This window comes from Labrys miyagiensis, from assembly GCF_030160835.1.
GTDB classification, from domain to species: domain Bacteria; phylum Pseudomonadota; class Alphaproteobacteria; order Rhizobiales; family Labraceae; genus Labrys; species Labrys miyagiensis.
Genome location: NZ_BSPC01000022.1, coordinates 55,338 through 113,008 on the forward strand (window position 1 = coordinate 55,338; position 57,671 = coordinate 113,008).

General features: G+C 62.6%; 46 protein-coding genes (2 of these 46 cut by a window edge). 19 read left to right on the forward strand and 27 right to left on the reverse strand.

Annotation, left to right across the window (positions count from 1 at the left end):
* From QQL24_RS11660 to QQL24_RS11675, 4 genes are all read left to right on the forward strand, one after another.
* On the forward strand, window positions 1–100 hold the final stretch of the coding sequence (locus QQL24_RS11660; RefSeq protein ID WP_284312200.1) for a LacI family DNA-binding transcriptional regulator. The gene continues 932 nt to the left of window position 1, outside the view; only the last 100 of its 1,032 coding nucleotides appear in the window; its start codon lies off the left edge, out of view; it ends in the stop codon at window positions 98–100.
* Between the two features lie 251 nt (window positions 101–351).
* Window positions 352–1,356 carry an ornithine cyclodeaminase family protein gene (locus QQL24_RS11665; RefSeq protein ID WP_284312201.1) on the forward strand — a complete coding sequence of 335 codons (1,005 nt, stop codon included), beginning with the start codon at window positions 352–354 and terminating at the stop codon, window positions 1,354–1,356.
* 113 nt (window positions 1,357–1,469) lie between these two features.
* Window positions 1,470–2,990 carry an HAL/PAL/TAL family ammonia-lyase gene (locus tag QQL24_RS11670; protein ID WP_284312202.1) on the forward strand — a complete coding sequence of 507 codons (1,521 nt, stop codon included), beginning with the start codon at window positions 1,470–1,472 and terminating at the stop codon, window positions 2,988–2,990.
* Window positions 2,991–2,994: 4 nt separating this feature from the next.
* The gene (locus QQL24_RS11675; protein WP_284312203.1) at window positions 2,995–3,144 is read left to right on the forward strand and encodes a hypothetical protein; all 150 of its coding nucleotides are present in this window, start codon (window positions 2,995–2,997) and stop codon (window positions 3,142–3,144) included.
* A 128-nt stretch (window positions 3,145–3,272) separates the two neighbouring features.
* On the opposite strand, the gene QQL24_RS11680 is transcribed toward QQL24_RS11675, so the two are convergent.
* Window positions 3,273–3,551, reverse strand: a complete 279-nt coding sequence (locus tag QQL24_RS11680; RefSeq protein WP_284312204.1) for a BufA1 family periplasmic bufferin-type metallophore — start codon at window positions 3,549–3,551, stop codon at window positions 3,273–3,275.
* A 121-nt stretch (window positions 3,552–3,672) separates the two neighbouring features.
* Between QQL24_RS11680 and QQL24_RS11685 the strand changes: the two genes are divergently transcribed.
* Window positions 3,673–4,230, forward strand: a complete 558-nt coding sequence (locus tag QQL24_RS11685) for a sigma-70 family RNA polymerase sigma factor (RefSeq protein ID WP_284312205.1) — start codon at window positions 3,673–3,675, stop codon at window positions 4,228–4,230.
* Entirely contained in the window at window positions 4,227–4,862 is a 636-nt protein-coding gene (locus QQL24_RS11690) for an NrsF family protein (protein WP_284312206.1), read from the forward strand. Before QQL24_RS11685 ends, QQL24_RS11690 begins: the two co-directional genes overlap by 4 nt.
* 242 nt (window positions 4,863–5,104) lie before the next feature.
* On the opposite strand, the gene QQL24_RS11695 is transcribed toward QQL24_RS11690, so the two are convergent.
* The 9 genes from QQL24_RS11695 to QQL24_RS11735 all read right to left on the reverse strand — a co-directional run bounded on the left by QQL24_RS11695 (window position 5,105) and on the right by QQL24_RS11735 (window position 15,533).
* Window positions 5,105–5,329 carry a hypothetical protein gene (locus QQL24_RS11695; RefSeq protein ID WP_284312208.1) on the reverse strand — a complete coding sequence of 75 codons (225 nt, stop codon included), beginning with the start codon at window positions 5,327–5,329 and terminating at the stop codon, window positions 5,105–5,107.
* Between the two features lie 131 nt (window positions 5,330–5,460).
* Window positions 5,461–6,450 carry an aldo/keto reductase gene (locus tag QQL24_RS11700; RefSeq protein WP_284312210.1) on the reverse strand — a complete coding sequence of 330 codons (990 nt, stop codon included), beginning with the start codon at window positions 6,448–6,450 and terminating at the stop codon, window positions 5,461–5,463.
* 89 nt (window positions 6,451–6,539) lie between these two features.
* A complete protein-coding gene (locus tag QQL24_RS11705; protein ID WP_284312211.1) occupies window positions 6,540–7,586 on the reverse strand; it encodes a helix-turn-helix transcriptional regulator in 1,047 nt (348 codons plus the stop codon).
* A 153-nt stretch (window positions 7,587–7,739) separates the two neighbouring features.
* Window positions 7,740–8,567: an SDR family NAD(P)-dependent oxidoreductase gene (locus tag QQL24_RS11710; protein ID WP_284312213.1), complete on the reverse strand. Its 828-nt coding sequence runs from the start codon at window positions 8,565–8,567 to the stop codon at window positions 7,740–7,742.
* 139 nt (window positions 8,568–8,706) lie between these two features.
* The gene (locus QQL24_RS11715; protein ID WP_284312214.1) at window positions 8,707–9,204 is read right to left on the reverse strand and encodes an acetone carboxylase subunit gamma; all 498 of its coding nucleotides are present in this window, start codon (window positions 9,202–9,204) and stop codon (window positions 8,707–8,709) included.
* Between the two features lie 9 nt (window positions 9,205–9,213).
* Complete coding sequence (locus tag QQL24_RS11720) at window positions 9,214–11,409, reverse strand: hydantoinase B/oxoprolinase family protein (protein ID WP_284312215.1); 2,196 nt, start codon at window positions 11,407–11,409, stop codon at window positions 9,214–9,216.
* A gap of 18 nt (window positions 11,410–11,427) precedes the next feature.
* Window positions 11,428–13,578 carry a hydantoinase/oxoprolinase family protein gene (locus QQL24_RS11725; protein WP_284312216.1) on the reverse strand — a complete coding sequence of 717 codons (2,151 nt, stop codon included), beginning with the start codon at window positions 13,576–13,578 and terminating at the stop codon, window positions 11,428–11,430.
* Between the two features lie 192 nt (window positions 13,579–13,770).
* Window positions 13,771–14,244 (reverse strand): DUF2269 family protein, encoded by a 474-nt coding sequence (locus tag QQL24_RS11730; protein WP_284312217.1) that lies wholly within the window; start codon window positions 14,242–14,244, stop codon window positions 13,771–13,773.
* A complete protein-coding gene (locus tag QQL24_RS11735; RefSeq protein ID WP_284312218.1) occupies window positions 14,241–15,533 on the reverse strand; it encodes an SDR family oxidoreductase in 1,293 nt (430 codons plus the stop codon). Before QQL24_RS11735 ends, QQL24_RS11730 begins: the two co-directional genes overlap by 4 nt.
* Window positions 15,534–15,836: 303 nt before the next feature.
* Here QQL24_RS11735 and QQL24_RS11740 point away from each other — a divergent pair, with 303 nt between their 5' ends.
* The gene (locus QQL24_RS11740) at window positions 15,837–16,586 is read left to right on the forward strand and encodes a class I SAM-dependent methyltransferase (RefSeq protein ID WP_284312220.1); all 750 of its coding nucleotides are present in this window, start codon (window positions 15,837–15,839) and stop codon (window positions 16,584–16,586) included.
* Here QQL24_RS11740 and QQL24_RS11745 read toward each other — a convergent pair.
* From QQL24_RS11745 to QQL24_RS11755, 3 genes are all read right to left on the reverse strand, one after another.
* Window positions 16,576–17,286, reverse strand: coding sequence for a helix-turn-helix transcriptional regulator (locus QQL24_RS11745; RefSeq protein WP_284312221.1), 711 nt, complete (start codon window positions 17,284–17,286; stop codon window positions 16,576–16,578). The genes QQL24_RS11740 and QQL24_RS11745 overlap by 11 nt on opposite strands.
* A gap of 109 nt (window positions 17,287–17,395) precedes the next feature.
* The gene (locus QQL24_RS11750) at window positions 17,396–18,295 is read right to left on the reverse strand and encodes a hypothetical protein (protein WP_284312222.1); all 900 of its coding nucleotides are present in this window, start codon (window positions 18,293–18,295) and stop codon (window positions 17,396–17,398) included.
* A 109-nt stretch (window positions 18,296–18,404) separates the two neighbouring features.
* Window positions 18,405–19,559 carry a DNA topoisomerase IB gene (locus QQL24_RS11755; RefSeq protein WP_284312223.1) on the reverse strand — a complete coding sequence of 385 codons (1,155 nt, stop codon included), beginning with the start codon at window positions 19,557–19,559 and terminating at the stop codon, window positions 18,405–18,407.
* Between the two features lie 121 nt (window positions 19,560–19,680).
* Between QQL24_RS11755 and QQL24_RS11760 the strand changes: the two genes are divergently transcribed.
* Complete coding sequence (locus QQL24_RS11760; protein WP_284312225.1) at window positions 19,681–19,866, forward strand: hypothetical protein; 186 nt, start codon at window positions 19,681–19,683, stop codon at window positions 19,864–19,866.
* Between the two features lie 10 nt (window positions 19,867–19,876).
* Here QQL24_RS11760 and QQL24_RS11765 read toward each other — a convergent pair whose 3' ends face one another.
* From QQL24_RS11765 to QQL24_RS11785, 5 genes are all read right to left on the reverse strand, one after another.
* Entirely contained in the window at window positions 19,877–20,299 is a 423-nt protein-coding gene (locus tag QQL24_RS11765) for a secondary thiamine-phosphate synthase enzyme YjbQ (RefSeq protein WP_284312227.1), read from the reverse strand.
* Window positions 20,300–20,345: 46 nt separating this feature from the next.
* The gene (locus QQL24_RS11770) at window positions 20,346–21,959 is read right to left on the reverse strand and encodes an MFS transporter (protein WP_284312228.1); all 1,614 of its coding nucleotides are present in this window, start codon (window positions 21,957–21,959) and stop codon (window positions 20,346–20,348) included.
* The gene (locus QQL24_RS11775; protein ID WP_284312230.1) at window positions 21,956–23,095 is read right to left on the reverse strand and encodes an HlyD family secretion protein; all 1,140 of its coding nucleotides are present in this window, start codon (window positions 23,093–23,095) and stop codon (window positions 21,956–21,958) included. Before QQL24_RS11775 ends, QQL24_RS11770 begins: the two co-directional genes overlap by 4 nt.
* Before the next feature lie 298 nt (window positions 23,096–23,393).
* Window positions 23,394–24,233, reverse strand: a complete 840-nt coding sequence (locus tag QQL24_RS11780) for a LuxR C-terminal-related transcriptional regulator (protein WP_284312231.1) — start codon at window positions 24,231–24,233, stop codon at window positions 23,394–23,396.
* Between the two features lie 737 nt (window positions 24,234–24,970).
* Entirely contained in the window at window positions 24,971–25,195 is a 225-nt protein-coding gene (locus tag QQL24_RS11785; protein WP_284312233.1) for a hypothetical protein, read from the reverse strand.
* A gap of 288 nt (window positions 25,196–25,483) precedes the next feature.
* On the opposite strand from QQL24_RS11785, the gene QQL24_RS11790 reads away from it, so the two are divergent.
* Both QQL24_RS11790 and QQL24_RS11795 read left to right on the forward strand, forming a co-directional pair.
* Entirely contained in the window at window positions 25,484–26,218 is a 735-nt protein-coding gene (locus QQL24_RS11790) for a LuxR family transcriptional regulator (RefSeq protein ID WP_284312234.1), read from the forward strand.
* Window positions 26,219–26,295: 77 nt separating this feature from the next.
* Window positions 26,296–26,934 (forward strand): acyl-homoserine-lactone synthase, encoded by a 639-nt coding sequence (locus QQL24_RS11795; RefSeq protein ID WP_284312246.1) that lies wholly within the window; start codon window positions 26,296–26,298, stop codon window positions 26,932–26,934.
* A 112-nt stretch (window positions 26,935–27,046) separates the two neighbouring features.
* On the opposite strand, the gene QQL24_RS11800 is transcribed toward QQL24_RS11795, so the two are convergent.
* Complete coding sequence (locus QQL24_RS11800) at window positions 27,047–27,898, reverse strand: 4'-phosphopantetheinyl transferase family protein (RefSeq protein WP_284312247.1); 852 nt, start codon at window positions 27,896–27,898, stop codon at window positions 27,047–27,049.
* A 662-nt stretch (window positions 27,899–28,560) separates the two neighbouring features.
* On the opposite strand from QQL24_RS11800, the gene QQL24_RS11805 reads away from it, so the two are divergent.
* The 6 genes from QQL24_RS11805 (at window position 28,561) to QQL24_RS11830 (ending at window position 44,847) form a co-directional block, all read left to right on the forward strand.
* Window positions 28,561–29,367 carry a methyltransferase, TIGR04325 family gene (locus QQL24_RS11805; RefSeq protein WP_284312249.1) on the forward strand — a complete coding sequence of 269 codons (807 nt, stop codon included), beginning with the start codon at window positions 28,561–28,563 and terminating at the stop codon, window positions 29,365–29,367.
* Between the two features lie 203 nt (window positions 29,368–29,570).
* Window positions 29,571–31,472: an amino acid adenylation domain-containing protein gene (locus QQL24_RS11810; protein ID WP_284312250.1), complete on the forward strand. Its 1,902-nt coding sequence runs from the start codon at window positions 29,571–29,573 to the stop codon at window positions 31,470–31,472.
* Window positions 31,469–39,574, forward strand: coding sequence for a non-ribosomal peptide synthetase/type I polyketide synthase (locus QQL24_RS11815; RefSeq protein ID WP_284312251.1), 8,106 nt, complete (start codon window positions 31,469–31,471; stop codon window positions 39,572–39,574). The genes QQL24_RS11810 and QQL24_RS11815 overlap by 4 nt, the downstream gene beginning before the upstream one ends.
* Before the next feature lie 5 nt (window positions 39,575–39,579).
* Window positions 39,580–42,048, forward strand: a complete 2,469-nt coding sequence (locus QQL24_RS11820) for a condensation domain-containing protein (RefSeq protein ID WP_284312252.1) — start codon at window positions 39,580–39,582, stop codon at window positions 42,046–42,048.
* Between the two features lie 56 nt (window positions 42,049–42,104).
* The gene (locus tag QQL24_RS11825) at window positions 42,105–43,157 is read left to right on the forward strand and encodes an alpha/beta hydrolase family protein (RefSeq protein ID WP_284312253.1); all 1,053 of its coding nucleotides are present in this window, start codon (window positions 42,105–42,107) and stop codon (window positions 43,155–43,157) included.
* Between the two features lie 835 nt (window positions 43,158–43,992).
* On the forward strand, window positions 43,993–44,847 hold the full coding sequence (locus QQL24_RS11830; protein ID WP_284312254.1) for a LuxR C-terminal-related transcriptional regulator: 855 nt from the start codon (window positions 43,993–43,995) through the stop codon (window positions 44,845–44,847).
* A 354-nt stretch (window positions 44,848–45,201) separates the two neighbouring features.
* Here QQL24_RS11830 and QQL24_RS11835 read toward each other — a convergent pair whose 3' ends face one another.
* The 5 genes from QQL24_RS11835 to QQL24_RS11855 form a co-directional block, all read right to left on the reverse strand.
* Window positions 45,202–46,137 (reverse strand): response regulator transcription factor, encoded by a 936-nt coding sequence (locus QQL24_RS11835; protein ID WP_284312255.1) that lies wholly within the window; start codon window positions 46,135–46,137, stop codon window positions 45,202–45,204.
* Between the two features lie 362 nt (window positions 46,138–46,499).
* Window positions 46,500–48,179, reverse strand: coding sequence for a tyrosine-protein kinase domain-containing protein (locus tag QQL24_RS11840; RefSeq protein WP_284312256.1), 1,680 nt, complete (start codon window positions 48,177–48,179; stop codon window positions 46,500–46,502).
* A gap of 305 nt (window positions 48,180–48,484) precedes the next feature.
* Window positions 48,485–49,921: a hypothetical protein gene (locus QQL24_RS11845; protein WP_284312257.1), complete on the reverse strand. Its 1,437-nt coding sequence runs from the start codon at window positions 49,919–49,921 to the stop codon at window positions 48,485–48,487.
* Window positions 49,922–50,208: 287 nt separating this feature from the next.
* Window positions 50,209–51,360 carry a glycosyltransferase family 4 protein gene (locus QQL24_RS11850; protein ID WP_284312258.1) on the reverse strand — a complete coding sequence of 384 codons (1,152 nt, stop codon included), beginning with the start codon at window positions 51,358–51,360 and terminating at the stop codon, window positions 50,209–50,211.
* Between the two features lie 194 nt (window positions 51,361–51,554).
* Window positions 51,555–52,268 carry a sugar transferase gene (locus tag QQL24_RS11855; protein ID WP_348536446.1) on the reverse strand — a complete coding sequence of 238 codons (714 nt, stop codon included), beginning with the start codon at window positions 52,266–52,268 and terminating at the stop codon, window positions 51,555–51,557.
* Window positions 52,269–53,111: 843 nt separating this feature from the next.
* Between QQL24_RS11855 and QQL24_RS11860 the strand changes: the two genes are divergently transcribed.
* Window positions 53,112–54,215: a glycosyltransferase gene (locus QQL24_RS11860; RefSeq protein ID WP_284312259.1), complete on the forward strand. Its 1,104-nt coding sequence runs from the start codon at window positions 53,112–53,114 to the stop codon at window positions 54,213–54,215.
* Window positions 54,216–54,305: 90 nt separating this feature from the next.
* Entirely contained in the window at window positions 54,306–55,685 is a 1,380-nt protein-coding gene (locus QQL24_RS11865; RefSeq protein WP_284312260.1) for a polysaccharide biosynthesis/export family protein, read from the forward strand.
* Window positions 55,686–55,793: 108 nt separating this feature from the next.
* On the opposite strand, the gene QQL24_RS11870 is transcribed toward QQL24_RS11865, so the two are convergent.
* Complete coding sequence (locus QQL24_RS11870) at window positions 55,794–56,555, reverse strand: 2OG-Fe(II) oxygenase (protein ID WP_284312261.1); 762 nt, start codon at window positions 56,553–56,555, stop codon at window positions 55,794–55,796.
* 179 nt (window positions 56,556–56,734) lie between these two features.
* Here QQL24_RS11870 and QQL24_RS11875 point away from each other — a divergent pair, with 179 nt between their 5' ends.
* Window positions 56,735–57,001: a hypothetical protein gene (locus QQL24_RS11875; protein ID WP_284312262.1), complete on the forward strand. Its 267-nt coding sequence runs from the start codon at window positions 56,735–56,737 to the stop codon at window positions 56,999–57,001.
* Window positions 57,002–57,020: 19 nt separating this feature from the next.
* On the opposite strand, the gene QQL24_RS11880 is transcribed toward QQL24_RS11875, so the two are convergent.
* Window positions 57,021–57,281, reverse strand: a complete 261-nt coding sequence (locus tag QQL24_RS11880) for a DUF3072 domain-containing protein (RefSeq protein ID WP_284312263.1) — start codon at window positions 57,279–57,281, stop codon at window positions 57,021–57,023.
* 53 nt (window positions 57,282–57,334) lie between these two features.
* Window positions 57,335–57,671: the 3' portion of a PRC-barrel domain-containing protein gene (locus QQL24_RS11885; protein ID WP_284312265.1), read on the reverse strand. It continues 17 nt past the right edge of the window; only the last 337 of its 354 coding nucleotides appear in the window; its start codon lies beyond the right edge, outside the window; the stop codon is at window positions 57,335–57,337.

Genomic DNA, 57,671 nt, shown 5'->3' on the forward strand with positions numbered 1-57,671 from the left:
CGAGACCTTGCTGGCGAAGGTCGAGGGGGCGGGGACGACGCCCGGCGCCCCGCAGCAATTCCGCCTCGAGGCGCAGCTGATGATGCGCGCCTCGGCCTGACTGCGAACAAGAACGAAATCACGGAGAAGCCCGTGTTCATGTTGACGGATCTTGCGCCGGCAAGCCGCGCGGCATTGCCTCGGTCTGTGGACCCGTCGATATGGCGACAGGCCTGTCGCTTCCGGTGCGCGAGGTGCTCGACGATTATGCGGCCGCGATAAAGCCTGCGTGAGAGGCAAGGGCGATCGTTGACAGCGGCAGCCGAGGTCCCGACAGTGCGTCGCTTATTTCACTCCGGGAATCTTCTTTTCATGCAGCCAATCCATATTACCTATCTCAACCGCATCGACATCGAAGCGGCTGCCTTGACCGACCAGGAGATCCTCGCCGCCATCGAGCAAAGCCTGGGCATGCAGGGTCGCGGCGAGACGTCGATCGAGCCGCGCGTGCATCTCGAGCCGCGGGCAGGGGTGGAGGGCCATTTCAACGTGCTGCGCGGCTGGATCGGCGGCGAGATCGATGCCGCCGGCGTGAAGGTGGTCGGCGACTTCGTCGATAATTACAAGCAAGGCCTGCCGTCCGAGTTCGGCGTGCTCACCCTGTTCGACCCTCGCATCGGGGCGCCCAGGGCGATCATGGATGCGAGCGGCATCACCGACATGCGCACCGGCGCGGTCACGGCGATCGGCGCCAAGTATCTCGCCCGCAAGAACTCCAAGATACTCGGCCATATCGGCGCCCGCGGCACTGCCTATTGGAATGTGCGGCTGCTCGACAGCCTGTTCGACTTCGACGAGATCCGTGTGCATTCCCGCCGCCCCGAAAGCCGCAATGCCTTCGCCGAGCGGCTTGGCAAGGACTTGGGCAAGAAGATCGAGGTGACAGAAGACTGGCGCACCTGCGTCGAGGGTGCCGACATCGTGGTAGAGGCTTCGCGCCTCTCGAAGCCCGAGCCGATGCTGAAGACCGATTGGATCAAGCCTGGCGCCTTCGTGGTGCCCTATGGCACGATGAGCGCGGTGGAACTCAGCCTCACCGACATCATGTCCAAGCTGGTGGTCGACGACTGGGGCCAGTGCAAGGGTGGCAAGTTCGGTTCCCTCCGCGCCCATGTCGAGGCCGGCAAGCTGTCGGAACAGACGCTCCATGCCGAGCTGGGCCAGATCGTCGCCGGTCTGAAGCCGGGCCGTCAGAGCGAAGAGGAGACCATCCTGTTCTGGCATCGCGGCCTGTCGCTATCCGACATCGCCCTCGGCCACGCCTTCCTGAAGAAGGCGAAAGGCAAGGGGCTCGGGCAGACGCTTCGTTATGCGTGAGGCGCACGAAACGCGGAGTGGCAGTCTCCGACTGCCATCTTCCTCACCTGCAAACGCGTCGTTTCCAAGATTGTCGATCGGAGATCGACACTCCATTCCTCCTTCGGATGGCTATGAACGAATTCACTCTACAGGCGGATAGACGCCTGACCCTCGCCGATGTCGTGGCCGCCTCCAAGGGGCCGCTGCGTGTCATTTTCGCTCCCAAAGTCGTCGAACGCATACAAAGGGCGCGGGCCGTCGTGGACGCGCATATCGCAGGCGACATCCCGGTCTACGGCCTCAACACCGGCCTCGGCGGCAATGTCGGTCATCGCATCAAGCCGGAAGAGATCCCGGCTTTCCAGGAGCAGATGGTGCGCGGCCGCATTGCCGGCGTCGGCGAGCAGTTGCCGGTCGAGACCTGCCGCGCCGCCCTGTTTTGCCGCATCGCGGCGCTGGCCAAGGGCGGCGGGGGCATCTCGCCGCATGTGCTGGAGCAGATGGTCGAGATGCTGGCGCGAGATGTCATCCCGGCCATTCCCTCGCGCGGCTCGCTCGGCACCGGCGATCTCATCATCCTGATGAGCGTGGCGGCAGTCGCGATCGGTCGCGGGCGGGCCTGGGTCGGCGGCCGGCTCTTGCCCGGCGCCGAGGCGCTGGCGAGTGCCGGGCTGAAGCCGGCGACGCTCGGCGCCAAGGACGGGCTCGCCATCGCCAACGCCTCCTCGGTCACGGTGGCGATGGCGGCGCTGTCGCTGGAGGCCGTCAGGGATATCCTCGACGTGCACGTCGCCGCCGCGACTCTGGCCTGCGAAGGCTACGGCGCCAATCCGCGCATCTTCGACGAGCGCCTGGCGCTGGCCCGGCCGGCGAGGGGGCAGGTCGAGGCGGCGGCCCTGTTCCGAAAAGGGCTCGAGGGCAGCGACCTGCACGGCAATGCCCGGCTGGTCCAGGATGCCATCAGCTTCCGCGCTCTGTCGCAGGTCACCGGCAGCACCTTCGCGGCCTACGAGGCGGCGAAGGAAGCAGTCGAGATCGAGCTCAACGCCGCCGCCGACAATCCGCTGGTGATCGCGGAGACGGGTGAGATCCACTCCTCGGCCAATTTCCACACGCCGGCCATCGCGCTCGCTTTCGATAGCCTCGCCATTGCCATGACCCATCTCGCCACGGCTTCGGCCAACCGCTCGATCAAGCTGATGACGGGCCGGCTCTCGGGTGTGCCGAACTATCTTTCGCCCGTCGGCGGTGCCTCGGCTGGCTTCGTGCCGATGCAGAAGGCGATCTCCGCCCTGCAGGCCGAGGTGCGCCTCAAGGCCGCCCCGGCGAGCCTCGACGGCCTCGCGGTCTCCGACACGGTGGAAGACCTGACGCCGCACTCGGCCCTTACCATCCGCAAGCTCGACGAGCAGAACGAGCTGACGCGCTGGCTAGTCACGATCGAGACGATGCTGGCGGCGCAGGCCTGCGATCTCCGCGCCGCCGGCAAGCCTCGCACCCTCGGCAAGGTCGGCACAAAGCTGCAGGCGCTGGTGCGGGCTGTGATCCCGGCGCTCGACACCGATCGCGAGACCGGGCCGGACGCGGAGGCCCTGCATGAAGTGCTATGGCAGGCGCCGACAGTGGCAGCGATCCACGAATTGGTTGGTTGAGCCTATGAGCACCCATGATAAGGAAGACCTCGCCCGCTTCTTCCTGAGCGTGCTACTCGGTCTGCGCGTGCTAGCGCGCACCACTGCGCGCCATGACCAACCTGGGGGAGCCTTGCGGCCCGTCCTCACCTCGCTGGGCTCGAAGGGTTCTTAGCCGATGGAAACAACGCGATGATCGATCTGGCTTTTCGGTAAAAGCTCATGTTACAGATCAACGCAATTGGAGGGATGGGGCGGCCTCCCGGCTTCGGCCCTGACCGGAGCAGAGGCCGCCCCGCCGCCTCAGGCCCTGCCGGGCTTCAGCGTCCCCTTGATCGTGTGGCAGGTGCCCTTGGGGACCAGCTTGAAGGACGCCTTGTCGAAGTCGACGGTCGAATGACCGGCGCAGTCATGCGCGCCGGCGGCGCAATCGTTCTGGCCCTTCAGTGCGACGCCGTAGCACTTCTCCTTGCCGATGGCCTGCTCGGGGCTCACCGGGCCGGCGAAGGCGGGCACTGCGATGGCGGCGATGGCCGAAGCGAGCGAGCCGGCAAGAGCGAGCGTTACGATACGACGATCCATTATGGTATCTCCATGAAAAGCAGCGAGCCGTCATCGGCTTGCAACGGCTCCTACGCCGGGGGCCTGGCGATCATTACGGCCTGTAACAAAGACGTGAACCCACGCGAAGAAGGGGTAGGACGTGCATAATTCCTTGCGCGAAAAGGAGTGGGCGACATGGTTGCGCGCAGCGATCGCGGGCGATGGGGTGGCTTATCAGCGCTTCCTGCAGGCGGTGACGCCGTTCCTGCGCGCCATGGCCCGCAGGCGTTGCGAAAGCTTTGGCGCACCGGCGAGCGAGGCGGAAGACGTGGTGCAGGAAGTGCTGCTTGCCATCCATCTCAAGCGCGGCACCTGGGATCCGGCCCGCCCGCTTGGCCCCTGGCTCTCCACCATCGTGCGCAACAAGATGATCGACACCATGCGCCGCCGCGGCCGCCTGGTGGCGGTGCCGATCGAGGACGTGATCGAGACCCTGGAAGCGGACGAGCAGGCCGACGATCTCGACCACCTCGACGTCGAGCGCCTGCTGGCCCGCCTCAAGGACCCGCAGCGCGACATCGTGCAATCCATCTCGGTGCGCGGCACCAGCATCCGCGACACCGCGAGCCGGCTCAACATGTCGGAGGGAGCCGTACGCGTGGCCCTGCACCGCGCCCTCAAGACGCTGGCCGCGCTCTACCGGAGTGACAATTCGTGAAGACCGATGATTTCATCAAGGCGCTGGCCGAGGACAATGCCGCCGGATGGCGGATTGGCAAAGCCTTCGCCGTGGCGCTGGCAGGAGGGGCGGTGATCACCGCAGTCCTGTTCTTCTCCAGCATCGGCATGCGGCCCGATGTCGACAATGCCATGCATACCGGGCGCTTCATGTTCAAGTTCCTGGTGACGCTCACCTTGGCGACCACCGCGACCGGGCTGATCCTGCGCATGGCCCAGCCGGGCGTTCCGCTCGGCGCCTGGGGCAAGGCGATTGCTGCAGCGCCGGCGCTGCTGGCCGCGGCCGTGATCATCGAGCTCGTGGTGATGCCATCTTCCACCTGGGAGGCGCGCTGGATCGGGTCCAACGCGCCCTATTGCATGACGCTGATCCCGTTGATGGCGGTGGGCCCGCTCGCCTGCATCCTCTACGTGATGCGCCAGGGCGCGCCGGAAAATCCGGGCCTGATGGGGGCGATCGCCGGCCTTGTCGCCAGCGGCATCGGCGCCACCTTCTATGCCTCGCATTGCCCGGACGACAGCCCGCTGTTCGTTGCGACCTGGTATCCGCTTGCGACGGGGATCGTGGTGCTTGCGGGCTATTTCGCTGGGAAGAAGTGGTTGAAGTGGTAGGGGGCGGGGGGCGGGTCTTCAGACCCGGCTCTTGAAAGCGCTCCGTTTGCGGACAAAGGAAGAGCCGGGTCTGAAGACCCGCCCCCCAATGTGGCGTTCTTCTTCCAATGCGCCGCGCTTCAAGCCTTCAAAAAGAAATGCCGACCCGAAGGTCGGCGCCATTCGCCTCAATGCGCAGTTGGTAGCGGCGCGGGCGCAGGCACCGGCGCAGGCTGCACCGAGGCGGGCGAGGGAGCCCGCATCTACTGCTCTTCCTCGAGCTTCTTCTTCTTGGCCTGCACGGCGAGATGGTGCCCGACAGCGCAGCCGCCGATGGCGCCAAGCACGGCGTGATGGCCGGCATAATGTCCGGCGACGCCACCTGCGACGGCGCCCGACAGGCAGCCCACGGCCTGGGCTTGTGGCGTCATGGAAAGGGAACCGGCCGCCAGGGCGGCGACGGTCCCGGCGATGAGGTGAAGGCGCATCCTGCTCTCCTGCGCGACTGCCCCCAACCGCACCGATGGCACGGCAATGCTGGCGCATTCAGGCGAAAATGCGGCCTAGCGAGTTACGTGACACACATAGTGAGGAACGGATATTCCGTTGCGTTATTTTATCATCTCGGCGCGTCGCCGAAACGGTATTCATGCGTGAGTTCATCGAGTTTCTTCTTGAGGTCCGGCGCGATGGCGTAGCCCGTCGCGGCGAGAGAATCATCGAGCTGCTCCGGCCGGCTCGCGCCGACGATCGGGGCGGTGATGATGGGATTGGCCAGCACCCAGGCCATTGCCAGGGTCACCGGAGAGACGCCGGCCTCGGCGGCCAGGGCGACATACCCTTCGACGGTATCGAAGGCGCGGTCGTTCCAGTAGCGCTTCTGGTAGCGCGCACCGGCCGTGCCGAGGGTGAAGCGTGTGCCTTCCGTTGGCGTGCCCCTTCTATGCTTGCCGGTCAGAAAACCGCCAGCGAGGGGATTGTAGGGGATGACGCCGAGACCTTCCTCGGCGCAAAGCGGCAGCAATTCACGCTCGATCTCGCGGAAGAGTAGGCTGTAGCGCGGCTGCACGCAGACGAAACGGGCGGTGTTTCTGAGATCGGCGCGGCCCAACGCCCGTGCCAGGCGATAGGCCAGGAAGTTGGAAACGCCGACATAGCGCGCCCGGCCGGATCGTACGATCACGTCGAGGGCTTCCAGCGTTTCGTCGATCGGTGTCGACGCATCGTCGGAATGGAGCTGGTAGAGATCGACATAGTCGGTGCCGAGCCGCTGCAGCGAGGTGTCGATGGCATCGAGCAGGTGCTTGCGCGAAGCGCCTTGCTCCCAGGAATTCGGGCCCATGGCGCCGCAGGCCTTGGTGGCAAGGATAAAGCTGCCGCGCCTGCCCTTGAGCCAGCGGCCGACGATTTCTTCCGTGCGTCCGACCGTGTCGAACCCGCCGCCGAGAGGGTAGACATCAGCGGTGTCGATGAAGTTGATGCCGCCCGCGGCCGCCTTGTCGAGGATCTGGCGCGAAAGGTCTTCTTCGATCTGCAGGCCGAAGGTCATGGTGCCCAGGCAGAGTTCGGAAACCTGCAGGCCTGTCTTGCCGAGGGATTTGATGCGCATGGGACGATTCGTTGGTGATTGGGAAATGAAGGTGAGGGAATGCGCAGGTTATCGGCCCTGCGGGTCGGCTTCGCCAAGCCCGAGCGGCATCACTTTTCGGTGTGGCCCTGTCCCTGCAGCGCCTGGATATAGGTGATGAAGAGTTCGCGCTCGGAGGTGATGTCGAGCTTCTCGTAGATGCGCAGGCGATGGTTCTTCACCGTACCGCGCTGCAGGTTGAGGCGCTGGGCAATGGCCGCGGTGGGATGTCCCTCGAGAATCAGCTTGACGATGTCGACCTCGCGAGGGGTCAGTGCCGGGTTGAGGCGGGAGATGATGATCTGGTCGTAATCGGCTGATGTAGAAGGGGCTTTTTCTACCATGAACAGCCAGCCCTGCGGCGCTAAGGCGTGGGCCGCCGACATGCGCGTGCGATGGAGGATATTGCCCTCGCCGAGCACCGCCTGACCGGCGTCCTCGGCTGCCAGGCGCTCGACCGCTCGCCTCAGGCCGGCATCGGCCTGTTCGAGCTTGCGCCAGGCCTCGCTCACATGCACGGCATTGCCGTCGCGGTCGCGGATCATCACCGCGCGCGGCAGCGAGGGGCCACTGCCGCCCTCGACCGCCAGGATCGCATTGACATGGGCGATATCGAGTCCGGCGAAGAGCGGGTAGAACACCTCGATGGACGTGCGTTCCGCACTTACGAAGCGTCCGACCTTGCGCTCGAGGAACATCGCCACGCTGGCCCGGCCGAGCGCCGGCAGGAAGATGCCGAGTTCGTCCGTGATGCTCGATTCCTCCAGGAACTCGCGGACATAGCGGCTGTGCCGGGTGGCGGTGGCCGGGAACATATCGAGCGAGACGACACCGGGCTGCTCGGTCCGCGTCCAGTAGCGGTAGAAGGGGTCGAAGACGAAGAAGGTCGTCTCGTATTGGCGGGCGAGGCTGTCGGAAAAGCCGTGATGCAGCAGGAAAGTCGGCTCGCCGACGGCCGAATAGCGCACGACGGTCGCGATGTCATGCGGCACCAGCGCCCGGAAGGCTGCCAGCAGCGCCGGATAGAAGCCCGAGATGCCTGCCAGCCGCGCGGCCTCGCCGAGGGCCGTGTTGATCGAGGCCAGCGGAAGGCCGGAGGCGAGGGCAGGCGATTTCATCCGACGCAAATCCAAAACGGGCAGGGCTCAGGCTAAAGCGTTTTGCGATTTGACGGAATCGGCAAGAATCGCAAAGACGCTTCGAACCAAAGAGTTGGAGCGAAGCAGCGTTTACGCTCAAACGCGTTTTGCTCTAGCGTGCCTTTGCGCCCTCTACCAGAGCGCCCCGCCGGTGATCTGGATATTCTCCGCGGTGATGCCCTTGGCCGCCTCGCTGCACAGGAACACCGCAAGGCCCGCCACCTCGTCCGGCTGGATGATGCGCTGCTGCGGGTTCTGGGCGGCGGTGCGGGCCATGGCGGCCTCCAGGCTCTCGCCCTTGCCCGCGCGCTCGACGACCTGCGCGACGTTGCGGCGCATCAGCTCGGTCTCGACCCAGGTCGGCGAGATCATCACGGCCGTCACGCCATGCGGCGCACCTTCCAGCGCCACGCAGCGCGTGAGGCCGAGCAGGCCGGATTTCGAGGCGCAGTAGGCCGGATTGTCCTTCCAGCCGACGCTCGCCGCCGTGGAGCCGATATTGATGATGCGGCCCCAGCCGCGCGCCATCATTTTGGGCAGCAGCGAACGGGTGGTGCGGAAGGCGCCGGTGAGATTGGTGTCGACGATCTTCTCCCACAGCGCGTCCGAATGTCCGCTCACGGGCTGTTCGGCCGTGGTGCCGGCGGCATTGACCAGGATGTCGATCGGGCCGCAAATCGCCTCGGCATCCGCAATGAAGGCGTCGATGACAGCGCTGGAACGCACATCGAGATGGCCGGCATGGACCTGGATGCCCAGCGCCGTGAGGGTAGCGCGCACCTGGTCGAGCTGCGCTTTCTCTGGATAGGCGGCGGCATCCCCGAGCCTTGCACCTTCGCCGATATAGGAGCCGACGGCGACATTGGCGCCCGCGGCGGCGAGCGCCTGGGCGATGGCAAAGCCCTGGCCGGTGAGGCCGCCGGTGACCAGGGCAGCATGGCCGTGGAGGGAGGGGGACATGAGGTTCTCTGCCTTCGTAATTTCGCGAGGATACCGCTGTGGCTGGGACCGCGGACGTCCTCGTCCGCCTCTTCCTTTCCCCCAACCGCAGCGCATCCAAGAGTGCGGGCGAGGACGCCCGCGGTCCCAGCCACAACGCCTATTTCTCCGCCGGCAGCGGCTGCTTCAGCCACTCGCGATAGAAGCCCTCCAGGTCCGGATCGAAGTCGTGCACGATCGGATAGCCGGGCGCCGCGGCCTCCACCTCGTGTAGCGTGCCACAGGACTGGCAAAGAAATTCGCGGATCTCCATCCATTCCGGATCGGGAATATCGGAATTGGGATAGATCTCGCGCAGCGCTTCCTTGCTCTTGCGCACGCGGATATGGGCGCCGAGCTTCCAGTTCTGCTTGTAATAGCCGAATTCCTGGCCGCATTCGCATTTGGTGACACGTCCACCAGGCGTTTCGGCGATGAAGAGGTGGTCGCTGACCGGCAGGAGTATCCGGTCTTTCCAGGGCACGCGCTCCTGCAGCACGTCGATATAGGTGTGGAAGCGATCATCGTCCTTGTAGGCGCTCATGATCTGCTTGGTCTGGTGCCAGGGCAGGGCGCCGGCGACGAGCTCGCGGATGGTTTCCTTGGGATAGCTGCTCATGGCGCGTCCTCAATATTTGACCGTGAACGAGGCATCGAGGCCCCAGAATTTGCGGAAGTCCGATGCAAAGCGCGGCGAGAGCTTCATCGCATTGGCGTGCATCTTGCCGACCTCGGGGGCGAAGTCGGAAGCCGCGACTCGCTTGGCTTCCGTGGCGATCCATTCCGAGACGGGGATCGAAGCCGCGATGCGATCCTTGCGCATCTGCTTGCGCAGGGCGACGGTGGCCCCGAGATCCGGTTCCAGGCGATCCACCTCGGCCGCTTCGCGCAGCACGATGCCGAACACGGCTCTCGCCGCTTCCGGCGTAAGGAAGCCGTTCTCGACGTCATAGGCTGTCTTGACGGGGTCGCGCTCCAGCACGTCGCCATAGCCGCCGCCGCCATTGTAGGAATGGGTGAAGATGTCGCCCGATTTGTGCGGCGCCGTGATGTACGGCCCCTCGTCGGTGACATGCTTGCCCTCGACCAGCCTCTCCAGATCCGAGCGGTAGGGATCGGTGCCGATGGTATGGGGCAGGGGCTTCCTGTCGGCTACCAGCTCGGCGATGTTGGTGTCGCGCACGGCCCGGTGCATCTGGCAGGTCGGCGCGGGATAACCGCCGCACATGCCGCCATTGTCGAATACGCGGGAGGAGTGCTCGGAGGTCATCAGGCGCAGATGGTTGGTCTTGTTGATCAGCCAGGTCGAGATGAAGGCGCAGCCGCCGCGATATTTGCCGGATCCGCCGGAGTTGGGCAGGATCGAACGGCCGATATAGAGCATCGGCATGTTCTGTTCCCAGATCTCGATATTGCCCATGTCGGATTCGGGGTTCCAGCCGACATAGGCGGTGTCGAGCCCGTCCTTTATGGCGAGCGCGCCGGAGCCGGCGGCGGCGCATTCGAAATGCGCCATGCCGAACAGCGTGCCGTATTGGCTCTCGCCGCCCATCTCGATCATCGGCGAGTTGACCTGGCCGACGAAGACTTCCTCGATGAAGCCGCGGGCCAGGAAGCCGCGCGAGAGCAGGCGCTGGAACACGCCGTAGGCCGGCAGCAGCAGAGCCCAGGAGGTCGCGGTCGCCACCATCTCGTTGTCGGGATTGGTCCAGGTGCCCTTGGGCAGCTTCAGTTCGGTGGCCATCCAGGCGCCGTCATTGACGAGGCCTTCGAAATTCATGTGCTGGGTGAGGGTGACGAACATGCCGCCGTCCATGCCGGCCGGCGTGCAGTTCATCGAATGGTAACCCCAGGGCTGGGTGCCCTCGAAGTCCAGCGTGATCTTGCCGTCGGTGGTGATCTCCATCTCGACGGGGATGTTGTAGAGCCAGTCTGGATCGCCCAGCGGCTGGAAGCCCGGCTTGCCCGCGGTGACATGGCCGTAGAAGGTGTGGCCGCGATAGACACCGGGCACGGTGAGCTGGCGGGTGCGGGCGAGCTGGCTGATGCGTCCCTCTTCGATGAACTCTTTGGAGATCTGCTTCCAGTAGTCGAGGCCGATCTCGTCGACGAGGGCGATCAGGTTCTCGCGCATGTCGATACAAGAAGCGACCTTGGCCTTCTCGTCGAGCACCCAATAGATCGGCATGCGCAGATTACGCTCGCAGCGGATGACATAGTCGCGGCGGATCTCGTCATTGCTGCCGATCTTCTCGGCACAGACGAACAGGCCTTCGGTGAAGCGTTCCTGGGCGAGGCAGACGTCGCCGCCCGGCGTAATGCCGCCGGCTTCGAGCTCATGGCAAACGGCGCCGGCCCAGCCGATCAGCTCGCCCGAATGGAAAATCGGCACCACGTCCATGACGTCGGGCACCTGCACCGTGCCGATGAAGGCGTCGTTGTTGGCGAAGATGTCGCCGGGATTGATGCCGGGATTGGCCTCGTAGCCCTCGCGGATCATCCACTTAATGAAGCGGCTCATGGTGTGGACATGCACCATGATGCCGTTGGAGAGCGCGATGGCATCGCCTTCCGGCGTGTAGAGCGCCACCACCATCTCGCCGACTTCGCGCACGCCGGGTGAGGCGGAGATGCGGCGGGCCATCTCGCGGGCCGAGACGCAATAGGCGCGCAGCTTAGTGTGCAATGTCTCGAATTTCAGCGGGTCCTGCTTGCGCAGCTTCAGCGAGGTGATGCCGTCATAGCATCCGGTCTCTTCCATCAGCCGCTCGGACTCCAGCATGCGTTCGCGAAGCGGCATGTGGGCTTTGACGTGATCCAGCATGGGTTTATTCCTCTTCGCTCAAGCGTGGCGGTAATGCAGCAGTGTCCACTCGTCGATGAAGACACTGTCGCCGGGATGGACCACGAGCGTGGTGGCGGGATGCTCGATGATGGCGGGGCCTGCGACCTCATGGCCGGGTTGCAGGCGATCCATCTCGTAGAGATCGGCCTTGTGCCAGCGCCCGCCCATATAGGCCTCGCGCTGTCCTTTGTGGGCCGAAGCCGGGTTGGCGCTGCCGAGCTGCCGCTTGAGCAGGATCGGCTTGACCTTGTCGGCCGTGGCGATCAGGCCGAGCTCCATCACTGAATAACCGGCCGAACCGTAGCGCGAGACGCGATGGTTGATCTTGCCGTAGACCTCCTCGAAGGCGGCAATGATGCTGCGCATGTCGTTCGCCGTGCTGGCATGTTCCAGTGGCGCGGCGACCTCGACGTCTTCGAGCTGGCCCGTATAGCGCATCATCAGGAACGGCACTGTCCGGATCTTCTCGCGGGCATGGCCATCGGCCATCATCTCGTTGATCGCGGCCTCCTTGAGTTCGTCCCAGACGACCGAGATGCGCTTGGCCGTAGCGGCGAGCGGGTCGTCGCCTGCATTGCTCGCGATATCGATCTGCGTCGAGATCGAATGGCGGCGCATATAGTCGGCCGTGGTGCAGCCAAAGGCCGAGAACGCTGCGGCGAACTGGAAGGTGATGATGTCCTTGAAGCCGATGCCCCGGCTGCAGCCCGCCAGGTGCAGCGGCCCTGAGCCGCCATAGGACAGCAGGGTGAATTCGGACGGGTGGATGCCCTGGCCCGAGATGACACGCCGCAGGGCGTTGTTGGCATCGGCCTCCAGCATGTCGATCATGCCTTCCGCTGCCTCGTGCAGGGGGACGCCGAGAATGTCGGCGCATTGTTCCTTGAAGGCCTTGGTCGCCATCTCGACGTTCAGCTTGACCTTGCCGCCCAGGAAGTAGTCCGGGTTGAGGCGACCGAGAATGGCGTCGCAGTCGGCGATGGTCGGGCGGGTGCCGCCGCGATTGAAGCAGATCGGGCCGGGATCGGAACCGGCACTCTCAGGCCCAAGGCTGATCTTGCGGGTGAGGGGATCGACCTTGAGGATCATGCCGGCGCCGGCGCCGATGGTGTCCAGATGCAGCGTCGGCACGTTGAGCTTGAACCGGTCCATGATCGGCTCGTTCTCGATGCGGGTCTGGCCGCGGGTGATCACGCCCATGTCGAACGAGGTGCCGCCCATGTCCGAGCAGATCAGCGAATCATTGCCGATCAGCTTGCCGACATAGGCCGCGCCCAGGATGCCGCCGATAGGGCCGGAGATCATGGTCTCGTGCAGGCGGGGATGGTCGATCGAGGTGAGGCCGCCGAAGGAGAGCAGAGTCTGCACGCGATAGCGGTAGCCATGCTTCTTCGAGATGTCCTCGATGCCCTTGAGCTGCCTGCGGCCACGCGAGGTGGCATAGGCCTCGATCAGCACCGAGTTGAGGCGCGACTGCTCGCGGATCACCGGGCGGACCTCATGGCTGGTATAGACCAGGATCTCGACACCGGCCTTGGCGATCTCCTCACGGGCGATCTCGGCGATGCGCTTCTCATGCGTCGGGTTGACATGGGAGAACACCGTCATGATGCAGATGGCATCGACCTTGTCGGCGATCAGCTTGCGAACCGACGTCCCCACCTCATGCTCATAGAGCGGGATGATGACATCGCCGAACTGGTCGACACGCTCGGTGACGCCATGGGTGCGGCGGCGGGGCACCAGCGGGTCGGGATGGTGGTGGGTGATGGCGTGCAGGCGGTCGGCATAGGAGTAGTCGGCCCAGGCCTGCAGGCCGCGGCCCATCAGGATCATGTCCTCCAGGCCCTTGGTGGTGATCAGGCCGAGCTTGCGCCCTGTGCGGGAGAGCAGGGTGTTGAGCATGCCGGTGCCCGAATAGAGCACCACGTCGATGCCGGAGAACAGATCGTCCAGCGAAATGCCCCAGGCCTCGGCGGCGTCGGCGGCGGAGATGATGAAGCCTTCCGACTCATCGCGCGGCGTGGTCGCCGCCTTGCCGATCTTGAAGTGGCCGTTCTCGTCGACGAGGATGGTATCGGTCATGGTGCCGCCGGCATCGATGCCGATGACGATGGGATTGCCGATTTCTGCGCTTGCCGTGGTCATCGCGGTCCCTGTCTCGTGTGAGCTGGGGACAGGTTAGGCGGGGGACTGCACGCCTCGCCATGTGCCTCGGGTCACTACTGGGAGCGCGGACATCCTGTCCGCTCTTGAAACGATGACGCTTAAGGAAAGGTCACGCTCCTACTTGCAAGCGCGGTGGTTCAAAGGCGGACAGGATGTCCGCGCTCCCAGCAACTACCCGAATTGCGGCTTGGTGAGCATCAGCCAGAGGATGCCGAGCACCGCTGCGAAGGCAGGAAACCCGCAGATGAACCAGATGCGGAAAAGGCGATAATAGTCTGGCGGAAGCGCGGAATTCTCCTTCACCGCCTGGCGGGCGAGGTCGCGCATCTTGAGCTGGATCACCACCACCGGCAGCCAGAACAGGCCGGTGAACACATAAAGGGCGAGCGAGGCGAGGATCCAGCCGGAGGTCATCGGCCAGCCGATTTCCGTAGCGAGCAGGGCGCCGGTGAAGGGCTGCGCCACCACCGCCGAGGCAGTGAAGACGAGATCTGCGGTCACCACCGTACCGGCGACATGAGCGATGATCCTGGGGTCGTCGGTGCGGTGGGCCATCAGCATGAAGAAGGCGATGCCGGCTCCGGTGCCGAGCAGGACGGTGGCGCCGATCACATGCAGCCAGAGCAGCACATCGACATAGGTCATCGCGCATCCCTTATCGCTAGGGCGACGAGAGCCAGAACCGCGGCCGGCAGCGTCTTGACGAAGGGGCCGAGCGGATCGAGCCAGAGATCCGGCGTAAACAGCGTACCGGCGAGGAGATACGCAGCGGTCACACCGATCATGCCGATAGCGGCGGCCGGCATGGTCCGACGGAAGAGCATGGCCGCTCCGAGTGCGACGTCGACCAGGGCGCCGCCATAAACGGCCAGGCCGGCGGCGCCGGGGCCGAAGCCGCGGCTGGTCAGGACGGCCAGGGCGCTGTCGGCCTCGGACAGTCCGATCAGGCCCGAGGCGAGCCAGAACAGGCCGAGCGTGACGATGATCACCGGCTTCAGCAGGAAGAGATGGGCGAACCATCGGCCCCTGGCCGAGCCGTCGATCACGTTGAAGATCTCGGGCAGGGGGCTGAGTGATCGCCCGGTCACCGCGGCGAGAGGCCTGGGATCGCCATCGATGCCGGCGAGGATCTGGTGCAGCGAGGTCGTGCGCATCGGTGGGCGCCAGCCGAGCCAGCCGGCGGCGTCGCCGAGACGGAAGATCAAGCGGAAGACCCACAAGGGCAGGTGCAGCGTGCGCGCCGGCGGGAAGCCGAGGCGGCTGCGCAGATGGCGCGCGATGTCCTCGAGCGAATGCGCCCTGTCCTCGACGAGGTCGTAGATCCGCCGGTCGGGCAAGTCTCCCTCGACCGCTGCGCGAGCGATCGCCGCGACGTCATCGAGCGCGACCGAGCGGATCGGCGGCGCCGACGGCAGCGGCGTCACGAAGGGCAGGCCGGCCAGCGCGTGGAGCAAGGCGCTGCCGCCATAGGCCTGTGCGCCAAGGACGAGACCGGGACGCAGGATCGTCCATGCCAGGCCCGAGCCTAGCAGCGCCTCATCGGCCATGCCCTTGGAGCGCATGAAGACGGTCGCGGCGTCCAGGTCGGCACCCACGGCCGAGATCTGCACGAAGCGCTCGACCTCAGCCTGCTCACAGGCCTCGAACAGCGCCACCATGGCCAGCGACTGCGTGACCATGACATCGTCGCCTGGCCCGTCTTGCAGCACGCCCGCGGCGTTGATGACGGCATCGATATCCTGCAGCAACGGCAGCCAAGCCTGCGCGGTGACGAGATCCTTGAGATCATGCTGCAGCCAGCGCACGCGCGGCTGCCGGAGCCGAGCCTGGGCGACGGAGCGGCCAAGACCGGTCACCTCATGCCCGGCCGCCAGCAGGGTCGAGACAATGGCCGAGCCGATCAGGCCGTAACCGCCGGGAACGAGAATGCGCATGCGTGCCCTTTGCCTTGTTTGGCAGCAGGAGGCAAGGCGTGAACAGTCAGGGGATCGTTTCAGTTTATCGTTGCGTTGCCTCAGCGTCATTGCGAGCGAAGCGAAGCAATCCAGAGTTGAAAGGGCGGTACCTGTAGCCCTGGATTGCTTCGCTTCGCTCGCAATGACGAGTCCCCCGAGCGACATGTTGCTCCCCTGTCGGCTGCCGGTTGCTACAATCGACCTTTCGCCATTAAAAGGTCATCTCACATTTCCACATACGAAGCGGGGACTGGGCACGATTTTCATCAAGGAGTTTCAGGGTTGAGCCGCTTTGCCTCGACAGTCGAGTTCTATGAGCGCTTTCGCGCACCCTATCCCGCCATCTTTTTCGAGGAGGTCGCCACCGCCCTCGACATCACACCTGAAAAGTCGCTGATCGATCTCGGCACCGGGCCGGGGCTGATCGCGCTCGGCTTTGCACCCTATGCCGGCGCCATCACCGCGGTGGATCCCGAACCCGCAATGCTTGCCCTCGCGAGGCAGGCCTCGGCTCGGGCCTCGCGCCCCGTCGCCTTCGTGGAAGGCACCGCCGAGTCCCTGCCGGCGGGCCTCGGCCCCTTCGAGTTCGTCACCATCGGCCGAGCCTTGCACTGGATGGATCCGGCTCCGACCAGGACAGTGCTCGATCGCCTGGTGGTGCCCGCCGGGGCCATCGCGATCTGCGCCTCGAGCACGGCCAAGGACGGCCGCAACACCTGGCTCGAAGCCTATGATGCCCTGCGTGTGCGTTGGGGGCAGGCCAAGCCTGACCGCTCCTCCAAGATCGATCTGCCGGCTTTCTTTGCAGGGACACGCTTCGCGGTGAGCGAGAAGATCGTGGTGCTGACGGAACAGACCATTCCGGTGGAAGATCTCGTCCACCGTATCCTCTCTTTCTCCTCCACCTCGCCGGCCATCCTCGGGGACAGGGTCGACGCCGTGCTGGAGGAGGCACGTGGCGTGCTGGCGCCCTTCGGCCAGGACGGCAGGATTATCGAGACGGTCGAGAGCACGGCGACGATTATCCGGTAGCAGCCCTTTCGCCCAGCTTCTTATCGAAGACTGTGCGCCATGTCTTGACCAGGGCATTGCGCCGGCCGGGGTAGCGTTCGCCCGTCTCCTGCGCTGTTGCGATACGATCGGTGCGGAAGTGACGAAAATCCTGGCGCAACTCGCACCAGGCCGCGAGAACACGCACCTCTTCCATGAAACCCAGCGCAATCGGCCAGATCACCCGAGCGGATGCCTTGCCCTCGACATCGCTGTAGGTGATTTCGAGCTTGGCCTGCGCCCGGATGGCGGCGCGGTAGACCTTGAGATCGACGGGATTATCGGGGAAACGTCGCTTGGGAGGCCCGGGCATGGCGACGGGATTCTGCGCCGTCTCGCGCAAAGCGGGGGGTAGCACGGCCTCGATCTTCGCCAGGGCCTCCTTGGCGGCCTGGCTCAGCACGGGATCGCCGCGTTGGTCGACATAGCGCAGGCCCAGCACGATCGCCTCGGTCTCATCCGCCGACAGCATCAGGGGAGGCAGGAAGAGTCCCGGCCGCAGCACATAGCCGAGGCCCGCTTCCCCTTGTATGGGAGCGCCCTGGGCCACCAGCTCGGCGATGTCGCGATAAAGCGTGCGCTCGGAAACCTCAAGTTCCCCAGCCAGGGCCGCCGCCGTCACCGGCAGGCGCTTGCCGCGCAGAAGCTGCAGCAAAGTGAGAAGGCGGCTGGTACGGGCCATGGCGATACTGTCCGATTGAGGCGCAGATATCCTACAGCATTTGCTGACAGTAATTGTCAGGAGTCTTCCGGAGGCAGGGCGCCGTCGGCACGCAACTCGCGCTGAGCGGTCAGCCCGTGCCGGCGCCGCTACGCGTCGCCCGCGCCCGTTCCGATGACCGCGCCTTGCGTCGCTCCTCGCGCAGTTCCTCAAGCGTGGGAATCCACCAGCCGCGGGCCAGTTCGCGCCCGCTCGGGGGCCAATGCGCCGGCCAGGTCGCGACCAGTTCGGCATGCGAGGGTTTGCGCCAGAGCCCCCAGACCAGCGTTCCCATGCCATCCCCGACGCCCGGATAGAAGCGCTGGAGGATGTCCGCGTCAGCCACTTCGCCGGTGACGTCGGTGAAGTGCACGGCGCCATGGGCGGTCATGACGATGCGGTCGGAGGGCGGCAGGTCGTCGGCCGGCACGGGATAGCGCTGGCGACGGCGCTCATTGGCCTTTGCCTTTGCCTCCTCATGTTCGGCGGTGCCGCGCCGCTCCTCCTGCCGTTTTCGCTTTGCCTCGGGCTCGTTGCGCTCGGCGGCTTCCTCGATCGCCGGCCAGCGCTGGCGCAGCTCGTGCCAGGAGCGATAAGGCACGCGCCAGGCCTTCAACGCCTCGTCCCAGGCAGCCCAGGGCACCTGGCGCAACTCCTCGATCACCGTGCGGGAATAGGGTGTACGGACCTCGATATCCTCGCCGGCCCGCAGATAGCGGCTTTCGATCGGCTCGAACTGGAAGGCATCGCGGCCGCGCTCATCCGCATAAGCCAGCACGCCGCTGAGCTCGCGCCCGAGCCAGCGGTCGAGCCGCTTGACCGCCCGCGAGCCCGGCACGAACCAGGCCTTGAGATCGTCGCGCCAGCGGGCGCGTGGGAAGGCGGCGCGAAAACGTTCCACCGTCATGCGGTCATAGGGAAAGCTCGCCGTCGCACCGGCCGTCTCCCCCTCGGCAGGCCTGACGTCGAAGCCTTGCGGATCACGACTCATGCCGGCAATCCCTTGCAGTCCGGCAGCAAGAGAACCGCCGAAGGCGCTGCATTGCAATGGCTTGCCTGCGAGGAAAATGCCGGGCGCTCCAGCAACGCGCCCGGCATTCTCAGGGACGCCTGCGGGGGAGGGCGTCCGGACTTGGATAACCAACGGCGGGTGGGGCGCTTTGTTCCCCGGATCTGGCCGACAGCCGCCCATGCAGCAGAGCAAGGACGGCGGCTTCTTCCGGCCGCAACCGCGAGAGATCTTCCTTCAGCTCGCGCTCCACTTCCGACTGAATGTTCAGCACAAGATTGCCGTCGAGATAGACGTTGAGAATCCCCGGGTGGACATAGCATTTGCGGCAGATGGCAGGCGTGTTGCCGAGCCTTGCCGCCACCGTCTCGATGGCGGCCTTGAGATTGCGTTTGGCCTGCGCCTCGCTGTCGAAGCGCTGCAACTCGTTGAGGGCGAGCGCCGCCAGGATGGTGCCGGCCCAGGTGCGAAAATCCTTGGCGGTAATCTCCTCGCCCGAGATTTCCTGGAGATAGTCGTTCACGTCGCTTGAACTCACTGCGTGAATGTCGCCGCCGCCATCGCGGTATTGCAGGAGCTGCTGGCCCGGCAATTCCTGGCAGGAGCGGATGATCCTGGCGACACGCCGGTCGCGGACGCCGAGGGACCATTTCTTCCCACTCTTGCCGGTGAACTGGAAGCGAACCTCGCTGCCATTGATCCGGGCATGCCGGTTCTTCAGCGTCGTCAGACCGAAACTCTTGTTTTGGCGGGCATACTCGTCATTGCCGATGCGGATGAGCGTGGTTTCCAGAAGATGCACCACGCTCGCCAGCACCTTCTCGCGCGGCAGGCCGGGGAGCGCCATCTGCTCACGCACCTTCATCCGTATGGCGGGCAGGGCGCGGGCGAATACGGCCATATGCTCGAACTTGTTGGCCTCGCGATTGGCACGAAACTGCGCATGATAGCGATACTGCTTGCGGCCCCTGGCGTCGCGCCCGGTTGCCTGGATATGCCCGCTGGGAGAGGGGCAGATCCACACATCCGTCCAGGCCGGCGGTATGGCCAGTTTGCGAATGCGTGCCAGGGTTGCTGCCTCGCGCACCAACGCGCCATTGCGGCGCGTATAATGGAATCCTGTGCCGGCGCGGCGGCGGGCGATACCCGCCTCATCGTCGCTGACATAGCGAAGGCCAGCCTCCACAGCAGCCAGTTCCGCCACCGTCTGGGTATCGGTCGAGGATTCTCGTACGGCTTCGAGCATGGAGAGAGCTCCGGTGGCCTGCCGCGGCAGGGTCGGACTCTAACGAGCAGGGGGTCTTGCGGTTCCGAGGCATGGAACAATGCCGGCGCCAGCGGGATTTTAGTGGAAACAGGAGGTTGCCATGTCCACTATCGAGAAAGACAAGGTCCAGCCTGCTCCGCGTGAAGGCCGTGATGATCCTGTACGCGTGACGGCGGATACCGCCCGGCAGGGGCCGGACGGACATCGAGTCCTCTACGTTCTGCTCGGTGGATTTGTCGGCGCGGCCCTTGCTTGCTTCATCCTCTACGCCTTCTGGAGTTCCTGATCGCCGTTGATCAGGCACCGATGTGAAGGACGATCTCCCGCCGGTGCGGGCGGTCGCGATGTTCGAAGAGATAGAGGCCCTGCCAGGTACCGAGCAGCAGGCCGCTGCCGCCGATGGGAATCGATATCGAGGCCTGCGTCAGGGCTGATTTGATGTGGGCCGGCATGTCGTCGGGCCCTTCAAGCCTATGGACGAGGTAGCGCATCGAAGCATCGGTCGCCGGCGGCACCAGGCGCGCGAAGAAGGCTTCGAGATCCGTCCTCACGTCGGGATCGGCATTTTCCTGGACGATCAGCGAGGCCGAGGTATGCCGCACGAAGGCGGTGAGGAGCCCGGTCTCCACCTTGCTGCGCCGGATGAAATCCACTGCATGGCCGGTAATTTCATAGAGACCCTGGCCTGAGGTCTGGATGGTGACCGCTGTCTGAGGCATGCGCCTTGATGGGCGCACGGCGCTGATCGTGTCAAGGCGACCGCCCTCAGGTGGCGGCGGGCGATTTCTCCGGTCCCGGCAATACTGACGTCAGCAGGAGGCAGAGGAAGGCACCCGCCGCAGCCGCCAGGAATCCGTCAATGAAGGAGAGCACCGCCGCCTGCTTGGAGACGGCCGAAGCAAGCAGACTTGTCGCCCTTGCCGAAGCCACCGCGAGGTCCGAAGTATGTGCCCCGACCGCATTGCGATAGGTCGCAAGCCGATCCGCCGTGAGCCCGGCCAGGCTGTCGACATGCAGGCCGATCAGGTTGGAATGGACCTGCTCGCGTATGCGCACGAAGGTCTGCATGAAGGCGGTGCCGATTTCCCCACCGAACAGGCGGCTCAACTGCAGGAGGGCGCCGATGGTGAGGGCGTCAGTCGGATTGATGGCCTGTACCGCCAATACGATCAGGGCCGTGAGTGCAAAGGACTGGCCGAGCGCCTGCAGGACCTGGGAGGCCAGGAAGTTGTCCGTGGCCCAGTCGCTGGTGAGCTGCGACGCCATCAGGCAAGCGATGCCGACCAGGGCCGAGCCGATGGCCAGCACCCAGCGCCCATCCACGCGCTGCAGGATGTAGCCGAGCGGCAGCATGATCGCGAGTTGGGGCAGGGCGATCCAGAGCAGCACGGCACCGACCTGTAATTCGCGGAAATTCTGCACCGACTGCAGATAGGTCGGGATGATGTAGGCGGTCGACAGGATGATGAAGCGAAAACCCGCCAACAGGAGCAGGATCAGCACGAGATGGTGGCGCATCAGGATGCGCAGGTTGAGGAAGGGTTGCCTTGTGACCCATAATTCCCGGATCACGAAGGCCGTTGTCACCAGACCACCGGAGATGAGGAGGCCGTTCACCAGGCCGTTGCTGGTCCAGTCGAGCCGGTTGCCCTGGTCGAGCCCGGCATAGAGCAGGCAGAAGCCAAGGCCGGCATAGGCAAGGCCCGGCCAGTCGAGATGGCGCAAGAGGTCCGTTTTGATGTTTTCGCGAGGTATGCCGTACCAGACGCAAGCGAACATCAGCGGCAACATCCCGCAATATTGCCAGGTGATCCAGCGCCAAGAGAAGTTGTCGGAATACCAGCCCTCGAGCGAGGCGGCGACATTCTGCGACAGCTCTGAATTCATGGCGTAGACGGCAATGCCGTAGACGACGAGCCGCGCCGGCAGGCTGCGCACGATGAAGCTGATGGTCAGTGGAATGAAGGTGCCCGAGCCGACGCCTGCCATGAACTGCATGGCAAGGAAAGCATTGAGATTGGGCGAGAACGGCGCCAGCAGGCTTGCGACGAACAGCAGGATGATGCCGAGCAGCAGCACGCGCCGCACGCCGAAGATCACGCCGAGATAGGGGCAGGATACGCCCACCAGCATCTGGCCAAGCCCGAAGCTCGTGGTCATCCAGGCGCCTTCGTCGAAGCTCAGATGCAGGCCGCCGCGCAAATCCGCCAGGCCGAAACTGGTGACGCGGCTGCCGAGCGTCGACATGATCGCCCCGAGCAGTACCCCGAGGATGCCGATATAGGGCCGCAGCGTATCGATGTTCAGGCGTGGGTGAAAACGCGATATCGGATGAAGAGCGACACCCGCCGCGGTGATGGGGGCGAAATGCAGCCTCATGGCTTGGCAGCCGCTGCTGCAGCCGCGCCATCCGTGCTCTTGCTGTCGGTGTCGATGGTGGCGACGACTGACATGCCCGGCCGTACCAGTGTGCCAAGGGCGGGATTGCTGTCGAGCACGATCTTCACCGGAACGCGCTGTACCACCTTGGTGAAATTGCCGGTGGCGTTATCGGGTGGCAGCAGGGCGAAAGTGCTGCCCGTGCCGGGCGACCAGGCCTCGACATGGCCTGTCAGCACCAGATCTGGAAAGGCGTCCACGGTGACCTTGGCACTCTGGCCGAGGCGCACATTGGTCATCTGTGTCTCCTTGTAGTTCGCGGTGACCCAGATGTTTGGAAGAGGCACGACGGCGATGACCTGCGTGCCGATATTGACGAACTGGCCGGGCCGGACCTGGCGCTGGCCGACCAGGCCGTCGGCCGGCGAGACGATGTGCGTATAATTGAGATTGTTGGTCGCCAGCGCCAGCTGCGCCTCGGCCGCCTTGATCTGGGCGTTGACCTGTTGCTCCTGGATGTCGAGGCCGGTCAGCAGGGCTTTCTGCTGGTCGAGCTGAGCCCCGTTCAGGGCCCTCACGGCGATCGCGCGCTTGGCGTTGGCATCGGCCTGCTCGACGAATTGCTGTGTGCCCGCCGTACCGTCCTTGAGCAGGTCACGCTGGCGTACCGCCTCGGCCTGGTAGCGCAGTACATCCGCATCTGCGGCATCGATGTTGGCGCCGGCCTGGCGGATCAGGGCATTCTGGACATTCTTCTGGTTGGCGATGTTGGCAAGGCTTGCCTGTGCCGCCGACAGATTGGCCTGGGCGAGTTCGAGCTGGGCCTGGTAGTCGGACGGGTCGATGGTGGCGATCAGGTCACCCTTGTGGACGGTCTGGTAGTCCTGGACCGCCACACTCTGGATATAGCCGGAGACGCGGGCGGAGAGCGGGGTGACATCGCCGGCCACATAGGAGTCGTCCGTGACAGCCAGGCGCGCGGCGCCGGTCCAGCGGTTCCAGTTGCCGGCCACATACCAGACCAGCCAGGCGGCCACGATCAGGAAGCCGCCCCGCAGGGCCGGGTAGAGCCAGCGCGACAACATGCTGCGCGGGGGCGGTTCGGAAGCCGGTGATTTCTCGACTGCATCCGACATCCCTACCTCCAAATGTGTACGAGCCCACCCCGCAGCTATTGATAATAAAATCGCGGTGGGAGTCCACGGATATGGAAGGGCGGGTTGCAGACTTTGGCTTCTGCCGCGCTCAAACATAAGGCCCGATTGTTCAGCAATCGGGCCTTAAAGCGTTCTACGATGTGACGGAATCGGCAAGAAGCGCAAAGGCGCGTCGAAACAAAGAATTGGAGCAAAGCAGCGTTTACGCTTAAACGCGCTTTGCTCCAGGCATCGACGGATCTGGATCGGCCAGCGTCTTAAGCGCGGCCGGGGGTCATCACTGGCCGGACGGATTTTCGTTTGGCAGCGGCAACTCGTTGGTCAAGAAGGCAACCTCGGTGCGGTTCTTCGCCTTTATCTTGCGCATGATGTTGCGGATATGCACCTTCACGGTGCTCTCCGTCATGTTGAGCTTGTGGGCGATGATCTTGTTGGGCTCGCCCTTGCGTACGCAGGCGATGATCGCCAGCTGGCGCTCCGTAAAATGGGTCTGGCCCTCATTCGCGGCGGGCTGAGGCTCGGGCGGCGCGGTATAGGCCTGGCGGGCCGACAGCAGGCCGCTGGCGGGCACGAAAGTGCCGCCGACCTTCACGATGCGGATGGCTTCGATGGCGACTTCGAGGCTGAGACTCATTGTCACGAAGCCGCGGGCTCCCCTTTCGAGGGCGCTCACCATGGTCGCGGGGCCGTCGATGTCGGAGACAATGACGACGTTGGCGTCCGGTCGGGCCTTCAGGAGCATGTCCAGATCGCGACTGATCGCCAGTTCGGTGGCTTCGCGGCCGCCGGCGCAAAGAAGAATGATTGCAAAGGCGTCATCGACCGAAGCCCTGATCCAGTCTTCGATCGTATCAAACCCTTCCGCTACGAGATTTGCCTCCGATGCGGTTAAGCATTGGGTCAGGCAATCACGCCAGAACGTGCGCCTATCAATTACACAGACGGGGATCTTCAAGTAACGCTCTCCATCAAGTGCCGGACCAAGCTCACCATGCGGTGTCACGGGTTCCTCCTCCCCCTGACTATAATCAGGCAAGGGCTTCTGACTAAATGTCAAATTGCCGCAACTATAATGGCTGCGGCCACGAATTGTTTCCCTTGTGGAGAAACAATTCACGCAAGCTTCAAGAAACCGTACCGTTTAGCTTGGTGTGGTTCGACGCCAACATCGTTTGCCAACGTCTCAACAAGCCCAAGCGGTACGATGACCTAGCAATCTGCGATGAACACCAAATTGGGTAAGCAAGATGTGCGAATTCGCACACACCTCACCGTAGACATAAGAGCTGTATCCAGCGGGACAGCCAGTTCTGCCCGAGTGGCCATATGTTGGAGTCGCCCAGGACCTCGTTCGTTTCTTGGTGGTCGACTCTCGGCCAGGGACGGCTGGGAACCGTCAACTGCATGAAACGCGGGCCTCGTTGTGAGTGCCTTCCCACTGGAAAGGTCCGTAGAAACAGGCGCTTCGGGAGCGGCTGTCTCCAACTGAATTCCGATCAGCGCAAAAGATGGTGCACACGCCCGTGTTTGCGCGGCTTGGTGCGGCGAGTCTGCCGATTGCCATACGGCATGTGGGGGATCGAAAAATTAGCAGCAACGGGGTTCGCCACTCGACCGCGATCCGGCGACGGCAACACACCCGGCCCCGATCGGCTCGCGATCCCGGGGCCATATTTGCACGCAGCGCCCAACTCCTGCCTGTCGGCCATCGGAAAGTTGGCCGTCTACGAGGCGTTCACCCGCGACTCGGGGGAGGGCTGCTTGAAGATGCCGATTGCCGGCACCTGCTGTCCGAAAGGCGCCTTTTGCGCGTGAGCAGGATGCTGTCCTGCGCAACCGTGCCTCTCGCCCGCGTCAGGCTTGCTTGAGGATGGCTCCGGAGTAATTGGTCCAGTGCACCGTATTCAAGATACTGCGGCCCTCGACCTCTATGTCTCCCTCAGCCGTCATAACAATGCGCACGGGACCATAAGCGATGAGATCAATCGTGATGGCACCCGTATCATCGTCGATGGTGAGCATCGACTTATCTTCTTCTAACCATGTCATTCCGTCATGTTTGCTTTTCATCGCTGCCATAACCCGTTTTCTATGAGGAATAGGGAAGTTCAACCATCTGCGAGGTTAGGTCCGGTACTGCTTGCGTGCGACTATGAACGCGTCAACAATAGAGAGCCGAAGGACTTCTTAGGAAACTTGCACGAAATTTCAAGTCCCGCCTCTCTCGGCTTGGAGATTGAAAAAAACATTATAGTACATGATCCATGCATTGCTTTCCGGTATTCAGGGTGAGAGAGGTAGTCTCGGAACTGGCATAGCGTATCGTTTTGCACTATCATACCGTTTGAATGCTTTAGGGGGCGAAACATGAAAGCGCTCGACAAGATATATTATGATATTGTCGATGAGATCGGCAGCGTACCGACGTCTTCTGACGTCAAAAGCATGTTAAATCGTGTCGTTCAGAGTTACGGGTTGCGGACGGCTGCCTATTTCGCCGTAAATATCCCCAGTTCTACAACCGACGATCCTTATCTGGCTGTCACATACTCCGATGATTGGGTTGAGCATTACAAGAGCGAAAATTACATAAGAATTGATCCGGTCCTTCGCGAGGGATTTTCCGCGGTTTTGCCGATCGATTGGCGCAAATTCGATCTGAAGGGGGCCAAACTGAGGGCCTTTTTCGGCGAGGCTTCCGAGTTTGGGCTTGGCCGGCAGGGTCTGACCTTTCCGATACGCGGCCGTCATGGGGAGCGGGCTCTCTTCACCATCACCAGTGACGTTTCCGATGCCGAGTGGGATCAAACCCTGCGCGCCTTCAAACGCGATTTTCAGGTTCTTGCCTATCACATTCACAACGCCATTCTTCGCACCGAAACCGTGGAGGAAGAGGAAGTTCACCTGTCTCCTCGAGAGATCGAGTGCTTGAAATGGGTGGCGCGCGGCAAAACTGTTTCAGAGACGGCTACCATTCTCTCCCTTTCAGATAGGACGGTGCGTTTCTACCTCGACCTGGCTCGTGCAAAGTTGAATGCAACCAATGTCACGCATGCTGTTGCCAAGGCACTAAATATGAGCATTTTTTTCGGCGTGAGGTAACCCGTCAAATCTGCCGTATTTCTAAAAGAGTATATCCTTAAGTATAGTCGAGCAGTTTCCGACGGAGGGACTGTTCGATGATTGAAGTGATCCAAAGTTTTCAGCGCCATCTACACACCGAAACCCTCGACGCACTCTATCAACTGCGTGCCAGGGTCTTCAAAGACAGATTGAACTGGGAAGTTGATGTTCAAGAGGGTCGTGAGACCGATTATTTTGACGATTGCGACCCGGTTTATCTAATATCGAGAAATCAGTATACTGGCCGGGTTGAAGGTGGCCTGCGGCTGCTGCCAACAACAGGACCGAATATGCTCCGCGACGTCTTTCCCGTCCTCTTGCCGGACGGCGAGATTGTGGAAAGTCCGTTGATCTGGGAAAGCTCCCGCTTCGCCATTGATCCCGATCTGGCTACCGACGGCAGTCGCCGGTTGCATTCCGTAACCACCGAACTGCTCTGCGGTATCGTCGAGGTCGGCATGCTGGCCGGCATCGACTTCGTAGTCTCGGTCTATGACGCCCGCATGGCGCGCATCTTCAAGCTGGCCAACTGCCCCGCCGATGTCATCGGCGTGCCGACCCGTATAGGCCGGGTGATGACCTATGCCGGGCTGTTCGAGATCAGCGAGGAAATGCGCGGCCGTATTGCAAGAGCTGGCCAGATCACCGGGTCGGTGCTGCTGCCCGATACCAATGTCAACGCCGTTGCGGCCTGAGGCCGCGGCAGGGCCAGATATCCACTATCATCACGCCCGCCGGCAGGCCGCCGGTGCGGGGACAGCGACAAGAGCTCTGAAATTCCCTGCGCATCCACCGGCGCAGGGAGTTTCAGGGCCGTTCTGCAGGTGGCATGGCAAGAAGCGACCACCCCTTGGCGCGCGCGGCGACAGCGCCCCTGCAGGGGCCCGGCGCCAGGAATGTACGGACCAGCCATTGTGCCGCCTCGTCGGCGCTCTCGCCGACGCGCAACAAGGCATCGTCGTCGCTTCGGGCAAGATCGAACTCGAACCGGGCCGGTGACCCCCCGAGCCCGGTGCCCAGGGCTTTCAGGCACGCTTCTTTGCGCGTCCAACTTTCAAGAAGGATGTCGCCTTGCCGTGCGGCGGGGAGGGTCTCGAACTGGCGTTGTTCTGCCGCCGAGAGGATTTGGGGCAGAATGTCCTCCTCGATCGGGCGGATAAGTTCGATATCGACACCCAATTCCATCTCTGACGAGACCGCGAGCGCGGCGCTGTCCTCACTGTGGCTGAGGTTGAAATCGAGGCGCCAGGATTCTGGCTGTGTCAGGCTGTGAGGCTTTCCAGCCGCGCCATAGCCGAATGAGACCTCTTCGGCCCTGCAACCAATGTAATCCGCGAGTATGAAGCGCAGCCGCCCCCGAGCGAGAACGAAGCGCTTCCGGTGCTTCTCGAAGCGAAAAGAGTCCGCTCTTCGGCTCTCATCGGGGGACAGGCTTTGCCAGCAGGCTTCAAGATCCGTGCTCGAGGGATCCAGCGACCATAGCCAGAGATGAACATGTCCGTCGCCAGGACGAGGGGCTGGATTCGTGGAAAGCATGGTTGCCTTATAGCCGGATTCCAACTCTTCCTTGGCTATTCGATAAGATCGAACTCGAAATCCCGGGGAGATTTCACTTTGCGCTGCTCGCGCGCTGCCACTTGCGATTTTCTTGGAGGACACAGAAGTCGATGCATCAAGATGCGGGCGCACTACTTTTTGTACTATTTTTCGTTTCCCTGCTCCTCCTGCGAGCATTAGCTCTTTGGAGGTACTCGGAAATGTCGCCGTCTCGGGAGTGCCTATATACTCCTTTTGGCGGGTTCTCTCTCTTTTTCCCTATCGCAAGCCCTCAAATTCCGGAATTGAGGCTTGAGTTTGCGGGTCCTAGTATTCAGATGTAATCTTCAATTGGCGTGCCGCCGGTTGTTTGACTAGAGATTCCCGTAGGTCACTCGCAAGACAGACGGAACCGCGCATCGGCGCTTCGATGCTGACTTTGCTCGGTGTTGTATTTATTCTAATTTCATGGGGGGATATTACCCTGCCGGGCAATAGTTTGGCAGCGATAAAATAAATCATGAAAAGCCCAAAGGACAAGTAGGCGCTCGGTTCAGCCTTGGCGCCACGGCCTATTTGCCATCGCTTCCCCTTTCTTCGCAACCAAGATGAGGAATGTTTAACTAGACATAGGGGGCGGCATGCTCCAAAAGCTCCTATAGTGTGAAATGTGCGCGTTCGCACATCGTTTCTTGTTTTACTGGCGTAGTTGGAGCTGGCAAGAAGCGCGAGAGGTACAGGTTGGTGGGCCATCGGTTGGCAGGTATCATGAAGGGTTCGGGGACATGAACATACGTGCTGTTGCAAGACGCCTGGGCCGGCGTCTTGACGGCATGGTCAGCCTGCCCGTTTTGAGTGGTCTCTACGATCGTTATTTTGCCTCGGCCTCTGGGGACATCCGGCTCTTTCGTGGCATCTATTCCGATTTCGTGACGGCACGTGCATCGGCGCCGGCCACCAAGCCGATCGGTTATGACAATGAAGCCTCGGCCCTTCGACTGGAACCCGAGCGTCACCAGGCCTCCCCGACCGACTATCCGGTGATGTTCTGGCTGCAGAAGCTTATCCACGACGATAGCGTTGTCTTCGACTATGGTGGCAACGTCGGCATTTCCTTCTTCAACTTCCGCCGCTATTTCGCCTATCCGCCGGGCATGCGGTGGCTCGTCTGTGACGTTCCGGCCGTGGCAGCCGCTGGTGCGGCAATCGCCAGGGACGAAGGCGCCACTCAACTTTCGTTCACGACCGATTTCGAGGGTTTGGAACAGGCCGACATCTTTCTGGCGTCCGGTGTGTTGCAATATGTGGAGGATCCCGTACGCTCCCTTAGGGAAGCTGTGAAGCGACCTCGACATGTGTTGATCAACAGAACTTCTGTGGTGGACAGCGAGACTGTGGTGACGCTGCAATCCATCGGCACCTCCTTTTGTCCCTATTATCTGTTCAATAGAAAAGAGTTCCTTTCGAAATTCACCGATCTGGGTTATCGTTTGGCTGACGAATGGAAGAATCCGGGGCTTGGTTGTAGAATCCCTGCTCACTCGAAATATAACGTAGATCAATACTCTGGATTTTATTTCGTTCTCGAATAATTTTATGCTTTTTCGGGGCGTTGGGATTGTATTATGTGGAGCTCATTCGGGGCGGCGAATGATAAGGCGTGCCGTGTCGGAACGATTTGTGCGGAGAGAACTCCCAGGGAGGCACTCGCCGGCGATGACAAAATAGTTTGTCAGGATTTGTATATATCGTGCGACGAGCATGACTGTGGCGCGATCGTTTATCCGGAGGCCCTATGATCGATAATGCTTCCGAACGGCCCCTACATGCTCTGATCAGCCTGCAGGCCGTTTCACGTCTCGACAGCGTCGCAGTCACGTGTGGGGACGCGTCCATAACTTTTGGTGAGCTGGAGGCCCGATCCAACCAGCTTGCGCATCGTCTGCTGAAAATGGGCGCCGGCCACGGGCGTCTGATTGCGATCGGCCTCGAACGTTCGATCGATATGGTGGTCGGATTGCTGGGTATTCTCAAATCCGGCGCCGGCTATCTGCCGCTCGATCCCGGTTACCCGCGCGAGCGGCTGGTGTTTACCCTCGATGATGCCAAGCCGGTGGCTTTTGTAACGACATCGACGGGTCGTCCGTCCTTGCCGGAGAGCAATGTGCCCGTCGTCCTGCTTGATTCGGACGCCGCGAGCCTCGCTGAGGAGCTCTCGACAGTTCCCGACATCGCTGAGGATCTCGATTCGCTTGCCTATGTCATCTACACCTCCGGCTCCACCGGGAAGCCCAAGGGGTGTCAGGTCACCCATCGCAATGTGGCGCGTCTGTTCAGCGCGACAGAACATTGGTTTGGTTTCGGCTCGCAGGACGTCTGGACCTTCTTCCATTCGCATGCCTTCGATTTCTCCGTGTGGGAAATCTGGGGGGCGCTGATCTATGGCGGCCGGGTGGTGGTGGTGCCTTATGTCGTCAGCCGATCGCCCGCCGAGTTCCTTGATCTCCTGGTGCGCGAGAAGGTCACGGTGCTCAACCAGACGCCATCCGCCTTCCGCACGCTGATCGAGGCGGACAGGCGCAGCAACCATCAGCCGGGAAGCCTCAGCCTGCGCTATGTCATCTTCGGCGGCGAGGCGCTGGAATTGCAGATGCTGCGTCCCTGGTTCGCCCGCCATGGCGACAGGAGACCCCAGCTCGTCAACATGTACGGCATCACCGAGACCACGGTGCATGTCACCTATCGGCCGATCAACCTGGCGGATCTCGACGAAAACCGCGGCAGCGTCATCGGCGTGCCGATCCCCGACCTCACCGTGCATGTGCTCGACGAAGCGCGCACGCCCACGCCTCGGGGCGAAGTGGGGGAGATGTATGTCGGCGGCGGAGGCGTCTGCCTCGGCTATCTCAACCGTCCCGAACTCACGGCCGAGCGCTTCATCGAATGGCGTTCGCCGGAGGCGGGCACGCTGGAGCGTCTCTACAAGACGGGCGATCTTGCCCGCCGCCTGGCGGATGGGGATCTCGAATATCTCGGCCGCAGCGACGACCAGGTGAAGATCCGTGGCTTTCGCATCGAGACCGGCGAGATCGAGAGCCAGCTCGTCCAGCATCCCGGCGTGAACGCCTGTGCCGTGATTGCCCGCAAGGACGGCCTGGGCGGCGAGACCCGTCTCGTCGCTTATGTCGTGCCGGCCGCCACGCCGGCCACAGTCGCCGAATTGCGCGCGCATCTCGCCCAGACGCTGCCCGATTACATGTTGCCCTCGGCCTTCGTCGAGCTGGGGGCGCTGCCGATGACGGAGAATGGCAAGCTCGACCGCAAGGCACTCCCGGCTCCCGCCATAGCGGTAAGCCCCATCCTTCCTGAGGCGCGCGACGAGCTTGAGCAGAAGATCGCCACCATCTGGGCTCGCGTGCTGGGTATTGCGCAGGTGAGCACGAGCGTGAACTTCTTCGACCAGGGTGGCAGCTCGCTGCAAATGGTGACTGTTCTCAATGAGATTCAGGAAAGTGTTCATCCACACCTTCGCATGAACGATCTGTTTGAGCGGCCGACGATCAAGGCGCTGGCCGCCTTCATCCGCGGCAGCGCCACGCCCCAGCCGGCCGCCCTCAACGCGGGGCAGTTGCGAGCCAGGCAGCAGGCGGAGGCGCTCCAGCGCCTGCGCCAGCGTCAGAGCGGGGGTGCGAAATGAGCGATCCCTTCGACAACGCACCCTCCGGCGAGCTGCCGCTCAACGCGGTGGCCGTCATTGGCATGGCCGGGCGCTTCCCCGGCGCGCGCAATGTCGGCGCGTTCTGGCGCAACCTCTGCAACGGCGTCGAATCGATCACGCGTTTCGAGGACAGCGAGCTCGAGGACAGCTACGGGCAGGAAGTTCGCCGCGCCCCGAATTTCGTGCGCGCCCGGCCGATCCTGCCCGATGTCGAGTTCTTCGATGCGCCCTTCTTCGGCATGTATCCCCGGGAGGCGGAGCTGACGGATCCGCAGCATCGCGTCTTCCTCGAATGCGCCTGGGAGGCGCTCGAGGATGGCGGTTATGATCCGGCGAGCTATCCCGGCGCCATCGGCGTGATCGCCGGATGCAGCATGAACACCTATTTCCTCCATCATGTCGTGGGCAATCGCGGCGTTTCGGAGGATTTCACCAACGCCTTCCAGGTCGGGCAATATCCGATGCTGCTGGGCGCCAGCGGCGAGTTCCTCGCGACGCGCGTCTCCTACAAACTCAACCTCAACGGGCCGAGCTTCACGCTGAACACCGCCTGCTCGACCTCACTGATGGCGATCGCCCAGTGCTGCCAGCAATTGCTGCTCTATCAATGCGACATGGCGATCGCCGGCGGCGTCTCCATCACCTTCCCCCAGAAGCGCGGCTATCTCAGCCAGGAAGGTGGCATGGTCTCCGAAGATGGCCATTGCCGCACCTTCGATGCCGACGCCAATGGCACGGTGTTCGGCAGTGGGGCGGGCGCGGTGCTTCTGAAGCGGCTGGAGGATGCGGTTGCAGACGGCGACCATATCTACGCCGTGGTGCGCGGCACCGGCGTCAACAATGACGGTTCGGCCAAGGTCGGCTTCACGGCGCCGAGTTCGGACGGGCAGGCCAACGCCATCATGATGGCGCATGCCAATGCCGGTATCGAGCCTACTTCGATTTCCTACGTCGAATGCCATGGTACGGCGACGCCGCTCGGCGATCCCATCGAGATCGCGGGCCTCACCAAGGCGTTCCGCGCCACGGGTGACGAGACGAAGCAGTTCTGCGCCATCGGCTCGGTGAAGAGTAATATCGGCCATCTCGATGCGGCGGCCGGCGTGGTCGGCTTCATCAAGACGGCATTGAGCCTGCAGCATCGCCTGCTGCCGCCGACGTTGCATTTCAAGAAACCGAATCCGCGCCTCGATATCGAGAATACGCCCTTCTTCGTCAATGCGGCGCTGAACGAATGGCCCGCCGGGTCGGAACCACGCCGGGCCGGTGTCAGCGCCTTCGGTGTCGGCGGCACCAATGTCCATATCGTGCTGGAGGAAGCGCCCGAACGTCCCGTGCCGGTGGCTGCCTCCCAGGTAGAGGTGCTGACCCTGTCGGCTCGCAGCGAAGCGGCGCTCGGCAAGGCCCGCTCCGCATTGGCCGATCACTTGCGCCAGACACCCGATCTCCCGCTCGCCGAAGTCGCGCATACGCTGCAAGCCGGACGCAGGGTTTTCGATTATCGCTGGTCCGCCGCGAGCCGCGATCTCGACGGCGCCATCGCCGCCCTCGGCAATGCCGCGACCGCCCGCGCCGTGAAGGCCACCGCCGATCCCGGCGTGCTGTTCATGTTCCCGGGCCAAGGCTCGCAATATCCCGACATGGCGCGGGGCCTCTATGATGGGAATGCCGGCTTCCGGGCCGATATCGACCGCTGTGCCGATATCCTGCGTCTCTATCTCGAACGGGATCTGCGCGAGGTGCTCTATCCGGCCGAGCGCCGCGAGGATGATCACAAGGAGCTGGCGGCGACCTGCTATGCGCAGCCCGGCATCTTCTCGGTCGAATATGCATTGGGTCGGCTGTGGATGAGCCGGGGCATCCAGCCCCGTGCGATGATCGGCCATAGTGTCGGTGAGTTCGTCGCCGCCTGCCTCGCCGGCGTCTTCACGCTGGAGGACGTGCTGCCGCTGGTGGCGACGCGGGGGCGGCTGATGCAGGACCTGCCGCCAGGCGGCATGCTGGCGGTGCGTCTGCCCGAGGCCGAACTGACGCCGCTGCTCGACAAGGATCTCGCCATCGCCGCCATCAACGGCCCTTCGCTGTGCGTGGCTTCCGGCCCGTATGAGGCGATCGACCGGCTGGAGACGGTGCTCAAGGAACGCAATGTCGTCAGCCGGCGGCTGCACACCTCGCACGCTTTCCATTCGCCGATGATGGATCCGATCATCGAGCCCTTCACCGGGCATGTGCGCAAGCTCGCGCTGCAAGCCCCGAGCATTCCTTACGTCTCCGGCGTCACCGGCCAGTGGATCACCGTGGCGGAGGCGACCTCGCCCGATTACTGGGCGCGCCATTTCCGCCAGCCCGTTCGCTTCGCCGATGGCCTGGGACTGCTGCTCAGCGACGCGAATGCCGTGCTGCTGGAAGTCGGCGCCGGCAATACCCTGACCTCGCTGGCCCTGCAGGGCGCGGCGAAGGGCAGGGTGGTCGTGCCCTCTCTGGGCGATGCCCAGCGCGAACGGCCGGACGAGGACAGCATGGCCGAGGCCCTCGGCCGCCTGTGGGCCGCCGGCGTGCCGGTGAATTGGTCCGGTCTGCGCGATGGCGCACAGCCCCGGCGGGTTTCCCTGCCGACTTATCCTTTCGAGCGCGAGCGCCATTGGGTCGATGCCCCCAAGCCCGCCCAGAACGCCCCGCAGAATGCCCCCTTGGCCGCGGCCATGGCCGAAGCCCGAGTTTCAACCGATGCGACGCCGCTTCCTGTCGGCGCGACCATGGATACCAGCCTGATGCCGTTGCCTGAGCAAGCCGCTATGCCCGACGCGAATGCCCGCGAAAACGCCATCCGCGCCGTCGTGGTTTCGATCTTCGAAGACCTGTCGGGCGAGGATGTCGGCTCGGCTCCCGCCGGCACCACCTTCCTCGAGATGGGCTTCGATTCGCTCTTCCTCACCCAGGCGGCGCAGGAACTGCTCAACAAGTTCGGCTTGAAGATCACCTTCCGTGCCCTGCTGGGAGATCTCGGCAGCATCGACGCCTTGACGAGCTATGTCGCCGCGACCTTGCCGCCGGAGAAATTCGCCCCTGCCGCCGCTCCGGCTCCCGTCGCCCCGGTGGCGGCCGCAGCCGTTGCTGCTCCCGTTGCAGCCCCTCCCGTCGCTGCCGCGGCTTCTTTCGCTCCCCTGGCCGCAGCCGTTCCGCTCGGAGCCGGTGGCGGCGTCGAGGGCCTGATGCGCGACCAGTTGCAGATCATGGCGCAGCTGATGCAGCAGCAGCTGGAGACTCTGCGGGGCGGGACGGCCATGCCGGCGGCGGTGATCGCACCGGTTCAGCTTTCTGCTCCTCAGCCTGTTGCCCCTGCGCCGGTGCCCGCCGTACCGGCACCGCCCGCAGCTCAGGAGGCGGGCGACAAGGATCTGCCTTCGCGCTTCGCCGTCTACAAGAACACCCAGAAGGCGCATGACCAGGGCATCGACGCCCGCCAGCGTGCCCATATCGAGGCGCTGACCGCCCTCTACAGTGCCCGCAGCCCCGGCTCCAAGCGCCTCACGCAGGACTACCGCAAGGTGCTCGCCGATCCGCGCGCCGCCTCCGGCTTCAATCCGGACTGGAAGGAGATGGTCTACCCCGTGGTCGCGTCCCGTTCGAAGGGCTCGCGCATCTGGGACGTCGACGGCAATGAATATATCGACCTGGTCAATGGTTATGGCCAGACCATGTTCGGCCATGCGCCCGACTTCGTGGTCGAGGCTGTCGACCGCCAGCTCAAGGAAGGTTTCGCCATCGGCCCGCAATCGGTGCTGACCGGCAAGGTCGCAACGCTGTTCTGCGAGATGACCGGCAATGACCGCGTCACCTTCTGCAACACCGGCTCCGAAGCTGTGATGGCCGCCATGCGCGTCGCCCGTACGGTGACCGGCCGCCAGCGCGTGGTGACCTTTGCCGGCGATTACCACGGCCAGTTCGACGAGGTGCTGGTCAAGGGCCAGGTGCGCAAGGGCGAGCACCGCTCGCTCCCCGTTGCGCCAGGCATCCCGCCCCAGTCGGTCGAGAACGTCACGGTGCTGGAATATGGCTCCGACGAAGCGCTCGCCTGGATCCGCCAGCACGCCGGCGAACTCGCCGCCGTGGTGGTCGAGCCGGTGCAGAGCCGCCGTCCGGATCTGCGGCCGGTGGAGTTTCTCAAGCAGGTTCGCGCCATCACGCAGGAGTCCGGTGCGGCGCTGGTATTCGACGAGGTCGTCACCGGCTTCCGCATGCATCCGGGCGGCCTGCAGGCCATCTTCGGCATCAAGGCGGACCTTGCCTGCTATGGCAAGGTGGTGGGTGGGGGCCTGCCGGTCGGCGTGCTGGCCGGCAAGTCAAGCTTCATGGATGCGCTCGACGGCGGCACCTGGAGCTATGGCGATGATTCCTATCCGGAAGTCGGCGTCACCTTCTTCGCCGGCACTTTCGTGCGCCATCCCCTGGTGCTGGCGGCGCTGCTTGCCGTGCTGGAGCATATGAAGGCGAAAGGCCCGGCCCTGCAAGAAGACGTCTCCGCGCGCATGGGCCGGCTGGTCGACCAGCTCCAGGCCTGCTTCGCCGAGCGCGGGCTCAGCCTGCCGACCCCGGTGTACAGCAGCATGTTCTATATGCAGCCGAGCCATGACTACCGCTTCGGCAGCCTGCTTTATTATCATCTGCGCGCCCGCGGCGTGTACGTGCATGAGGGCTTCCCGTGCTTCCTGACCACGGAGCACACGGATGACGACGTCGCGCGCATCGTCCAGGCCTTCCGCGAAAGCATCGAGGCGATGCAAGCCGACGGTCTGCTGCCGACGGGCGAAGCCGTTGCGGTGAGCGCGCCGCTTGCGGCCGTCCCGGCGCCCAGGCCCGCTACGCCCACCGGCCCGATTTCGCCGACTCCCTCGCAGACCGAGGTTTGGTTGTCGGCTCAGCTCGGCGACGAGTCGTCCTGCGCCTTCAACGAATCGATCAGCCTGCGCTTCGACGGCGCCCTCGATGCCGGCGCCCTGGCATCGTCGCTCAATGATGTGCTGGAGCGGCACGATGCTTTGCGCGCCAGCTTCGACACCACCGGCACGCTCATTCATTTCGCGCCGGCACTCCAGCTCGACCTGCCGGTCATCGACCTCTCTGGCGAGGCCTCGCCGGAAGCGGCGTTGAAGGGGCGCATCGAGGAAGACGCCAAGACGCCGTTCAACCTCGTCGGCGGTCCGCTGGTGCGGGCGCAGCTCCTGCGCCTTGCCACTGACAAGCATGTGCTGGTCTTCACGGCCCACCACATCGTCTGCGATGGCTGGTCGGTCAATGTGCTGATCGGCGAACTCTCGGAGCTCTACCGCGCCAAACTCGAAAAGACGCAGCCTGTGCTGGCCGAGCCTCTGCCCTTCAGCCTCTATGCCCAGAGCGAGCAGCAGAGCGCCGGTTCTCCCACCGACGAAGCCTATTGGATCGACCAGTACCGCACCGCACCGCCACCGCTCGAACTGCCGACCGACCGTCCCCGTCCGCCGATCAAGACGTTCAACGGCGGCTCCGTGCCGTTCACCATCGACAAGCCGCTCTACGACGCCGTGAAGAAGGCGGGGGCCAAGCGCGGCAGCACCCTGTTCGCAACCCTGCTTGCCGCCTTCGAGATCCTGATGGGCCGGCTTGCGGGCCAGAACGAGGTCGTGGTGGGCATCCCCGCTGCCGGCCAGTCGTTGATCGAGGACGACCGGGCGCTGGTCGGGCACTGCGTCAACCTGCTGCCGTTGCGCGCGAGCTGGCAGGACGGCGTGAGCTTTGCCGATTTCCTCGCCGCGACCAGGCAGAGTGTGCTGGATGCCTATGATCATCGCAGTTGCACGCTCGGCACCATCCTGCGCAAGCTTACGCTGCCGCGCGATGCCAGCCGCCTTCCTCTTGCCGAAGTCCAGTTCAACCTGGAACGTCTCGGCGGCGATCTTGCCTTCCCGGGCCTGAAGACCGAGATTTCGGCCAATCCGAAGAGCTTCTCGACCTTCGACCTCTTCGCCAATGTGACGGAGTCGGCGAACGGGCTGCGCGTCGACTGCGACTACAACGCCGATCTTTTCGACGAGGTCACCATCCTGCGCTGGATGGGGCATTATCGTAACCTGCTGCAGGCGATCGCCGACGACATCACGAAGCCTGTCGACGTGCTGCCGCTGCTGGCGTCGGGTGATGCCGTCGCCACGCTGGACGGGCCGGCCTTGCCAGTGCCCTCCGAAACGCGCCTGAATACCGTCCACGGTCTCTTCGAAGCCCAGGTTGCGGCTACGCCGAGCGCTGATGCGGCATTTTTCGAGGACGAGACGGTTGACTATCATGAGCTCGACCGCCGGGCCGGACAGGTTGCCGCCTGTCTTGTCCAGCGTGGCGTCGCGCGTGGCTCGCGCGTGGCGGTGCTGGTCGACCGCTCGGTCGATATGCTGGTGGCGCTTCTCGGCGTACTCAAGGCCGGCTGCACCTATGTGCCGCTCGCTACCAACCATCCGCCGGCGCGCCTGATCTCGATCATCGAAGAGGCCAAGGTCGCCGCCGTGGTGACGCAGGCTGCCCATGCCGGGCTGGGCTTCGGGCCTGCCACGGTGATCCGGCTCGACAGCGAGCGCGATGCCATCGCTTCACTTGCCCCTCTTGCGGCGGGCGCGATCGAGGTCGGCGGCGATGACCTGGCCTATGTGATCTTCACCTCCGGTTCGACGGGCAAGCCCAAGGGCGTGGAGGTCAGCCATGGCAGCGTGGCGAACTTCCTCGCATCGATGCGCATCGAGCCTGGCTTCAGCGCCACTGACCGACTCCTCGCCGTGACGACGATCTCTTTCGATATCGCGGCGCTGGAGCTCTACCTGCCGCTGGTCACCGGCGGCAGCGTGGTAATTGCGCCGCAGAGCGACACGGCGGATGGCTTCGCCCTGTTGAAGCGCCTCAACGAGAGCGGCGCCACGGTGATGCAGGCTACACCGATCACCTGGGTGATCCTGCTGGAGAGCGGCTTCAAGCCTTCGCCAAAGCTGAAGATGCTGTGCGGCGGCGAAGCCCTGCCGCGCAGCCTTGCCGACCAGCTGGTCCAGAATGGCGGCGAGCTCTGGAACATGTATGGGCCGACGGAGACCACGATCTGGTCGTCCATTGCCCTTATCAAGCCGGGTCCCGAGCCGATCACCGTTGGCCAGCCGATCGCCAATACCCAGTTCCACATCCTCGACAAGTTCGATCGCGTGGTGCCCGTGGGCGTGGTGGGCGAACTTCATATCGGCGGCGACGGCGTGGCGCGTGGCTATTTCCGGCGGCCGGAGCTGACGGCGGAGAAATTCATCGCTGATCCAATCGCCGGCAAGCCCGGCGCGCGTCTCTATCGCACCGGTGATCTCGCGCGCCTGATGCCAGGGGGGCGTCTGCAACTGCTTGGCCGCAACGACCATCAGATCAAGCTGCGGGGCTTCCGTATCGAGCTCGGTGAGATCGAGGCAGCATTGGGCAAGGCAGGCCTTGACGTGGCGGCGGTGATCCTGCGCGAAGACACGCCCGGCGATCCGCGCCTGGTTGCCTATTTCGAGGCGCCCGAGCAGAAGGCACCGCGCATCGAGACGTTGCGCGCCGCGGTGGCCGAGACCTTGCCGGATTACATGGTGCCGGGCCAGTGGGTTCGGCTCGACGTGATGCCGCGCAATACCAGCGGCAAGCTCGATCGTCGTTCCCTGCCCAAGCCCGACAATACGTTGCTCGAGGCGCAATCGACTTATGTGGCGCCCAATAACGAAATCGAAACCACGCTCGCGCAAATTTGTGCTGAAGTATTGGGGCAGTCCAGGGTAAGTGTCGAGGATGATCTCCTGGCGCTGGGAGCTGATTCGATCCATATTTTCCAGATCGTGGCGCGAGCCAACCAGGCGGGGCTCAGCCTCTCGGCCAAGACTCTCCTGCAGAACCGCACCATCGCCCGGGCGGCCGCGACCGTTTCAGCGATCGCGCCACCGGCGGACCGGCCAGAACTACCCCAGCTCGTACGTGTCGCCAGGGCTGGGCGTCGCGCCGGTGGAGCGGCTGCTGCGGCGATCAGCACTTTGCAGTACCCTGAGCGGTGATGTCTATGTCCAATACGGATCCTGGAAACAGCGGCGGGAAGGATCTTCAGGTCCAGGAGGCCGAGATCTACGAGTTCCCGTGCTCCCTGGCGCAGAGCCGTTTCTGGGTGCTCGACCAGATTACCCCGGAAAACCCGGCCCTGAATGTCGCCGTGCGCTGGCGCCTTCAGGGGCGCATCGACGTGCCTGTCCTCCAGCAGGCTCTGAACGCCGTAATCGATCGGCATGAGATCCTGCGTACCGCCTATCGTGACGTCGATGGCGAACCCGTGCAGCTTGTCATGCCCGAAGCCTTGCTGCAGCTGCCGGTCATCGACCTCACGCTGCTGCCCGAGCGGGCGCGGCTGGAGGAACGGGAACGCATCAGCCTGATCGAGGCGCGCAAGCCCTTCGACCTGACGGCGGTTCCCAATCTGCGGGCGACGCTGCTGAAGGTCGGCGCCGAAGAACACATCATCCTGGTGACCGTCCATCACATTGCCAGCGACGGCTGGTCGGTGGGCATCATCGCCCGTGACATGATGGAATTCTACGAGGCCAGCCTGAAGGGCAGGGCACCGCAATTGTCGGATCTGCCACTGCAATATGCCGACTTCGCGGTGTGGCAGACCGAGTGGATCAAGGTCGACGATCTCAAGGCCGAGCGCGACTATTGGACGACGCAACTGGCGGGCTTTCAGCCTTTCGACCTGCCGACCGATAAGCCCCACAGCGCGGGCTCCGCGCCGGCGGTCATCGCCGGACGCCAATTGCCGCGCACGCTTACCGATGCCATGACCGCCCTGGCCACGTCCGAGGGCTGCACCTTCTTCATGGTGGGAGCGAGTGCGCTGGTCGGCATGCTTTACAGTCTGACCGGGCAGGAGGACATCACCCTCGGCACGCAGATCGCCGGGCGTGACCGTGTCGAGCTCAACAATGTCATCGGCCCCTTCATCAACACGGTGCCCCTGCGCGTCGATGCCGGAGGGACCCCGAGTTTCCGGCAGTTGCTGGGCCGCATGCACGACGTGATCGAAGGCGCCCTGGTCAACCAGCGCATGCCGATCGAGGACATCGTCGCCATCGTCAAGCCGATACGCGATCCCGGCCGCAATCCGCTCTTCTCGGTCAATGTGATCTGCCAGCGTTCGTTCATTCCAACCGATGTACGGCCCGACCTGACGCTGATCGACATGCCGTCCGTGTCGCCGGGCGCGCTCTATGACCTGAACTTCTTTTTCGTGGAACGCCCCGACGGCTGGCGCATGTCCTGCGAATACAACACCTCGCTCTACAATGCAGCGACGGCGGAGGGCTATCTCCTGCAATTGCACGGGCTGCTCGAAAGCTTCATTGCCGATCCCGATCAGCCGATCCCTGAGAGGCAGGCGGCTCCTGCGCGCGCCATCCAGCCGGTGCGGCCGCTCCTGCAGGCCCCCACCATCCCGGCGACCACACGCGAAGGGGTGGAGGCGCAACTCGCCGAGATCTGTAAGACGGTGCTGAAGATCCCGACGCCCGGCCGCACCGATAATTTCTTCGCGCTCGGCGGCCACTCGCTCACCGCGTTTCGCCTGCTGTCGCGCGTCGAGAAGATCTTCGACAAGCGCATTCCCTTCGAGGATCTCTACACCTATCCCACCATCGCAGGGCTGGCGAACCTTATTGTCGGCGAGCCTGAGGCCCAGTCCGACAACGTTGTCGTGATGCAGCCGCTTGGCGACAAGACGCCGATCCTGGCGGTGCACGACACTTTCATCTTCCAGGATCTCGCCGATCGCCTGGGAGGAGACCGTCCGTTCATCTCCATTCCGGTCCCGGATTTCATCGAGACCCGGCCGCAGATTCCCTATTCGGAACTGGCGACCCATTATCTGCGCGCCATCGAGGAAGTCCGCCCCAGGGGCCCCTATATCCTTCTCGGCTTCTGCTTCGCCGCACGTCTCTCCTTCGAGATCGCGCGCCAACTGGTCGCGAAGGGCGAGCGGGTCGAGCTTCTCGTGGCCATCGATGCATGGGCGCCGAAATATCTGATGCGCCAGTCGCGGCTCAGGGCCTTCCTCGCCGAATTTTCCTATCGCATCCAGAAGCTGGGCTTCTATGTCGGCCTGTTCTTCAAGGGTGCGGAGGGACGCAAGAATGCACGCCGGCGCATGGGGATGTTCAGCAGAAAGCTTCTCGCCGCCATCGGGCTGAACTCGAAGCCCGATGCCGACATCGACGAGATCACGCAGCGCAACAAGTGGATCGACCAGGCCGGGCATAGCCAGGAAACCAAGCAACTGCCGGTCCCGATCCTCTCGATCCACAATGCCGACATGCCGCTGGGGGCCTTCCTCGACAAGACGATGGGCTGGCAGGCGCTGACCACCGAGCACGTCACCATGGCGTCTGTCCCTGGCAGCCATAGCGATCTCCTGCGGCGGGCTGGCTCGACGACCATCGCCAATATCATCAATGCTACGTTGAAGCGGCAGCCCGGCCAGCAATGAGGCGCTGGCCGCTCTCCGCTGCAGGCCTCAGGAAGCGCCTCAGGTCATGGCGGACCTTGTCTTCTGGCTCGCGGCTGGTGGCCGGCGTGCTGGTGACGGCCTTCGGTGTCGCCGGACCCGCTCCAGCCGACACGCCTGTGGTGGCGGTGATGACCTTGCCGCTGACGGAGCTCTGCCCTGATGTGCCGGTGTCCCAAGGACTGAAGGACGTTGCTCAGCGGCTGGTGGTGAAGGCCTGGTATCCGAGCAAGGCGCAGGAGCCGCCGCAAGTGGGATCCCCTTATCCCGTCGTGCTGTTCAACGCTGCATGGGGCGGCAGCAGCGACAGCCATTTCGGACAGATCCATGAACTGGTGACGTATGGTTTCGTGGTGATCAGCATCGATCACCGGCTCGATCTCAACGAGTACGACCAGTTTCTCGACTTCTCCTCGCAGGAGGCCTTCGATCGGACCAAGATCCTGGTCGACGGCAAGGCACGGCAATTCGCGTCGGACAATATTGTCGTCTTCAGTGCGCTGACGGCAGCGGCTAGGTGTGCGGCATCCGACGAGAAGGCCACCCTGATCCGCAGCCTCGATTTCAACCGGACCGGGATCCTGGGTTACTCCTTCGGAGGGGCCGTCGCGGCGCAGACAGCTTGGCAGGACCCACGGTTCAAGGCGGCTCTCAACCTGGATGGCTGGCTTTTCGCCGACGCCTCGACCCTCGGTGTCGTCCAGCCCTTCCTGGAGATCAGCGACGACACGCCGATGCCCACGCCGGCGGATCTCGACTCGCCCAATATGCGCGAGCGCCTGGTGGCTCGCTTGAACGACGCTGACTATAGGCAGTTGCGTGCCAATATGATCAGGCATGGCGGCTACTATCTCGTCATCTCCGGCTCCAACCATGAAAGCTTCGTCGACGTCTCCAAGCGCTCCGTGGCCCAGCAACTCGCGGCTCTTCTGCCCGGCTCCGGCCGTATACCCGAGATCGTCAACGCCTATATCCTGAGCTTTTTCGAGCGTTATGTCGCCGGCAGCCAGACCAGTCTCATCGACCAGATGCCCTCTCCCTACAAAGAGGTCCGGCTCGAATTCGCCCAGCCGCCCGCCTCTTCCCGCTGAGGCAGGGATTGGCCAGGTAGATCAGCCGTGGCGAGCAGGCGAGCGGTACAATAAAACGGCCGGATGAGTTGATTTTCGGGTGTCCCGACCCTGTTTTGGCACGTTTCGGGCTGTTGCACATGTGTACCAGGCACCGCATCGCATGATTCGGGCGCAATTGTGTTCGCGGTCCCACAGTCCGGCGAGTTGACGCAAAGAATGCGCGCGGCGAGGCAAAAGCCAGCGAGTCACGGGCGTGGCCTGATGCCGCGGTGCAGGTGGTTTGCGCCAGCAGTCGAACGGATTCGCTGATGGGAAGTTCGGGTGCGGCGCAATTTGACAGGATTTCGATTCGCGGAGCCGTCACCGGAATATCCATAATATTCTGTTTTTGCTTGATAATTTATATTCTTACGCGAAGTTTTCGTATGCTCGCGATGTGCGTTTTCGCACAGCCTCGTGCCTGAAATGCGGTATAAAGGATGATGAGGATGGATCAGCTTTCGGATAGGGGAGGGCACCAGGAAGTTTCGCCACCACGAGGCGGCCACAGTCGCCAGGTGGTGGCAGCCCGACTTTAGACTGATGGATGTCCTAGAGGTATCACGCAGGCGTCACGCTCCGTAGTGACTATCGTAATGCATCATACAAATTCCGAGTGGCTCCCTCGCATTCTTATGGAGTTTACAGCGGAATCGTTGCATACTAGTTAGGTAATCGGGAAAACTATGCCGGGTCGAACCTCCTTCTTTAGAGGTAGCATATTACTCCTGCGACCCGGCCAGAATTAGAACGTGGCCGATAGAACCACGAAGGTTGCCGAAATATTGAGTGCCGCGGCTTGGTTGGGACAGGCTTGCTGGCGGCGTTGGGAAAAATGATTTGTTCGGAGACTAGAACTGTGAACGATTTTTCTGTGGGTCGCCAAGAACTAGAGCCGTTTACGGCGGGCGGAGGGTTGTCCTCGAAACCCTCAACATCCTTTCTTGATTTCAAGAAGGAAGAATATCCCGTCGGTTCTCACGATGCCCGCTCGGGCGTAAAGCCCGAGCCGGATCTGCAGACGCGCATTGCCATCATCGATGAGAATGCGCTTTCACGCAGCTGTTTGATGCGCTGTCTTTCGGCTTCCGAGCCGAATTTCGTGGCCGAAGGCTATACCAGTGTCGAAGATTGGCGCCGGATGGATGCTCAGGACATTCCCCTGATCGTGCTTTTGTGCGCCACGGGCCGCAAATCGACCGAGGCTGCGGTTCGGCACGATCTCGATCTGGTCATCCAGTCCGCTACCGAGGCACGCGTGATCGTGGTTTCCGACTTCGAGGATTCCACGGAGATTGTCGCGGCGCTCGAGCGCGGAGCGAGGGGCTATATCGCCATGAGCTCCAATCTGGATGTTGCCATTGCGGCCATTCGCCTTGTGCGTGCTGGCGGCACCTTCGTGCCGGCCAGCGGTCTCCTGTCTTCGCGTTCGCCAACCGCCTCGGCGGTGGTGGAGACGGATACGGGCGGCAAGTCACGGCAGAACGTTTTCACCCAGCGCCAGCTTGAGGTGATCGATCGTTTGCGCCAGGGTGAGTCCAACAAGCTCATCGCCTACAAGCTCAACATGGGCGAATGCACGGTTAAGGTGCATGTCCGCAACATCATGCGGAAGATCAAGGCGCGTAACCGCACCGAGATCGCCTTCCTGACCAACGAGCTGTTCTGATTTCGGAGGGCCTCAAAGGGCCCTCCTTGTTTGCCTGAAGCGCCGCTGCGCGTGCCGAAACATTCCGGTACGCGCGGCGGAGCTTTTTCGTTTTCAGGTCCCGTGGCTCCGCAGTGCGGCCGCCTTCGGACAACGCTCCGAAACAGGGAAGCCCGCGTCAGCTCAAAGCGATATTTTGAGGACTGCACCTGGCGGTTGCCGGGGTAGGGTTGCCGGCCTCAGGAAGGGTGGTGGCTCGCATTCTGCGGCCAGCGCCGAAGAAGCTCAAGAGATCCCGGGGGGTGTCCTGCTGCCGCCGCAGGGCCGCGAACGGCTATCTGTCGTGCGGCCCCGACCAGAGGCGCCCCACACCGGTCAGGAAACCTTGATGCCGGTTCCCAACGGTGGCCGACCGGCGTCCGGCGTATTGTAGATCTCGTAGCCCTGGGCGCGCAGAATGTCTCGCGACTTATGGGCGATGGCCGTCCGGCTCTTCACCTTGAGCTTCTTCATGATGTTTCGGATATGCACCTTGACGGTGCTTTCCCGCAGATTGAGTTCATCGGCAATGGCCGCATTCGACTTGCCGCGGCTCACGGCAGCGATGATTGACAATTGGCGGGGCGAGATCGGCGTGTGAGGCCTGCTCGCAAGCTCTGGTCGTGGGGCGCTGGGTTCGTTCGCAGCCCTGATCAGGCTTGCTGCCGGAACGAAAACACCGCCGGCCATCACGAGGCGTGTCGCCTCGATAGCGACCTCGATGCCCAGGCTGGAAGGGATGTAGCCCTTGATGCCCATATCCAGCGCTCGGAAGATGCTGGCGGGATCTTCCGCGTCCGAGAGTAGGATGACAGGGGCCATCTGCCACAGGGCGGTGCCTACACCCAGTGCGTCCAGATCGAGAGCGGTATCACTGTCGCAAAGGAACACCAACGGCGTCGCCGTTTCCTGATCCGCGACGGCGTTCCAGTCATCGATCGACGCAAAAGTCAGCACCCGCCGTTGCGGGAATTCAGCCGCCAGCACCCTGCCCAGACAGTCGCGTTGCAGGGCTCTGTTATTAATCAGCACTATCGGCCCGACCGGACTACTTGCAACCATGGAGCCGCCATTTGATTGACCCGGCAAGTGCGAGGGTGCCGGGAGGGAGGGATCACTCATAACCTGCAGTTTACTTGCTGGGCCGCCTGTGACTGTGGACAAATCAATAGAGCCCAAGCGCAAAATTTCTTCGCGCAAGTTTTGCAACAGTACCAAGGAATCTTCCTTTGTGATGTTGCTTGAATTGACCGTAAGCCGGTGGTTCGGCATAGCAGCTCAAATGTAATCTTTGGGAGAATTACTTATAGTGCAGCACGCTACTGGTGGCACTATTCACAACTCCAAAACCAAAAACTTCTTTTACGCGATACTGCACGGTCACAGAATGATTCAAACGACCCATCATTTCAATCTAGCAATGTTGATAGGAGGATCGGAGAAACGGGGCCAATTTAGGTAGCAGGTAACTCAAAGGCAGTAGATGACGCCGGAGCGCGCTAAACCCCTCGATGTGAGTAGCTTCGCGGGTTAAAGCGCACTGCCTAGCCCTGTCGGCCGCGCTGAAGGAGCCCAAATTGCATAGGCCGCGCCTTCTCAGGCGTGATGCCGGCAGCCATTGCTCATCGAAAGAGCTATTGCCGGGGCCGGCGCAGAAGCGTGGGCCAATCGCGCTTTGGAACCTTGTTCAGGATGGCGCCGAGAATCTTGCCATTGGCCTGCTGAAGGGTCTCCAGAGCCTCGGTGACGTCATCGCTCGTGGTCTTGCCAGCCTCGATGATGAACACCACCGCATCGAGCAGGGGCGCGAGCGCCTTGACGTCGGAGGACATGCTCATGGCCGGCAGATCCACCACGACATAGTCATAGGCCTTCATCACCTTCAGCTCGCCCTGCATGGCGGAGGAGCCGATGAAGAGGTTGATGTCGGTGCTGCGGCCGCTGCCCATGGCGGGAATGAAGTCGAGTCGGGGGGCGATGTTCACGTCGGATACCGTGATCTGGCTTTCGCTATGCTGGAGCACGTCACTGAGGCCATATTTGGCATTTGGCGCATAATGGCGGGTAAGCGTGGAATTGCGCAGGTCGCCATCGACCAGCATGGTGTGCCGGCCGGACGCGGCGAAGAGATGGGCGAGGTTCGACGCGATGGTTGTCTTGCCCTCGCTCGGCAGGCAGGAGACCACACCGATCAGCCGCGGTCCGGAGCTCACCTCGCGACCCATGATGGCCGTGCGTACGGCGCGCAGGCTTTCGGCGAAGGGCGAGACCGTGCCCGCGCGCGAGGTGCTGTAGGACAGGAAATCCTCGGAACTCTCGCCCTGCTCGTCCGAGCGGAATGGCCAAAGCGAGCGCAGGAAGTGAAGGGCCGAGCGCGGCAGATTGATCAGGAAGCTGAGGAGGCCGCCCTCGCGACGGTCTGTCGCCATGGGTACGATGCCGAGGCAGTTGAGGCCGAGGTCGCGCTGGACATGCCGCTTGGCACGCAGCGTGCGATCCAGGCTGTGGAGCACGCCGACCATGCCCAGGCCGGTGAGCAAGGCGAGCGCGAAGGCGAGCGCCAGAATCAGCTTGGTCTGTGGGTAGCTCTTGGCAAGCGGCTCGGCCGCCGCGCTGATGATACGCGAGTCGGAAGCTGAGAATTGCTGCTGGCCCATGTCGCCGGTTCGGACGGCATCCTCGACGGCCTTCTGCTGGGCGTTGACTTCATCCTTGCGCACCTGCAGCCAGTCATTGCTGCTCTGCAGGGAGACGGCTTTGCCAAGGATCTGCTCGCGCATGAACGACGCCGTGATCGAATTGGCGAGGCTGGCAGCGCGCGCCGACGACCGGGAGCGGAAGCCGATCTCCAGCACCAGGGACTGCCCGATCCTGCGGACGGTCACGCGATCGGAGAAGGACTGGAAGGCAGCTTCGGTCCGGCGCCTGGCGAGTTCTCCCGTAGGGTCGGGGTCAGTGATGGGCTTGCCCACGAACTCCGGATCGTCCTGCAGGTCCAGGGTCTGGAAGACATAGCGCAGCACCCGCTCGGATTTGACGATCTGGATCTGGCTTTCCACCTGCGAGTTGTCGAGGTTGACCTGCAGCAGGCTGGGGTCGGTACCCTGCACCGTCGAGAAGGAACTTCTCGGCTGCAGGATGACATTTGTGGAGGCATAGAATTCCGGCGGCGTATAAGCCAGATAACCGATGGCCAGGGCCATACAGAAAATGAACCACAGCACCATTCCCCAGCCATATCGCAGAACTTCCACGATGACGTCGCGAGGACTGAAGCGGTTGGGCTGATCGTTGAGCGGCCTAATATAAAGCATTCCGGCTGCCTTGAACCTTCAGAAATCAAACACGGGGTGGATATGAGGAAATCCGGATCGCACCGCTTTTCCTCGCCTTTCTATCCGTCCGGATGCGAATTGAGCATCCTTTAAATGGCATGATCCGACGATTCTTTCGTTCAGCCGATCAGCATAGCGTCTAGCCTGATCGTCATTCGTCGAATTGCTTATAAAGTTCTTGAACATAAGCCGCAATGGCGGGTGTTGGCGCCTGGCGGCCCCGTCGGGCGTTTCGAAGCACCGAGACCCCCATGGGCGCGTTCGGTTGCGGCGGCTGCCAAAGCTCACGACCGCAACCCCGCGCGCAGGAGGTTGGGGATCTCTTCCTGCTCCTGCTGCTTGGCCGGCACATTGCTCGTGTCGCTGGCGGCACAGGCCAAGCCCGCAAGCATGAAGAAGGAAAGCCCGAGATCGATCAGCGATGCCGAGATCGAACATGTGATGATGTTTGCCAGGCAGGTGGTGCGCGCAGCCGCCCGAACCTCATGGACATACCAGTCCAGCGGCTTTCTCGAGCGTCTGAACAAGATCAGGAACAGGAAAAGGCCGTAGGTGAGGCAGCCGATGATGCCGAGATTGCCGAACACCGCCAGGAGGAAGCTGGAGGAGCGTACCGCGCCGATACCTCCACCCAGTCCAAAGGTGGCGAAGAACGTCTCTATGGACGCCTTGTTCCAGCTGCCACGCTCTTCGGCCGATTGGCTGGTGGCCTTGTTGAACAGCATCTCATCGGCGATTGCCCATACCTGGTCGCCGACCGCGGGTATCAGCATGACCGCAGCGACGATCAGGATGAAGAGGAGAGGTGCAAAGATGAGGAAGGCCATGACGGTCTTCGGTACCGGGCCGCGAATCAGGCGCCAGAGCGATGTCATGTAAAGGATGGCCAGCACCAGAGGCAGGGCTACATAGGCAGTGGTCGCCGTGCACATCACCAGCAGGATCAGGCTGATCATAGCGATGGTGAGGGTCAGCGCCGGGCGCACGCCGCCTAGCCACAGCCTGAAGGTGAAGCCAAAGGTGCCCAGGGTCACGCCGCCGAAGGAGGAGGCCTCTGTGAAAGAGCCGACGATGCGCTTCATGCCCGCAATGACCGTATCATCATGCAGGGCGTAGGTCGTATTGCGCATGAAATCGAGCAGGAACGAGGTGTTCGTCCAGAATGTCGCCAGGTCCACGAGGGCAAAGAAGATATTGAGCACGCAATAGATGAAATAGGCCTGCGCCAGGACGTTGAAGTTGTCGCGGTTCTTGGCGAAGACATAGCAGACCAGGAAGGTGACCAGATCGGCGATAAAGTAGACGGACTGCGTGATGTTGCCGGTCGTCGGCCCGAGCGGCACGAGGAGTGGCGATCCCTCACCGCCGCCCTGGTTGATGGCGGAGACATAGACCGCGCCGGCGAAGATCCTCGGGAAGAGGATGGCGCCCAGGGTGCCCCAAAGTACTGTCAACAGCAGCCAGAAGGCTTCACGCGGAAAGGTGAGGGCTGACCATACCTCGCCGGTCGTGCCGGGTTGGGCGAACATCGCCAGGATGACGAATCCTAGCATCAGATGAGCCGGCTGCACCGGAGCGCCGCCAAGGGCGGTGAGAAACAGGACGGCGCAGGAGCCGAGGAGACCCGACGGAATGAGGATGTAGAATCCCACCACAGGCCCCCGAAACAGGATCAGGAGTCCCAGGAGCAAGGCTACCGCACCAACTGGCTCAATCGTCATCCGAGTTTCAACCTTACGCCAATTTCCCGTCGGAGGCTGGGCAGGGACACGCACCCACCCCCATAGCCCATCGCACGCGCCAACGCCTACCTTAACGCGCAGACTTTACATTCCGCCCCGCCGTGCCTGGCGCGTTGGACATGCTCCTCGGGCCAGTTTCGACCCCGCCGGGTCCTTGCTCTTCGGCGGCCCGTTCAGAAGACCGATACTCCCATTCGGCACAATGCCCCAGCGCTGCATGATCCGGTTTCGGATGGCCATGCCGAGGCCGAAGGAATTTCGTCCATTCAGCGCCGGCCTTCCTTCATGAGATCAAGGTAGCCCTCCGCCGAAGCGTCCCATGAGAAGGATTTTACCTGCTCATGCCCGCGGTCCCTGAGTTCGTCGCGCAACTGGGGCGAGTCCAGCAGGCGCCGGATCTGGGCGAGCCAGGCCTCGGGCTGGTCCGGGGCGGCCATCAACGCAGCCTCGCCGCAGATCTCGGGCATGCTCGCCCGGTCGGAGGAGATGACCGGGCAGCCCAGAGCCATGGCCTCCACGATGGGCAGGCCAAATCCTTCCGTGAAGGACGGAAAGACGAGGCACAGCGCGCCACCCAAGAGGGCTGCAAGATCATCGTCATTGACGAAGCCCATGAAACGCAGATTCGGGGCTGCGACCGTCTGCTCGGCCTCGGCAAAGATGCTGGCCTGGCCGCCAGTCACCACGATGTCGATACCGAGCTCGTCGAGGGCCCGGGCGAGGCCGAAGATCATCCCGTTGTTCTTGTGGCGAGCGCGGCTGCCGAGAATGAAGACATAGGGGCGCTCGAATCGGTGCTTCACCAGGAGGATGGAGCGGCGAGCATCCCATTTGAAGACATGCTCATGCCCATTCGGGAGCACCGTGATCCGTTCTTCCCGGATGGGAAGATGGCGAGCCAGCTCCCGCGCCGAGAAATGGGAGACGGTGGTGATCGCCGCGGACCGGCGGGCAAGGGCGGGAAGCAGGGTCTGGTAGACCGCTCGAAAGCTGCGGCTGTAGCTTTCGGGCATGTTGTAGACATTCGCGTCGTGCATGCAGACGATTTGTCTGCGGCGGACGACCGGCCCCAGATTGCAGAGGTTGAGCAGGAAGGCGCTATCCGCGGCCGGCAGCGCGGCCTGTTCCCAGGCATGCCCGGTTAGGTGTCCGGATCGTACTGGCTTGAGCGCAGCATAAGGCGGAACGGATACGTCACCGGCCGGGAGATAGATATTGGCCCCGCGTCCGTTCTGTTTGAGGATGCGGTCGAGCCGATCCACGATCTCACGGGCGTAGCGTTGCACGCCCGTGACGGGCTGCGTCAGAAAGCGCCCATTGATGGCGAAAGTCGGAAGGTCGACCAGCTGAGGCTTTAAGGTCTGCTCCGCAAGAGCCGCACCTGTCGCACCAGCGGGGTGCGTTGCGTCGGCGATCATCGCAAGCTTCCCATTCAAACGCAGGCTATCAAACGGGCGCGGGGGGAACAAGCATTCCCGCTGCAGCAAACGCCGCTTTTAGCGCTCAATAAAAAACCGCCCCGATAAGTTGGCATTCGGGGCGGTACTGGTGATTGCTGCTGGGAGCAGGGGCGTGACAGCCAAGCGGCGTGCCCATGCCCCAGTTCTAGGCCTTAGTAGGAACCCTTGGACTGCAGCAGGGCCGGGATCGTCTTGAAGATGATGACGATATCCCTCCACAGGCTCCATTCCCGCACATAGCGGACATCGAGGACCACGCGGTGCTGGTAGGAGGTGTCGGAGCGTCCGCTCACCTGCCACAGGCCGGTAAGGCCCGGGCGAACCCGCAGATAGTCCTCGATATAGGCGCCATAGCGGACGATCTCGTCCCGCACGATCGGCCGGGGACCGACCAGGCTCATGTGGCCGCGGATCACGTTGAAGAGCTGGGGCAACTCGTCGACGCTGGACTTGCGCAGGAAGTGGCCCAACGGCGTGATGCGCGGATCGTTTTTGAGCTTGTGGCTCTCCTTCCACTCCTCCAGCGCGCTGGGATTGCTCGCCAGATATTCACGCAGAACCACGTCCGAATTGGTCACCATCGACCGGAACTTCAAACACGGGAAGCTGGTGCCGCCACGCCCGACGCGGCTGTGTCGAATGAAAATCGGACGTCCCTGTGCAACAAGAAGTACACCAACAAGCAAAAGGAACATGGGGAGCAAAAATACAAGCGCAGAAGTCGCAACTGCGACGTCGAATGCACGCTTGCTTGCTCTCCCGAAATCCAGGAAAAAGCCGGAACCTTGCTTCCTTGCCTTGAACACGGAGGCATCATCATTACCGGCAATCCGGCTAAGACTATCAGAGCTAGCCAAGTTCTCCATCTGTCGCCTCGGTCAGAGTGGCATATTACGTTAAGTTACCTAACACTCAAACGCCCGCCGCTCAGCATATTGCGTTGCGGCATTTCAAAACAACGTCTGGAATGTTGCAGCGGGTGAAATATTTTGCTGACAACGATAAACAGAGGCCCAGCCGTCTTTGGATTTGCGTTAAACTAATGAACACTGAATTGCTGAATTTTCGGCCAGAAAGCAAGGATTAGCCCCGACGGAATTCGGAGTAGTGCTGGCATACCGTTGCGTCGCGCATCATAGGTATCACCCTTCGAAAGAACTAAAATTGGGGGTAACATCTAATTATTAGGAGGTAGCAGATCGCATTTCTCTGTACCCCTATGTCCTAATCAATGCCCTCGGTAGCGGTAGAATTTGCCTTATTTTTCAAAGCGAGGCGTAGGTTGTTCCCCCTCCTGGGAGGTGTGGCAGAACGGCCACTGCGACGCATGAATGTGCATAGGGCCCTTTGGGATGCCGCTGCCGCCCTTTGGTGCTGCCAGGACCTGTTCGAATGGTGGGGCCGAGACCACCAGCATATGCCGCTTGAGTCGAAATTTGATGAAAATTGACAAGGTTTTTGGCAAAAATGGGCCGATTATCCATCCATTCGGGGTCTGTGCGAAAACGCACAGAAGTCGCTTCCCACAAGAGATATAATGTCATCTTCGTAGCGCCCGTGTATGGGAACGCGTGGTCGCGTCCTGGGCGGGGTAGAGCCGCGGATTAAGCCATTGGTCGTACGCCCCAGCATGAAAATGCTGGCGGCGAAGTCGTCGTTTGTGCTTGAAGAGGTGAGCGTTCTACTTGGGCGCTGCAGGAAATGGTGCAATGCGAATTGCTATCGTACATTATTGGTTTGTTGGGATGCGCGGCGGTGAGAAAGTCATCGAGGCACTTTGTGAACTATATCCACAGGCCGATATATTTACACATGTGTATCGTCCCGACGCCGTTTCGCCGATAATTCGCAGACATAAGGTTACGACCTCGTTCATCAATGCGTTGCCGGCGGCCCACAAGCTCTACAAGAACTATCTTCCCTTCATGCCGCTGGCGCTCGAAAACCTCGATCTGCGGGGCTATGATCTGGTGATCAGCAGCGAATCCGGCCCAACCAAGGGCATCATCCCCCCCGCCGACGCGACGCATATATGTTATTGTCACTCGCCAATGCGTTATGTCTGGAACATGTTCCATGACTATCGCGAGCGTAGTGGCCTGCTGACGCGTCTGTTGATGCCGCCGATCGCGCATTATATCCGCAACTGGGACGCGGGCTCCGCCTCGCGCGTGGATCACTTCGTCGCCAACTCGAAAACCGTGTCGCGGCGCATACAGTCTTATTATCGACGCGATTCAGATGTCATATTCCCTCCCGTCAGTACAACCGATTTCCAGGCCGTCGATGCTGCGGAGCTCGGTGATTATTATCTGATGGTGGGCGAACTAGTCAGCTACAAGCGGCCGGATCTTGCCGTCGAGGCCTTCAACCGCACCGGCAAGAAACTGATCATTATCGGCAGCGGCGAAATGCTTCCGAAGATCAAGGCCATGGCGGGGCCGACCGTTACAGTCCTGGGGCAGCAGCCCTTCTCTGCGTTGCGTCATCACTATGCGCGCTGCAGGGCGCTGATCTTCCCCGGGGAGGAGGATTTCGGCATCGTTCCGGTCGAGGCGATGGCCAGCGGGCGTCCCGTGATCGCCTACGGGCAGGGCGGGGCAACCGAAACCGTGGTTGCCGACAAGACGGGCGTCTTTTTCGAGACGCAAAGCGTGGAAGCGATCATCGAGGCGATCGAGCGGCTGGAGAGCATGGATATCGACCCGGCCGCAATAACGGCCCATGCGCAGACTTTCGGAAAGAGTGTTTTCATGGAAAAGATGAAAGCCTATGTCGAGCGTCGCGTCAGTGAGAAGCAGGGCAGGCTATAAATCGGCTCCTGCCTGTTGATTCGTTTCGTCAAACCTGCGCAAGTCAAGCATTCTCGCTTGCGCTCCGATTGAAGATTGGTATGTGGCTTCATGAATTCTGATCAATTCCACCAGAGCTCTCATCGCCGCGAAGCAAAGGTCGGCACCGTCAGCAAGTTGGCGGCTGCCTTGCTCATGGCTTCGACCGTACTTGTGGGAATGGCCTCCACCGCACGGGCAGATCCTTATCTGCTGGGCCCCGAAGACAAGCTGAAGATCCGCGTCTATGACTGGCGCCCCTCCAACAACGATGCACATGAATGGGCGGCGTTGACGGGTGAGTTCGTGGTCGGGGCTTCAGGCAATGTCTCGCTGCCGCTCATCGGCGAGGTGCCGGCTGCCGGCAAGAGCACAGCCGACTTTGCGACCCTGATCGGTCAGCGCCTCCAGTCGACCATCGGCCTCTCCAACCGGCCCGATGCTTCGGTGGAAGTCTCGACCTATCGCCCCTTCTTCATCATGGGCTTGGTGACGACCCCCGGCCAATATCCCTACAAGCCCGGCCTCACTGTGCTCCAGGCCGTCAGCACCGCGGGCGGCGTGGTGCGCGTCACCGATCTTGGCTTGCTCGGCTACCAACGCGACAGCCTGGTGACCCGCGGTGATCTGCGTACGCTCGCGGTGGAGCGCCTCGGCTTGATTGCACGCGAAGCCCGGCTCGATGCCGAGCTGCAGAATGCGCAGACAATCACTTTCCCACCCGAGTTGACGAGCCAGTCCTCCTCGCCGCAGGTGCAACAGCTCATGCGCGAGGAACAGCTGCTCTTCGACGCCAGGCACCAGGCTGTCAGCTCGCAGGAGGCCGCGATCGGGCAGACCAAGACACTGCTCGCCGCCGAGATCCAATCTCTCAAGGAGAAGACTGTCTCGCTGGAGCACCAGCTCGATCTCGCCAAGCAGGAGCTCGACAATGTCAACGGCCTGGTTCAGAAGGGCCTGGCCATCGCTTCCCGCCAGCTCCAGCTCGACCAGAATGTCTCGGCCTTCGAAAGCAACCGCCTGGATGTCGAACTTCAGACGCTGCGTGCCCAGCAGGACATATCGAAGGCCGATCGGGACCTTGCCGACGTGCGCAACAAGGCGCGCAACGATACGTTGAACGAGATCTCCGATGTTCGCGCCAAGCTCGCCGCGAATATCGAGAAGACCACGACGACGCAGGGTCTGATCTACAATTCGGAAGTGCAGGCGCCGCAGGCGATGGCCGCGCAGATCGGCTCGATCACCAGCAAGATCCTCTACACGATCGTGCGCACTGTCGACGGCAAGGCGCAATCCATTCCGGCAACTGAGGCGGACGCCGTGCTGCCTGGCGACGTCGTCAAGGTGGATCGCGCCGGTACTTCGTCGGACAGCGTCACGGTGGTGCCGCAGGGGTCTGTCGCTGCCTCAGCCGCCAACGCCCCGCCGACGACATCGCAACAGCCCTGACCAACCCTACATTTCGCCAGAGGCGCGCTAGGAGTTTCCAGCGCGCCTTTTTCTTGTCCTGGCTTCCGGGATGTCGCGGCTCGCCGGCCCCGTCCCTCCCGATATCGACTACCGCGCATCATGGAAGATGATGCCAAGCGTATGGCGTTGGCCTGAGCGCAAGCGGCTGACACCGTGGCGCATGTTCACCCGATAGGCGCCCTTGCTGCCCCGCGCGGGCCGGTTGTGCACGGCGAAGGCGACTGCATCGCCCTGCCGAAGCGGCACCACCTCGGCCCGGCTCTGCATGCGCGGGCGTTGCTCGGTGAGCACGAACTCACCGCCGGTAAAATCGCGCCCCGGCTCGGAGAGCAGGATGGCCACCTGGATCGGGAAGGCGAGGTCGCCGTAGAGATCCTGATGCAGGCAGTTGAAATCGCCGGGGACGTATTGCAGCAGTAGGGGAGTCGCCCGTGTCTGCCCGGCCTGATGGCAAGCCGCCAGGAAGGCGGCATGATCCGGCGGATAGCCTGCGTCGACTCCAAGAAGATCGTTCCAGGCATTGGCGATGGCGGCGAGCGGAGGGTAGAGGGCCGTGCGCAGCTCACCGATCAGGGAGGGCAGGGGATAGCTGAAATAACGATACTCGCCCTTGCCGAAGCCGTGGCGCGCCATGTGGACATGGCTGCGGAAATGCTTCTCCTGCGGATAGAGATCGGCGAGTCCGGCGCACTCCTCCGCTGTCAGCAGCTTGTCGAGGATGGCGCAGCCATAGGTGCCGAGTTCCTCCGAAATGCCCGGCCAATCATAGGCCGCGACCCGCTTGTCGGCGGATTTCACAGGCTCCGACCCTCGCGGCAGGTGAATCGGTGTCGTCGTGGCGTTGTTCATTTGATCGCTCCCGTTCGTTCACGCTCCGCCTTGGTAGGGAGCTGGAGCGCCGGCGACATTCCGTTCCTTGCTGCCGGAACTTAAAATCACCGGCCAAACCTCGGCATAGCCGGGGAGGCTGGAACTTTGCCGGGAGCTACCCGTTCATTTCCCAGGCAGAATTGACCGCGAGGCTTGTCATGTCGGCATTTCGTATTCTTGCGTCCATCGCGGGCCTCGTGTTCGTGGGCAAGATACTCGAGCAGAATCGGCAATTGCGGCTTGCTCTTGATCAGCGTACGGCGGTGAATGCCGCGCTGGCGGACGAAGTCCTGCTTTATCTATGGGCCGAGCGCGCCATGCGGCGGGAACCGGTGTCGACCGAGGCCCGGAGCTGGGACGAGGTGGACGAGGCCAGCGATGAATCATTCCCTGCGAGCGATCCACCCTCTTTCGTAGGTCGGTGAGGAGGTTCGCGCCCGGCCTTCAGCGTGCGATCGCGGCTTCCAGCATCTTGATCCGGGCCGCAGCTTCACCGCGGGTGAGCGATTTCGAAAACGCGTAGGGGTCGTTTATCTGCACGCTCAGGGCCTTGAGCTGACCGATCTGGTCTTCCGTCATCGGTGCGTCGTCGGAATCGGCGGATGAAGACAACGCCTCCGCAGCCATGTCCGGCGCGTCGTCGGTTAACCGCGTTTCCGATCCTGCTCCGGAGGGATCCGGGCCGAGAGGGGGGAACGACATCATTTCTGTACTCCCTGATACGATCGGTCATTGCCCCTGGCGAGGATTGGGCCCGTCTACATCGCCCTCATGTAATACTCGTTCGTGGTGCGCGTGACCTGACCGTCATTCCTGGTCAGGTCGTTCAACGTATAGGATGGAGCTGTTTCCAGCACATCCGTGGAGACGCAGATAACATAGCCACCTGCCTCGGGATCATAATCGAGCTTCGACCAGGGGATGGGAAAATATTTCTCTCCCACGCCGAACAGGCCACCGAAGCCTAAAACGGCAAACATGATCTCGTTGGAGGTCTTGTCGAGAACCAGGTCTTCGACGCTGCCGATCTTCTCGCGATCCACATTATAGACGCTGCTTCCCTGCACCCGCGAGGCAAGGATCGCCGTGGTGTGT

Excerpts from the sequence above, each read along its gene's own strand:
- QQL24_RS11665 (WP_284312201.1), top strand. The coding sequence starts at position 352 with ATGCAGCCAATCCATATTACCTATCTCAACCGCATCGACATCGAAGCG.
- QQL24_RS11670 (WP_284312202.1), top strand. The coding sequence starts at position 1,470 with ATGAACGAATTCACTCTACAGGCGGATAGACGCCTGACCCTCGCCGAT.
- QQL24_RS11675 (WP_284312203.1), top strand. The coding sequence starts at position 2,995 with ATGAGCACCCATGATAAGGAAGACCTCGCCCGCTTCTTCCTGAGCGTG.
- QQL24_RS11680 (WP_284312204.1), bottom strand. The coding sequence starts at position 3,551 with ATGGATCGTCGTATCGTAACGCTCGCTCTTGCCGGCTCGCTCGCTTCG.
- QQL24_RS11695 (WP_284312208.1), bottom strand. The coding sequence starts at position 5,329 with ATGCGCCTTCACCTCATCGCCGGGACCGTCGCCGCCCTGGCGGCCGGT.
- QQL24_RS11700 (WP_284312210.1), bottom strand. The coding sequence starts at position 6,450 with ATGCGCATCAAATCCCTCGGCAAGACAGGCCTGCAGGTTTCCGAACTC.
- QQL24_RS11705 (WP_284312211.1), bottom strand. The coding sequence starts at position 7,586 with ATGAAATCGCCTGCCCTCGCCTCCGGCCTTCCGCTGGCCTCGATCAAC.
- QQL24_RS11710 (WP_284312213.1), bottom strand. The coding sequence starts at position 8,567 with ATGTCCCCCTCCCTCCACGGCCATGCTGCCCTGGTCACCGGCGGCCTC.
- QQL24_RS11715 (WP_284312214.1), bottom strand. The coding sequence starts at position 9,204 with ATGAGCAGCTATCCCAAGGAAACCATCCGCGAGCTCGTCGCCGGCGCC.
- QQL24_RS11720 (WP_284312215.1), bottom strand. The coding sequence starts at position 11,409 with ATGCTGGATCACGTCAAAGCCCACATGCCGCTTCGCGAACGCATGCTG.
- QQL24_RS11725 (WP_284312216.1), bottom strand. The coding sequence starts at position 13,578 with ATGACCACGGCAAGCGCAGAAATCGGCAATCCCATCGTCATCGGCATC.
- QQL24_RS11730 (WP_284312217.1), bottom strand. The coding sequence starts at position 14,244 with ATGACCTATGTCGATGTGCTGCTCTGGCTGCATGTGATCGGCGCCACC.
- QQL24_RS11735 (WP_284312218.1), bottom strand. The coding sequence starts at position 15,533 with ATGCGCATTCTCGTTCCCGGCGGTTACGGCCTGATCGGCTCGGCCATT.
- QQL24_RS11745 (WP_284312221.1), bottom strand. The coding sequence starts at position 17,286 with ATGGCCCGTACCAGCCGCCTTCTCACTTTGCTGCAGCTTCTGCGCGGC.
- QQL24_RS11750 (WP_284312222.1), bottom strand. The coding sequence starts at position 18,295 with ATGAGTCGTGATCCGCAAGGCTTCGACGTCAGGCCTGCCGAGGGGGAG.
- QQL24_RS11755 (WP_284312223.1), bottom strand. The coding sequence starts at position 19,559 with ATGCTCGAAGCCGTACGAGAATCCTCGACCGATACCCAGACGGTGGCG.
- QQL24_RS11760 (WP_284312225.1), top strand. The coding sequence starts at position 19,681 with ATGTCCACTATCGAGAAAGACAAGGTCCAGCCTGCTCCGCGTGAAGGC.
- QQL24_RS11765 (WP_284312227.1), bottom strand. The coding sequence starts at position 20,299 with ATGCCTCAGACAGCGGTCACCATCCAGACCTCAGGCCAGGGTCTCTAT.
- QQL24_RS11770 (WP_284312228.1), bottom strand. The coding sequence starts at position 21,959 with ATGAGGCTGCATTTCGCCCCCATCACCGCGGCGGGTGTCGCTCTTCAT.
- QQL24_RS11775 (WP_284312230.1), bottom strand. The coding sequence starts at position 23,095 with ATGTCGGATGCAGTCGAGAAATCACCGGCTTCCGAACCGCCCCCGCGC.
- QQL24_RS11785 (WP_284312233.1), bottom strand. The coding sequence starts at position 25,195 with ATGGCAGCGATGAAAAGCAAACATGACGGAATGACATGGTTAGAAGAA.
- QQL24_RS11790 (WP_284312234.1), top strand. The coding sequence starts at position 25,484 with ATGAAAGCGCTCGACAAGATATATTATGATATTGTCGATGAGATCGGC.
- QQL24_RS11795 (WP_284312246.1), top strand. The coding sequence starts at position 26,296 with ATGATTGAAGTGATCCAAAGTTTTCAGCGCCATCTACACACCGAAACC.
- QQL24_RS11805 (WP_284312249.1), top strand. The coding sequence starts at position 28,561 with ATGAACATACGTGCTGTTGCAAGACGCCTGGGCCGGCGTCTTGACGGC.
- QQL24_RS11810 (WP_284312250.1), top strand. The coding sequence starts at position 29,571 with ATGATCGATAATGCTTCCGAACGGCCCCTACATGCTCTGATCAGCCTG.
- QQL24_RS11815 (WP_284312251.1), top strand. The coding sequence starts at position 31,469 with ATGAGCGATCCCTTCGACAACGCACCCTCCGGCGAGCTGCCGCTCAAC.
- QQL24_RS11820 (WP_284312252.1), top strand. The coding sequence starts at position 39,580 with ATGTCCAATACGGATCCTGGAAACAGCGGCGGGAAGGATCTTCAGGTC.
- QQL24_RS11835 (WP_284312255.1), bottom strand. The coding sequence starts at position 46,137 with ATGCCGAACCACCGGCTTACGGTCAATTCAAGCAACATCACAAAGGAA.
- QQL24_RS11840 (WP_284312256.1), bottom strand. The coding sequence starts at position 48,179 with ATGCTTTATATTAGGCCGCTCAACGATCAGCCCAACCGCTTCAGTCCT.
- QQL24_RS11845 (WP_284312257.1), bottom strand. The coding sequence starts at position 49,921 with ATGACGATTGAGCCAGTTGGTGCGGTAGCCTTGCTCCTGGGACTCCTG.
- QQL24_RS11850 (WP_284312258.1), bottom strand. The coding sequence starts at position 51,360 with ATGATCGCCGACGCAACGCACCCCGCTGGTGCGACAGGTGCGGCTCTT.
- QQL24_RS11855 (WP_348536446.1), bottom strand. The coding sequence starts at position 52,268 with ATGGAGAACTTGGCTAGCTCTGATAGTCTTAGCCGGATTGCCGGTAAT.
- QQL24_RS11860 (WP_284312259.1), top strand. The coding sequence starts at position 53,112 with ATGCGAATTGCTATCGTACATTATTGGTTTGTTGGGATGCGCGGCGGT.
- QQL24_RS11865 (WP_284312260.1), top strand. The coding sequence starts at position 54,306 with ATGAATTCTGATCAATTCCACCAGAGCTCTCATCGCCGCGAAGCAAAG.
- QQL24_RS11870 (WP_284312261.1), bottom strand. The coding sequence starts at position 56,555 with ATGAACAACGCCACGACGACACCGATTCACCTGCCGCGAGGGTCGGAG.
- QQL24_RS11875 (WP_284312262.1), top strand. The coding sequence starts at position 56,735 with ATGTCGGCATTTCGTATTCTTGCGTCCATCGCGGGCCTCGTGTTCGTG.
- QQL24_RS11880 (WP_284312263.1), bottom strand. The coding sequence starts at position 57,281 with ATGATGTCGTTCCCCCCTCTCGGCCCGGATCCCTCCGGAGCAGGATCG.